The following is a 54,894-nucleotide window of genomic DNA, read 5'->3' on the forward strand; positions in this document are numbered from 1 at the left end:
GGGGCACATGAAGAAGTGAAATGTTCCCGGTTAGGGGAGGAAGAGCAGAAACGGTTCACATGAAGAAGTGAAATGAGCCCGAAAGTGTTAACTCTACCAACATCAAAATTAAAATAATACTTTTCAGAAAAATTAAAAATGGTAAAATATAACTAGTGTCAAAGAAAGCTGGTGATTTGATGCATCCGATTACGGTTATTGAGATATTTTCAGCTTTGGCATTAGTGTTGATGCTTTTGGGGGTTGCTTACTTTTTGCCCAAGAAGAAGCGGAATACCGCTTTAAAGATGATAGTGCTTGTAATAGTCATGGAGCTGGCGTTTTTTGCGATTCGGCCTCTTTGGATTAACTATCATCTTGGTGTTAAAACCGAGCAGCTGACTGAATACCTGGAAAAGAGGTATCCGGGAGAAGAATTCAGTATCAGCTATCGTACGAGCCGGAATTATAATCCATATCATATGGAAGTGAGATTCGAGAGTGAGCAGGACTGGATTTACGGTTATTCTGTCACCAATCAAGGAATCAAGCAGGTAAGCGTTGGCGTACCGGATGCGCAATTGCCTGATGAAGGCCTCCACTATGAAGGTTTGGGAGATTGAGAGAAAAGTAGTTTGTTGTTTGATCATTGCGGCTTATTAGTTCATTAAAATACAGTCCATCAGGAGGCTTCATGGTTTATTTTAAAAAGGCAATCGAGCATTTTGTATTATGGGTCGTATGCGTATTTCTGTTTATTGGGATCTTATTTTTGCCGGCAAAGACGAATTATGAGACAGGACAAGGCGGACAGTTCAAATCCGCGAGCTACGACTATGAATTGGACACGCATATTGAAAATATCACTGGTTTTTTTTCTTTTGTAAAAGAAAATCCGGGGCTTGGAGAGTTTGTCCCTGGACAGTCGTACGCGGATCGGATTGCAGACAAGTCGTGGAAAAGCTTGCTTTTGGTAGTTCCGACTTTGATTCTGGCCTATGTTCTTGGCGTTTTAAAGGGAATCTTTGATTTCCGGATGCAAAAGAAAAAGTTGAACTTCCTTGGGAATGGGACTACGTGGTTATTCATCTCGATGCCGGATCTCTTTTTCATCATCGTTGCCCAGATTGGCCTGATGTTCTTATATGAAAAAGGGCTGTTCTTCCATGTGACCTTATATGGCAGTGAAAAACTCGAAACCTATGTGGTTGGAATTCTATTTTTGCTGATTTATCCTGTTTTCTACCTTGCGAATATCACAAATGTCAGTTTACAGGAGCAGCAGGGAAATGATTACATTCGGACCGCACAGTCTAAAGGAACTTCCGGAATGAGAATCCTGTTCATACATATCTTGAAAAATTCGTTCCCTAGAATTCTGGCGCATTCGAACACCATCACACTCTATGTGTTATCAAACCTGTTTATCGTTGAAAAATTAATGGATTTCCAGGGGGCGGCAGATGGTCTGTATGACGCGGTACTGAGGGGCACAGGCTTCAAGATTGGTCTGGAGATCATGGTAGATGGAGTCTCGGCTGTTGGTTATACGGTCTTTTTTGCCTCAATCATCTTGGTTTCAAATCTGGTCACACAGATTTTTAAAAGTCTTGTCACCCCGGCTTCACAGGAGATGAATCATGAATAAATCACTGATATTTGGCTTGATCATATTGTCTTTTCTAGTGATCATTACATTTATAGCACCTTACCTTCCGTTCGTGGATACTTCTTTAAAAGATACGGTCATGAGGCAAAAGGAGGATGGGGGCTTTGAGCTTCCTCCGTTTGCCCCATCGGCGGATTTTCCGATTGGATCTGACCACAATGGTGTCGATTTATTAAGCAGGTTGCTGCTAGGAACGAAAGAGACGCTGTTAACCATCCTTGCAATCGTCCTGATCCGTTATATCGTTGCAATTCCATTGGCGATGGCGAGTTTTTATTCACGATTCTTTCATCGAATCCTCATCGTCTGGAATCGATTGTTTTCCTTTATTCCGCCGATTTTCTTTGTCATTTTGATCATTGGAACTCCATTTATCCTTTTTTCGGACAACAGATATCTTTGGATACTGATTGTGCTGGCCATGATTGAAGTGGGCAGGGTTGCGGATATTTTTTATCAGGGAATGGTGGATATTTCAAAAAGACCTTATGTGGAAGCAGGGATTGTCTCGGGCTCATCGCCGCTGACAATGCTAAAAAACTACTACTGGCCGCCGCTCCGGCCTTCTTTCATAGTCCAGTTTTTCTCGGATTTAGGGAGAACGCTGTTTCTGATCGGCCAGCTCGGAATCATCGAAATCTTTCTAAGTGTTGAATTCGTTTCTCAGCTCAGTGGAGGATATAAGACGCTGAACACTTCTAATGTGTGGCCAACCTACTTCGTGGATATCACACATCACATCTGGTCGCACCCGTGGCTGCCGATTACTGGCACCATCGCCATAGGGATTACCATATTAGCCTTCTCGATGACAAGCAGCGGGTTGCAGCAATATTTTGATAAAAAGTATAAAAGAGCTTAAATGAAAGGAGAGGTGTACAGGCACTTCTCCCTTTTGTTTAAGAATAGGTTATTTAGTTTATCAATAAATGTAACCTTTTGAAGCATTCTCCTGACAAATATAATGAAGAGTTCAATCAACAGGAGGGTCGGGCTATGAAAAAGTTATTGATGATATTGCTGCTTGGGTTGCTGATGACTGGTTGCGGAACGGGGAACCAGGTTTCGAATAATAGTGAGAATAAGGGAGGTGCCGGAATCGTGGCGGGAGAGATAGCTGCAAGTTTGACAGAGGAAAGCCCGTTAATTTTTCAATATGAAGTGAAGAATCAGACGGAAGAAGAAGTGACTTTGGAATTTACGAGCTCACAAAGATATGATTACTCGGTAAAAACGAAAGATGGCAAAGAGGTATTTCTGTTCTCAAGCGTTGCATCCTTTTTACAGGCATTGGGGGAAGAGAAGTTGAAGCAGGGTGAGTCGTTGACTTATGACATCGACCTTCATGAGCTCAATCTTGAAAAAGGTGATTATATTTTGACTGTGTGGATGACTCCAAAAGGCGGAAAGAAGTACGAAATGTCGAAGGAATTCACTGTACAGTAAAAAGGAAAGCGGATGGATTTTCTCCTCCGCTTTTTCATTTTAAGAATTCAAAAAGAGCAATAATGATGGAAATTGAGCTGATTCCCGTTCCGACAATCCACTTGATCAATTGTACCTGGCTTTTGCTTAAGCTTTGTTCCATATCCGGGGCGGTGACAAAGTCTTTTTCGTCTAACATTTGCTCCATTAGAGTTCGTACATCGTTATTGTCCAGCTGGCTCTGGACTGTTTCCTGAAAGTTTTCCTGCTGGCTTTCTAATTCCTCGATTTTCATCTCTAGTTCTTTTATTTTAAGTTCAAGATTGTCCATATTCATCTCCCTCTTTTTTTACTATCCTATTCGTAATCTGTGATGAAGAGATGGTAGTTTACCTACATAACCAGTGAAAGGCTGCCCAATTTCATAAAGAGTAGGCAGATCACCCAAACCATTTGCCTAAGCTCACATAGGGTGTTATAGGGACATTACAAACACCCATAGAGAGGGGACAATTTAAATGTATATGCATTCAAATAACATGCGTTATATTCATGATCCCAGAACGTTCGGAGCTGACGGTGCCGGGACTCTTGCCGCTGGTTTATTAGGTGCTGGTATAGGCTATCTGGGAGGACAATTGCTTAATGGTCCTGGGTATGGATATCCAGGAGGATCCGGTTTTGGAGGGTACGGTTATCAGGGTGGCCCGGGATATGGAGCCTATGGCTTCCAGGGTGGCCCAGGATACGGCTACCAGGGAGGTCTGGGATATGTTTATCAGGGTGCTCCCGGTTATGGAGCTTATGGTTACCAGGGATCTCCGGGCGTTGGCGGATATGGATACCAATCAGCACCGTGGTCCGGAGGGTATGGTCCGCAGGGCTGGTAATATGTTTGAAAAGGGTGCAAAATGGCTTGTCGTTTTGCACCTCAGTTTTTAAACCATGGTAATGCCTTTCGCAATCCCTGTTTTAATATGATAAAATCTGACTTAGCTAATTCACAGCAAAGGACTTGAAATGATGAATAAAACAATCCCGGTTAAAAAGAACGATTTTATAGATGTAGTATTTGAGGATTTGACGCACGACGGAGCGGGTGTAGCCAAGATTGACGGCTACCCGATATTTGTCCAGGGCGGACTTCCGGGCGAAAAGGCAAAAATTAAAGTAACCAAGGTGAACAAGGGTTACGGCTTTGGAAGACTGATGGAGATTCTTGAAAGAAGCACCTTCCGTGTTGATTGTCCGGCTGAGGATGCCCATAAATACGGCGGCTGCCAGCTGCAGCATATCAGTTATGAGGGCCAGCTGAAGTATAAGGAAAACCAGGTAAAGCAAGTGCTGACCCGAATCGGTAAGCTTGAGGATGTTATGGTACACCCGATTTTGGGAATGGACAACCCGTGGCATTATCGGAACAAAGCACAGGTGCCTGTTGGAGAGAAGGATGGCAAGCTGATTGCAGGTTTCTTCAAGCCGCGCAGCCATGAAATTGTCGACACGAATGAGAGTTTGCTTCATCTCGATGAAATCAACGAAGCCGTACAGGCGGTGAAAGAGATCTCTAGTGAGCTTGGCATTCAGCCATATAATGAGGAAAAACACAAAGGCGTGCTGCGTCACATCATGGCCCGTTATGGCAGACAAACGGGTGAGTTGATGGTTGTCATTGTGACCAGGACGAATGAGATTCCTCAGCGAAACAAACTGGTCGAGGAAATCATTGCAAGGCTCCCTAAGGTAAAATCGATTGTCCATAACGTGAACTCAAAGAAAACGAATGTCATCATGGGCGATCAAACAGAGGTCCTCTGGGGCAGCGAAGTCATCTATGACTACATCGGAGACATCAAGTTCGCAATCTCTGCGCGCTCGTTCTATCAGGTCAACCCTGAACAAACAAAGGTACTCTACGACAAAGCGCTTGAGTACGCCGAGCTGACAGGCGAAGAATCCGTCATAGACGCCTATTGTGGCATCGGAACCATCTCTTTATTTTTAGCGCAAAAAGCAAAGAAGGTATTCGGAGTCGAAATCGTCCCCGAAGCCATCGAAGACGCAAAACGAAACGCCGAGTTAAATGAGATTACAAATGCGGAATTTGCAGTTGGTGAAGCAGAAACAGTCATACCTGCCTGGTATAAAGAAGGGAACAGTGCCGATGTTTTGGTTGTCGACCCACCGCGCAAAGGCTGCGACGAAGCACTGCTGCAGACCATCATCGATATGAAACCGAAGAAGGTTGTGTATGTCTCATGTAATCCAGCCACCCTCGCAAGAGATCTGCGAATTCTCGAAGATGGCGGGTACAAGACGGTAGAAGTACAGCCAGTTGATATGTTTCCGCAGACGACACACGTCGAGTGTGTGTCGCAACTCATTTTAAGAGAAGGCAACTAACCCTCGTGGTTGTTGCCTTATCATTGTTCTGAAGGATTAATGGAGAAGTATTGATTTCGTAGATTACCTTATTTAAATACACCTTTTCTTTTGGAAAGCCAATCTTCTAAGGCATCTTCGTGTTGTTTTGTAAATAATTTCGGTATTTGGTTTAATGGGAAGTATTTTAATTCTAAAGTCTCAATACCATCTGCATTAAGTTCCCCATCAATTGGCTTGCATTGAAAAAAATGAGTGATAGTCTGAGCTTTATCTCCGTTCGGAAACTCACCAGAATATTTAGAGTAGACACCAATAAGATGTTCAACCTTAACATTTAATCCAGTCTCCTCAAGTATTTCTCGTTTAGCGGTTTCTTCAAGAGATTCTCCAAGTTCCATAGCACCACCTGGCAAACCCCACTCATTTCTATCTCCCCGTTTTTGTAAAAGAATTTCATTTCGTTCGTTGTAAACTATACCTCCAGCAAAGTTGAGAAATATTAACTCGTGCCCCACTTTTCCCCGAATATAACGAATGTAGTCCTTATTTGTAGTCATTAATTCCCTCCAGTTTATACAAAATATGTAGAAAATCGAGTAATCAAATTAACCTGCTCTAATGACCTAAGTATACCAGGTAAGATAATTGTTAGATACTTCGTTGCAACACCTTAGATCGTTGTATTCATCCTTTTAGTCTACTATGATAGCTGTTGACGATCTGTATGTGATATTTCCCTCAGGTACGGTTTTTGTCAGTACAACAAAATATATTTCATCCTAGGGTTTGCCTTTACGTTAGGGGAGAACTTCGTAATTATTACTGTGGCATCCTTGAATTTGGTCTAATGATTAAACGAGTGCGTGCGTTGTTTAAGCAAGGTGTTTATTGAGAAAAAGGTTTATAGATGTTGATAAACCCACCAACATCTCGTGTGTTGCCACATACACTCCAGCCATGTTGAGTGTGTGGCGCAACTTGTTTTATAAAAATAAGGAACACTATTAGTCCCTGTTGAAAAACGGGGCTATTTTTGTGCCAAACTTTATAGTTACTTTTTAATGGGTTATTCCAAAATCGGGCATCCGATTTTGGAATAATTTTTTTAAAAAGGATATTGAAGAGGATTATTAGTATTTAGTCATGAAATGAGTAATTATTGAAATTTTTTATGAAGACGAGGCGTTTATTTAATCTTCAAACTCATACCCAGGATTAAAAAATTCAAGTATTATTTGAATCGTTTTTTGTGTCTGTTTTATCTAATATTTGAACACGAAAAAGGAGGTGCCACATTGGAAACTAAGTTGGAATTAATATCCAAAGCGAAAAAAGGGGATATAAATGCATTTCAGACATTAATACATTTTGAGAAGGAAAAATTGTACAAGATGGCATACGTGTATATGCGGAATGAAGATGATGCATTAGAAGTGTTTCAAGAAACGATTTATAAAGCTTTTGAATCGCTGTCAAAATTAAAAAATGACGAATATTTCTCCACGTGGATGACGCGTATTTTGATTAATTCAGCGATTGATTTATTAAGAAAGAAAAAGAGAGTAGTTCCAATCAATCAAGCAGTATTAGAAAACACTAGTGATACCTCATTTTTCAAATCTGATGAACAAATAGATCTTCTTAAAGCTATGGAAGAAATTGAAGAAAAATATAAAACGGTCTTGCTTTTAAGGTTTTATCAAGATTATACGGTTAAACAGATCGCCGCGATGCTTAAATGTCCAGAGGGAACAGTGAAAACAAATATCCGGCGTGGGTTAGATAAACTTAAGGAGAAAATGAAGGGGGTTTACAGTGATGACAGAAAAAATTCCATCGTTTAAGGAAGACATTGACATGATTCAAGTTCCGACTGATAAGCTTAATACGATTATATCGAACTTTTCATTGGATTCTAATGCAAGAAAACAGCAGGTCAATCGTAAAAGGAATCGTATTTTAATCGCCGCGGCCTGCTTATTTATAGGCATACCTACGACTGCTTTCGGTGCAGTCAAAGTCTATGATATGATTGTCCAAAAACAAAATTATGAAGTGAATATTTCAGTGGCAAATAAGATTTTCGGTAAGAAAGACAGTTGGTATAAGATGAACATCGGCTATTTACCAGAAAATATGGAAGCAAACGATAGTTTCGCTATGAAATATTCCTTTAAAGATAACTATGCAAATGGTGGGTTTTCATTCATTCTCTGGAGATTAGGGAAAAATTCTGATTTTCAAACATTGTATGCAAACGGCTACGAGGAAAAGGAAATCAATGGTAGGAAAGCAGTGATTGTTAATAAAGACAATGGAAACGACAATTTATCCTTTAACAGACAGGTCTTTCTATTATTTGAGAAAGAGGGAATTATGTTAGAAAGTTATATTGGAGCAGATGTGAGTGATGAACAAATGATGAAAGTCATAGAGAACATTTCACTTGAGCCAACATCAGAGAAAAGTGCATCCTATACACTTGATTATGATGGAGGCCATTTAAACAAAGGGGATAAACCAACGGAATCAAGAGTTATTCCTTTGGAAAAAGACAGTAAACAACTATTTAAGGTGGGTCAAACTGTTCCAGTAACCATGGAACAAGGGGTTACTGGAACTGAAGGTAGACTTGAATTTGTTATAGAAAAAGTTGATGTCTTTGATGCGATTGAGGACTTAAAACAAGAGAACTTCAATGAAATAGGACTAAATATACTGAGTGAGAATAAGGCGATAAACGAAACCAAGAAATTATTGCCCTACAAGCGGGATGTATATAAAGTTGGAAATGGCAGAGATTCGATTGACGAATTAATAGAGTCGGAATTGGTCAATCCTAAATTTGTCTACCTGACAACAACAGTGAAAAATACTAGCAAACAGGCAACGGAAGAAATCTATATGCACCCGTCTTTACAAGTACTTCGATTTAAAAATAATGCATGGAACTATGCTGGTAAAACAGGAACTCACGAAGAAAGTATTATGACTGGTGAAGTTGATTATTTAGAACCTCACGGAAGCGGAAAAGGCTTTTACAATATTGGCATTATCCAACCAGGTGAAACAAAGAAGATTAATTTAGGTTATTTTGTTGATGAGGATAAATTGGATTCAATCTTTCTTGATGCTTTCCATTACAGTGGGTTTGGTAAGACTGAAAATATGAATGCGAAAGATCGTTGGTGGATTGATCTTCGTCAGGAGTAGCCGATACTATACAATTGCCTAAAGCAAGAGCGGCAATATCTTAAGGTAAACTTCACCAGCACCCTAGTGTGTTGCCACATACACTCAACGCATTGTGAAGCGGTTGCGAAAATTGTATTAGAATAAATTGGTGAGCCTTATCCTTTGTTGGATAAGGCTCTTGTCGTTTCAGGGAAATATACTAATTGATAAAGCCGTTTAAATCTAAACCGGAACCGTCCCCATATCTCATGCTGCTGAAAATCAGCCATTTATAATAACTCACCAGTAGGAAATACTGTAAAAATAAATTGTGAAAAATGGGGGACAAAATTATGCCTGAATTGCCGGAGATGGAAACATATAAAACCTTACTGGGGTCATTGATAGGTGGGCAAAAAATTTCGGATGTTGAGATTGGGCGGGAAAAGTCTATTAACGTACCGGTTGACGGGTTTACTATGCAAGTTTCAAATCAAGCTATAAAAACGATTAGTAGAAGAGCTAAATATCTAATTTTTGAATTACAGGATGGAAAATGTTTATTATTGCACCTGATGCTTGGCGGATGGATGTTTTTTGGCAAAGAGGAAGATCGACCGAACAGGACTATTCAAGTAAAGCTGTCATTCGGGGAACAACATTTATTTTTCATTGGACTTCGATTGGGCTACCTGCATCTTTTATCACCTGAAGAGGTCGAGGAAGAGTTCAAGAAACTCGGACCTGAAGTGCTTGATCCTGATTTTACATTAGATGCCTTTCATCAAATAATGGATAAAAGAAGAGGAACAATTAAAACAACATTAATCAATCAAGAAGTGTTAGCTGGGATAGGGAATGGGTATTCTGATGAGATTCTTTGGCATGCAGAGATTCGCCCTGATAAAAAAATCAATGAGCTTGATGATCAACAACTATCACGGCTATATCATTCGATTCAGTTTATCCTTAATAGAGGAATTCAACAAGGTGGTTATATGGAAAACCCGCTATATAAAGGGGATGGCAAAACAGGGAGCTACCAATTTTATGTTTATGACAGAGAAGGTAAAGAATGTTCTCGCTGCAATGCGTCCATTGTAAAAAGCGAAATCTCTTCACGGAAAACTTACTTTTGTCCCAATTGCCAGCAATAAGTAACAGTTTGTAAAGGTATTAATGGATCAATTATAATCCGTACATTGTGAAGTTGGTGCGAGATTGTACATGCATAAAATTAGAGAGTCTTATTCCTTTGCGGATAAGTCTCTTTTAGTAGTTGGTTTTATTTCCATCTTTTGGTGTGTTATATTGGTATGAGCCTTTGGAAGCGCTTGAAGGAAAGGCTAGCATAAATGGGAGTGAACTGAATTGGATAGTGTAATTTTTGATCTGGATGGAACCATTTGGGATCCAATAGACACTGTACTTAGTGCTTGGAATAACGTTATAAGAAAAAGTAGTCTCATAAATAGTGAATTAACCCGGAAAGACTTTGAAGGTACGATGGGTTTACAGATGAATGAAATAAGCCGGAAACTCTTTCCCACCTTAGCTAATACAGAGCGGCAAAAAATAATAAAAGATTGTTGCGAGGTAGAACAATCTATCTTAGAAAAAAACGGAGGGGATCTTTATCCCAATGTAGAGAATGTCCTAAAGGAGCTTTCTCAAAAATACAAACTATACATCGTCAGTAACTGCCAAGATGGCTACATAGAAGCTTTTTATAAGTCTCATAGACTTGACAAGTATTTTTTAGACTTTGAAAACCCAGGTAGAACCGGTCTGTCAAAAGGTGAAAATATTAAATTAGTGATTGATAGAAATAACTTATCAAATCCAGTCTATGTAGGTGACACACAAGGTGATTTAGAAGCAGCCAGGTTTGCTAATATTCCCTTTATTTATGCTGAATATGGATTTGGCCAAGTAAGTCAATATGATATGAAAGTTAAAAGTTTTGAAGAACTTTTAAGAGTATTCTAGAGGGGGATTAACAAATTTTCGAACGTGTAAATTATTTAAATCTGTACAGAAAGGAAGGTTAAAATATGAAGGGAATCCCTTTTATTGTTTTAATGATGGCTTTGCTGGTCATGGTTGGAGGCTGCTCACAGACTGAAGTGAAGAATGATCTGTCACCAGCAAACGAGGAAGAAAATCAAACTGCTTCTCCTGGCTTAGGTGATGACAATGGAGAGGAAGCGCAACCGTCTGAAACAGATAGTGCTTCAGATGAAAACCTCTCAGAAAATATGAATATTGACGAATACCTGAATGCGCACTATAAAATTGATGGGACGCATTATGAAACGGACGTATGGGAAAGCGACTCAGGAATGACGAATTATACAGTTAAATTGCTGCCAGATACGGAAGAGTACAGTCAGGAGATCAACGAAAAATTTCAGCATGGACATATGAAGAGTTATGAAGAAACTGAAATGATGTTCGATATGGCGAAACAAATCATGGATGAATTGCCTGAAGTTAAAAATAAGAGTCGCGTGGATTCAGTCAGTTGGGTCTCCTATGATGGTGAATTCAAAGTCGTACTGATTCAGGATTTTGAAAAAAGTAAACATCAGGCAGACGGGGAAGGGTTATCTAAATATACAAGTAATCAAATTGAGTACGCTCGAGTTTGGCTGCAACTAGGACCCAATCAGGAAATCGATGAATTGAATGTCCGGCACATTCCAGCGGGGGAGAAACTGAATCTTGATGATGAAACAAGTGCCAGTTATCCGGAGGATGTCATCCAGTTAGCAGGTTCTCGCTTGGTGGATGGTTCTGTGACTTATAGTGGTAATGGAGATGGAACGATCAATGTGTACAATATTCCTCTGCGCTGGGATGGTAAATACCCTGCTGGGAAAGATTTTTACAATAAAATCATACAAAGTACAAAGCTCGTCCGTATTGATACTGGGGACGATCAAGATGTCATACGACTGATAAAATTGCTGAATGTTCATTAAGCTAAATTGTGACCCTGTAATGACGGAAGTGAGGGTTTTATTTGAGAGTAATCGGAATTGACCTATCAGGTCCAAAAAATCATAAGGATACAGTTCTCACTATTTTTAAACAAGAGGAAAACCACCTGCAATTGGTTAAGTGGGAAAATAACTTAAGCGACCAGGACATATTGAAAGAGGTTTTTGAGCAAAGTCAATTGGATGAGGTAGTGATCGGAATTGATGCACCATTATCCTATGAAGACGGTGGTGGAGATAGAAAAAGTGACCGGGAACTAAGAAAGTTCATTGTGAATTTAGGAATGAGATCTGGGTCAATCATGCCGCCAACCTTAAATAGAATGGTGTATTTAACATTAAGAGGAATAAAGCTTAGTAGAGAAATAGAGAATTTAAACGCCGTTTATCCCATTTCTTTAGTGGAAGTCCATCCAGGGGCCATAATTGGATCGAGACTATCCAAACAAAATATTGAATATGTGTTGGCTTACAAACAAGAACAATCAGCTAGAAGTTATATTCGAAATTGGCTTTCGGAGCAGGGACTTACACAATTACCTATTGAAATTGAAGCAGAAAGCCATTCCATCGATGCATGTGCAGCTGCGTTAGGTGCATGGCACTGGAAGGCACCTTCGTATAGTGCAAAGTGGATATTCCCGGCCTGCCCCCCGCTGCATCCTTATGACTATTGCTGTTAAATTCAGCAGTAGCTGGCCGTAGGTATTGAAAATACGTTAGGTTCGGTTAGTTGTTATTTCTTTAGTATCCATTGCAGTTACCAACTGATTTCCATCTTAGATTACAACCAAGGTAATAAAGAGATTAAAGGCAAAACAAGTTGAAACCGAGGAGGAAAGTAGATGGATGTTTCACATATAGTTAAAAGAATTAATGAACTTTTTAATATAACAAATAAGAAAATCTATTCAAGGGAATCTGGACTTACATACCATGCAGATAAAAAAGTTAAAAAGTTAGGATATTGTGTTAACCTAACGCTTGAAACGATAGAGGAAGCAAGAATTCATGGTGTTGATATGATGGTGACACACCATGATGCATGGGATGAAATATATGGATTAAAAGAGGCATGCATAGAAAAACTAGCGGAATACGGTATAAGTCACTACTATAATCACTTGCCGCTTGATGACTGTAACTTTGGAACAAATGATAGTTTATTAAAAAAATGAATTTAGAAATTGTAAAAAGGACCCACGAATGGGAAGGGTTATATTTTGGCAGAATCGCAGAATATGAAGACGAAATTGAATTTAATGAATTAGTAAAACGTTTGGAAAATCTACTTGAAGAATCAGTTAAATACTGGCAGTTTAATGACAATAAGGTAAAGCGAGTGGGCTTAGTCTGTGGCAATGGAGCGCCAACAGCTTGCCTTAAGGAAGCAGTTGAAAATAAGTGTGATGTATACATTACAGGTGAATGTAATTTGTATACGATTCAATATGCTCAGTTTAAACGGGTCAATCTTATCATTGGAAGTCATACTTTCACAGAATTCTTTGGAATTGAAAGTTTAGCATTGAAATTGAATGAGAACATAAAAGAACTTGATATAGTGAGACTTAATGAAGAGCATTATGAAGCGAATATAAGAGAAAATAACAGGGAACTACGTATAAATTAAAGTAAAAGTCACCACTACCTCCAAGGGGGCCTAAAGCGATCTATCCCTTGTATTTATAAGCCACCAGTATCATCTCCCTATCAAAACCCATTACGAGACTGTTGAAGGGGCATACTTGCATATATATGAGAGCCTTATCTTATTACAGATAAGGCTTTTTAACAGCGAGGATTTCACTGATTGGAATGATATCTCGCTTCCGAATGAGACGTAAGAACCGTCCCCATATCACTCTAAGCAAGTCGAGTGCGTGGCACAACTGGTATTAAAATAAACAAAAGAACAAACATAAAAAAGTGCCTGACACTCACCCGAAAAATCCGGGGAGTGCCAGGCACTTTCTTTAAGTTTAATTCAATTTACTTCCGTCAATATACACTTTAATTCTTTCAACCCTGCCATCACGACTGAAAATGGTTTGACTTGTTTCGGAATCTAAGGTATCTGTATCTTCAAAAATACGTTCTGTTCCATCTTTATAACAAACGATGATTTTCTTTTTGCCTGCCAGATAATAGATGACCGGAACTGCACAGAATGTAAATCCTAAGGAATTCTCGTCTAACTGGATTGTGTCTGAATCCTCAGCATGGCTATTCCTAGGCAGGGACCAGGTCTTCGCTTCTGTTAAAAACTCAGCCTTTGCTAATAACTCTGGTTTAAAATGAATGAGTCCGGCTTCTGCCTTCACTCCTAACTCACCTAGTCTGGAGATAAAGTCTTCTTTAACCTGTCCGGTCATACCTGGTTGTTGGACTCCTGCAAAGCCGGGAGTATGGGAATAGGCGTCTGTTGGAAATGCGCCGTATTGTTCCGGTGGTTTTTCTAATCCTATTCCTGCCTTAAGATCTTCATAGTAATTCATAAGTGCCCTGGCTTTCTCAGTCAGCCCCTGTTGGCCAGAGAGATCTTCAAAGTTTTCCTGTGTTGCCAAAACTAGCTTTGATACCATGTGCCAATAGATGCTTCCTAAACCTTCATACTTATAAAAGGTGCCGGAGCGTCCTGTAAAAGCATGATGGTCAAAAAGGTTCGTGAAGATTTCTGCAACGATCTTAATATCCTCATCTTTATATTCTTTTGTGGCTTTGAGTGCTTCTCTAATCTCTTCGCCGTTTCTGAATTGTCCGTTAAAATGGTACTTCCCATTAACATCTTTTTCAATAAACCGTGTGGTATTCTGGTTCAGTTCAGCTTTTAAAACAGTTGATGACATCACTTGATCTTCAGGAATCACATTTTTCTCTAAGAACTTTGGCAGCTCACGATTTGGATAGAGCATATAGCTGTTTTGGTCTTCGCGATAGATTGGACTTTTTCGAAGAGCTTCTAAGACATCAAGGGTTTCTTTTCCATCCAAAGCTTTTGAACTTAGAACAGAAACCTGACCTTCCAACATTTCATAAAGATAGGATACGCTGCAAGATTCTTTTTCAAATCGGATGAGATTGTAAGAATGGTAGAGACCATCTTCACGTTTATTCTTTTTAATTGAATCTTTTAAGTGGATCATTGAAACCTCAATAAATTCTGTAAGGGTTTCTATAGAAAGTGCCGCCTTTTCTCCTGCAAAACCATTATCATAGATGGAATTTCTAAAGGCTTCTCCAATCTTACCTAACGCTTTTACAATAGAAAAACGAGTTTCATCGGACATTTTATTGTCAAGATATTGTGTGCTATCATTCAAAACCGCCAGTGTATCATGGAACATCTGATGCACTTCAACTGAAACTTCAATGGAGTCCTTTTTCATTTCCTTAACGATTTGACCCATAAAGTTTTGGAAACGATGCACATAATACAGGGTAACCATGGACAATCCATTTCCAACAAGAGCGTTGTTCGCATCGTTCCACTCTGGACGTTGAGTATTCAGCCAAATGCCGCCTTCAGGCACATAGTTAGAGAACTTAGCAAGAAGGGTGACCAAAAGTTTTTCCAATAAGTTAACTTTGTATATACCGTCCTTGTTGAAAACTAACTTACCATCTGATCCGAGACTTGCCGTTTTGTCCTCAATGAGTTGTTCCAGCTCTTCATCATAAACAATGGTGTTTCTTGGGTCGGCGACTAATGCATCAAATCCCTTAATCCTGTAGGGAACATTCGCATAGACAAAAATATCTTTATGAAGAAGCTCGTGTAATTTTTCAGGATGATAAGCCTTTGATAATTCCATTAGCTTTAAAAGATAAATAATTTGATGATCTCCCCAGTATCCAATATTTGACCATGGATCTTCAGGGTCAAGCTTCTCCCAGTCAATTCCGTCTTTCGTAATGCGATATGGGTTATAACCGTCAGCGGTTGATGCATTTACGAATTTAGCAATGATACTCTCCGTATATTCAGGGTAGGAAATGGATAAGGCTTCCCAATTCTGAAAGATATCACGCCAATTTCCTTCAAACTTAAGATCCTTGCTCCCATCTTCCTTGGCAATCTCTATACTGAATTTATTCCACGGACGGCTTGGGTCTCCATGCCGCCTGCTGTAGGTAAGTGGCAAGTATTCAAATACTAATCGCTCAAAGTCCTTGCAATGAAGCTCAGCTGCCGAAGCAATCAGTTCACTATAGTTAATCGTTTCCGGCAATTGGTTCATAAAATCCAGTTGTTTCGTATATACCTCTTTATTCCAAGTACCTACGAATGCTTTGAAATCTTCTCTATCAATCTCATATCCATCTGCATATATACCGCCGCGCATAATATTGTAAAGGGTATTGGAAAAGTGTCTGTAACCCGCCTTCTCATTTGCAGTGCATTGGAATCCGTCTGCATCATAAACAAGTTTTTTAAGGTTGTTATCACCTTTTGTAACATCAGCTTCCATCACTTCAAGTATAGATGGATTTTCCATAACTTCTTTCATCAGTTTCTCAACTTTAGAAGCACTTTGATTCAGTTCAGCAACGATAAACCAGTTTTTTGATTCATTCCCCTTAAGGTGGATAGAATCGACAACATAGTAAGAACCTCTTCTGCCCTTAATATCCACTTCGGTTTGAATTTCTTCGTTATGAGAGAAAGCTTTAATCTGTAGTTCGGAGAGAAGATAGCTCGGATTCTCAAGTCCCTTTGACCAAACCGTCGTTGCTTTCAATGATTCACTTGGCTCAGCTTTATCAGTTAAAATCGAACTAAGCGTGTAAATACCAAGTCCTGCTTTTTCCACTAATTCATTTCGTTTATATCCATCAACAAGCGTGCTTTTTGTGGTTTGCAAAAGCGTATTGACCCCGTAAGGCAGGATGTTGCGAATCCCGTCCAGCACTCTAATCTCTACTTCCTTCTCCGCCAGGTTAAACAGTCTGGATTCTTTAATAAATCCAAATAAATCACTACTCTTCCATGTATAGGTATAACTAACCTCCAGGTCATGGTTAATCTCTTCAAACATGATCTTATTGCCGATGGTGTTTTTATACAGGTTTCTTGTAATCTTGTAGACATCGCTGTTATGAAGAGAGAATGGTTTCCACAGGAAATTCTTTTCATCTTTATTGACGATCAGGATTGTATGGGATCCGGTTGTCTCTATGCTGTCATGGATTTTATCATCTGTATCATATGGAAATAATGCTGTCTCTGCATTTTTGCGACCGCAAGTCAGTCCGCCGGTACTTGATATGAACATCCAAAGGTCAACATCACTTACCACTGTCATAAAGAAGGGGTTCATTTGACTGTAGTTTTCAATCTTGAAATAAGTATCCCCGTTCATCATTAACGTTTCCAGGGAAATCGGTTTCGTCGCAGTGTGCAAAGCTGCATTTCCAAAGTGCAAGTTTGGTATATTATTCATTGTACAATCCTTTCTAAACAAATTTTGAAAATTATCTAATCACTAATTTCATATCCTCCTTTAGTTTAACCTCTAGTTTTATTTTTCTTCAGGTTCGGTTTTTTGTAAACGGTTCCAAACTTTTAGGAGGTGTATTGTAGCGCTTATAATGTAATCAAAGTCAATAGTGTTATAGACTAATTTAACTCACCAGCATCCCATGGGTTGCCACATACACTCAACACACGTCGAGTGTGTGGCGAAGATTGAATTAGTTTAAGCGAAAAGCCTTATCATTGTGGATAAGGCTCTTTATATCCAATTCCCCCACCAAAAATTGGACAATAAACCTGTCCTTACACCCCTAAACATTATGCTATAATAACCTAATTATAAAACTGTATAGACTTATAGATTATCAACCATTTCAAAACTTTCCATTGTTAAAAAAGCAGGTGGATATATGAATAATACTCAAAGTAAGGCATATCGTTGTCCGATCGCTTTGACCAATAAGGCAAAGAGTAAAATGCGAGAAGCTGGGTTGGATGAGCGATCGTTTTTTTTATTGGAGAAATCGTTTCATGTTTATATAGAAAAGTATCCGCAATCGGCCGATGGTCTTGTTTCGGCTGCCTTATTTTTTGACATTGAAAGAAACGAAAGACTGGCAGGGAAATATGGTAGGTTTGTTGTTGTATTCCATTGTTTAGTAAAAGAAGATGGGTTTGTTGCAACGAATGTAACGACGAGACCGACACATATCCCATTGCCGTCTAATTGGCGCATTTCGGCAGATCTTACTTTTGACTTAAATGTTCAAGGCAGCGGGCAGTTACCGATTGGATTACTGAACTTAATTCACAACATGCCGGTTGCCCAGGAAAGTTCGATGTATGTGAAAAAGCGTATTGCGAGTTGGGAAGGCTATCTGAAAATTCAGGAGCAGTCCGCAGATATTCCTGATATAACCTCCCGCTATTCTACGCTTTTGTTCAATGATGATTTCAGTATGGTAAAAATAACAGGCTGTGAGCTGAATGAAAAGGAATGGAAGTCGCTCAAGGATATGAGCGTCAAGCTAAAGGGAAACGATCAGGAGATAGGCAAAGTCCTGAAAGCGAATCGTGCGGCTTCTACGGTTGAGGTGGAAATACACAGTTATATGGAAGCTCAGGCCCGCAGACAGCGGCTTGATTTACCTCCTAAGGAAGTTATCTTTAGCAATTTTGCAACCTTAAGCCAGCTGAAAAGACTAAGGCAAGGGTTTAAGCAATTGGAAAACGGTTTGGCTGCGAATCCTGAACTGGAACGCCTTTTATTTGAAAATAAGCCGCCGGTCAAAGAGGTCAAAGCTCAGGCAAAGCTACAGTTTCATAATCGATTGAACGAGTTCCAGCAGGCGGCTGTCACAGGCGCTATGTCTGCTGAAGATTTATACGTCATCCAAGGGCCGCCTGGAACAGGAAAAACAACCGTTATTTCTGAAATCTGTCTGCAAAATGCGAAGGCGGGGCTGCGCACTCTAGTTGCTTCTCAGTCGAATTTAGCGGTCGACAATGCTCTCGGCCGTTTGCTGGCAACTAAGGATATTCGAATCCTCAGAGTGGGGCGCACGGAAAGCATAGAAGAAGAGGGTAAAAAGTTCATCGAGGAGAATGTCGGACAGTATTGGAAAGATCATACGCTGCAGGAAGTTTCCAGCAAATTATCAGCTCGAAGCCAACGGGAAACCGAAATAGAAATAGAATGGGCCGCGAATGAAGAGGAACAAGAGAGGTTCCAGCAACAGCTTGCACGAATAGAAGGGGAGCTTGAAGCAAAGAAGAAAGCACAGGAGCAGTATAATGAAGTTCAGTCCATTATTGAAGAGCATAACAAGAACATTCATGGAGTTGAACAGGGGGGACAAGTAGTTCAGCAGCTTATACAGAAAACGGAACAGTCCCTGCGTTTGTTAAATGACACCATTAATAAAGACGAAACTTTTCTGGTCGAAGAGCCAGATCATGACTTGATCCAAAAAGAGTTGGAAGATAACCAGCAAGAGATTGTAAGGCTGCAAGACAGTGTGGCCCTTCAGGTGCTCCAAGACGAAATGAATGAACTGACACAAACGATAGACAAGGTTTCTGCTGAACGTGAGACATGGAAAGAGGAAAAGAAACAGAAGGAGGCTATAACAGATAGAATAACTGCGGCCAAAAAATTCGACAGTTTAAAGTGGATCATTCTGGAACAAAATCTGACCCGCTCTCTACAAGTGCAGTCAATAATCACAAAGCTCGATCAGCTTCGCGAAAGAATCAACCAGTTGGATAAGTTAAAGGAATATAATGAGAAAATCAATCCAGCGATTTCCTATCTTGAGCAGCTTTTGGGGGAGAAGGAGAAGTACTCCAATCTTCAGATGCAATTGAAGAACATTTCTCCTGTTACTACGACAGCGATCGAAATTGACCAATTTTTAGAGAAATTGAGAAGTGAGTTAAAAGGAAAATCAACCATTCATCATGACAGACTTGAAATCTTTCTTAAGGGGCTATATGGCCGGAGACATTTCATCTGGCAAAAAGCGGACGTGCTAAAACTGAATGATTCAGATAAAAAAATGGCACAAGAAGCACTTCAGCATTTGAAACAGGAACTGATCGGACAGCTTCAGCCTAGTCTCGATGAAAACAAGATGATGCAACAAAAGTATCAGAGAGAGATGGCCGAACAGACTGCCAAGCTTACTTTCGTGCAAAACAAGCACGCGCAAAAGATGGTCTCAGCCGTCATTATTCCCAATGCGAAGGAATTGCTTCATGAAAAAGAAGCCAAAGCCTTTGAACTGAAAGCCAAGCAAGAACAATATGGACAAGCCAAGCTACGGGTTGAAATGAATCAGCTAAAACGGGAACAAGAATCTCTTCAACTGCAGCAAGCAAAGCAGAAACAAACCGAAATTGGAGTCAGTCTTGCAAATCTTGCCTCCATAATTAAGGAAAAAGAAGCTGAACAAGCGCCACTACATGATATCCTTTCTTTAGAACCCGAAAAGGAGCACGAAGAGGTATTAAAGAAGCTGGCGAGCGTTTCTTTTACCCGGGAGTCGTTGAAACAGGAAAAGCAGAGACTACCGCTGTTCCAGGAAGTCCAGGGAATGTGGCAGTCCTTGCTGAAAGAAGCAAATGACCATGACCTGAATGAAATCCGAAAGCTTTATGTTAAGCATGCAAATGTAATTGGAACAACATGTGTGGCTTCCGCCCGCAAAGATTTCATTGAAAACTACCCAATTTTTGATGTTGTCATTATTGATGAAGTATCAAAAGCAACCCCGCCGGAGCTCCTTTTGCCGATGCTGAAAGGGAAAAAAATCATTCTGGTCGGCGATCATCATCAGCTGCCGCCTCTACTGGGGAACGATACGCTGGAAGAAACGCTGCAGGAAATGGCGGAAGAAAGTGAAGACTTTGAAGGAAAAGCGGAACTTAAAAAGTTATTAAATGAGTCGTTGTTCGAGCGATTGTTTAAAAACTTGCCGAAACACAATAAAACGATGCTTGCGATTCAATATCGGATGCACAAAAACATTATGGAAACGATAACGCCATTTTATATGCAAGAAAACGAACAGCTCCAATGTGGCTTAATCGATTCCGATCTGGATCGGGACCACAAGCTTGCATCACTGCACATCCAGCGGAACAATCATCTCCTTTGGCTTGATATGCCGAACGAGCCTTTATTTTTCGAGGAAAGAATGAAAGGCGGAAAGAGCCTTTACAATCCAGCTGAATTGAAAAGGATTGGCGAATTGCTGAAGGAATTGAATGAAGCAAGTGCTGAGGCAAAGCAAGCTGGAAGAATGGAAATCAATGAGAAAAAGAGCATCGGAGTCATTAGTTTTTACGGAGAACAAGTGAAAAGGATCGACCGCATGCTTCAACAGGAGTTGCATTTGCCTCACTTAACGATCCGCACCGGGACAGTGGACAGATTCCAGGGCATGGAGATGGATGTGATTCTGTTAAGTATGGTGCGTAATCACGATAATAATCAGGATGATATCGGTTTTGCCAAAGATTATCGCAGGCTGAATGTGGCTTTGTCGAGAGCAAGAGAGCTGCTTGTGATGGTCGGCAGCACGAAGATGTTCACACAGCGGACGAAAAATAGGGATGCAAGAAAAATGTATACTCACGTTTTTGAAACGGCCAAAAAGCAAGATGGACTGCGAACCCTTGAAGAGGTGGGTATGAATGGATAAATTAAAAAAGCAGCTACATGCGAATTTGCTTAAAAATCCAGCTGTCCAAATCAAGAAATCGGTGATCTGGCAATTCCCGGTGACCATTTATACTGTGGCGTTTTATCGCGTAAAACGCTCTAAAATGGACATTCTCATGAAAATGATGCTGCTCACTTTTGAAAAGACCCAAATCCGGCGCGCAGCCAATTTATCTCAATTGCTGCTGGTCGAGGAGCTGTTCATTGAAGATTTACTGAAGAAAATGCAGCGCACGGGTTTGATCACACTGGAAAAAGGAAGCTACAAGCTGACATCGAGAGGGCACGAGCAGCTAAAGACTGGGATTATGGAAGAAGAATTTGCAGAAGAGTCGACAGTGCTTTCCTACAGCATGATTCACGATGAGTTTTGGCCAGAGATGACCGAGCCATTGCCTGAAACTGACGGAGGACTGCCGCTTTATCGGTATGGAAATCATCAGAATATCTTAAAGAAGGACCGTATTCTGCAAGTTCTCGCAGAGAGAGGCAATGGCGAGGAGGAAGACGGCTTCCAAACAGTAGTGGCTGCTGTAAATAGCTATGACCAGCAGAATGTTGAACACATCCCATGCCTCGAATTTCAACTCTACAATAAAGAGCAGGATAAATTCTATGCACGTGTCTGGAATACCCTGCTCCAACGCTGGGATGAAACGTTCGAAAAGCAGATAGAAGAGAAAGAACGTTTGGGGTGGCGGGAATAAGATGCAGAAACAAAGGGACGTACCTGGGGTATGTCCCTTTGTTTTAGTTTCTCTTTTTCGTTAAATATAATTAGTTCTGTTTCTGAAAAGATCATTTTTTTATATGAATAAAAGTAGAACACTTGTTCTAAAAGCGTTATAATGAAGGTATAAAAACTAGACAGGATGTGATAAAATAATGGTAGTTAATTGGATATTGGAAAAGCCTCGGGATTATGTTGCAGTTGATTATGATGGCCTTTGGAAGAAGTTGATTTACGAGCTGTTTGAAGAGTTTGTCCTGTATTTTTTGCCTGATTTGTTTGAGGACATTGATTTTACGAAGGAGCCTGAATTTCTGCAGCAGGAGCTTTTTAAGGAGATTATTGAAGAGAAGAAAGGGAAACGAATTGCGGACCAAATTGTTAAGGTGTATCTGAAAAATGGCAGTGAGCAATGGATCTTGATTCATATCGAAGTTCAAGGCGATACGAGCGATGATTTTTCAGAAAGAATGTTCCGCTATTATTATAAAATTTACGACAAGTACAATCGTGATGTTGTGGCGATTGCGCTGTTGACGGGTGCTTCCGACCGCCCATGGACCGGGAAGTACCAACGAGGAAACTTTGGGACAGAAGTGACTTATAAGTATAATTGGTATAAGTTTAACGATCAAAATGAGACTGAATTAGAAAATTCAAGCAACCCATTTGCGATTGCCGTATTGGCAGCGAAATATGCCAATGCTGCCAAAAATGATGACGAGAAACGCTATCGATTTAAATACAAGCTAATGAGATTAGTATTACAAAAAATGAATCAGCCTCTAGACGAAAGACGCATCTACCTCTCCGCGCTTACTTACTTCATTGATTATTTACTCCAACTACCGATAGAATTAACAGAAAAACTAAGAAATGAAATCATGATCTCGAAGGAGGCAATTGACTTGATGTACTTAGACCGTAAGAACCTACCCCCAACATTTGGAGAATTGAGGAAAATGGAAAGGGAAGAAGGTAAAATAGAGGGTAAGATTGAAGGGAAAATAGAAGGAAAAATAGAAGGAAAGAAAGAAGGGAAACTTGAAGGATTGTTGATCGAACGAAAAAGAATTGTCTCTAAGTTAACCCGCGAAAATTTTACAGTTGAACAAATAGCTGATTTAACAGAATTATCTATTGAAGAGGTAAAGAAGTTACAAGAGCAGCTAAGCTAAAAAGTATTGAGGTTTGTCCAAGGGGCACGCCTCTTTTCTCTGATGCTCTCCGCGCTTACTGTGAAGCAATGTATTAAGATTTATAGGAGTAATTGTAAGAAGTACAAGATACTTTTACGGAATCACGCAATACTGGTTCCGTTAGTTTTTTTGTAAAATCACCAACGCCATTGTGTTCTCAATTACAGCCCACATCTGTCGAGTGTGTGGTACGACTCGATTTAAATGTGTAACACAAAAAATTAAACTTTTGCTAGTCCGACCCCGAATTTTTCTTCGGGGTCTTTTTGTGAAAAAATCAATGTAATTCAGCGTTCTTCCATTTTACTTTTTATAATTTTTTGCAAAATATTTTTTTAACTCAGCCAGTGGATTGCTATTTGATATAAAGTGATTGGAATTTAAAATTACCATTTTCATTAGTTTGATAAAAAGTGCTTAAACATGGTATAAGTGTAAATGGAGCAGCGATATTCTGCTTTTTAATTTTGGGAATCAGGGGTTGGCCTGGTGTCCCATGATGAGAGGATTTGAATCAAGGTATGAAAGAGAATTTCTGGCGTGATTTACCACGACCATTTTTTATATTGGCACCAATGGAAGAAGTGACGGATGTTGTTTTTCGCCATGTGGTGAGTGAAGCAGCGAGACCGGATGTGTTTTTTACAGAGTTTACGAACTCGGAGAGCTATTGTCACCCGGATGGGATTAAGAGTGTGCGCGGGCGTTTAACTTTTACAGAGGATGAACAGCCAATTGTCGCCCATATATGGGGAGACAAGCCTGAAAACTTTAGGCAAATGAGTATTGGTATGGCAGAAATGGGTTTTAAAGGTCTGGATATCAATATGGGCTGTCCGGTGCCCAATGTGGTGCAGAACGGGAAGGGAAGCGGACTGATCCGTCGTCCGGATGTGGCAGCTGAATTAATCCAAGCAGCAAAAGCGGGAGGATTGCCCGTTAGTGTTAAGACAAGGATTGGTTTCTCAGAAGTAGACGAATGGAAGAGGTGGCTGAAACACATTCTGGAACAAGACGTTGCGAATCTTTCCATTCACCTGCGTACAAGAGACGAAATGAGCAAAGTGCCTGCACATTGGGAGCTGATACCGGAGATTAAGAAACTTCGTGACGAGGTGGCACCGGATACCCTTTTGACGATCAATGGTGATATCCCTGACCGTCAGACTGGCTTGAAGCTCGTGGATCAATATGGTGTTGATGGGGTTATGATTGGGCGCGGCATATTCCATAATCCATTTGCCTTTGAAAAGGAGCGCAAAGAACATAGCAGTGATGAATTGCTCGATCTCTTAAGCTTGCATATGGATCTCCATGATAAATATTCACATTTAGAGCTGCGGCCGTTCACGGCTCTTCATCGCTTTTTCAAAATCTATGTCAAAGGATTCCCCGGGGCGAGTGGATTACGAAATCAATTAATGAACACGAAGTCAACAGACGAAGTGCGTGAATTGCTTGAGCAATTTGCGTCAAAGAATCCTGATGAAGAACAATTAATTTAGGTAAAAGCGAAGTAGGCGTTAAACAGAATTTAAACAAAATAGTTATTTGGCTGGTGTGAAGGCGGTTTTAGAACCGTACTCATTCCAGCCATTTTATTTGAGAAGGAAGCGTTCACATAATTGTTAATAAATATTAAATAACCTTTAATTAAACTGATACGGATTATGGTATTATTTTTGCAATAAGTGAATTATCCTTCTAGAACTTTCTCGGAAATGTTTCCTCTCCTGTATCGTAAAACCCTTCATAAATGATGCATCTTTTCTGATTGAATCCGTGATCCTTCTCGTAATCATCTTATACTCTCTCGATTTGTCTATAATAAATCCTTGAATACAAACGTGAAAGGAGTGGTAAGCCATGTAAACTACTTATCAGCTTTTCTAATATTTCTTATTTATATTTGAAGGAGGAACATTAAATGGGTCATGATATTTATGGATTGAATAAAGCAAGGGAAGAAATTGCTTATGCGCGCTTTAGCATGGGGAATCATAATGCCCTCCTGCTGTACCGTTTACTTGACGCCTATCAGTTCTATGCTGGAGTCAGCGGAACAGGTAAAAGCTCGATCTTTTCGTTACAACAAGTTGAAAAGGCAATGCGTGGCTATATAAAATTTTTCAAAACTGGTGATTCACCTTCGGAAAGTGATTGTACATCATGGGATCAAAAACAGATCTTCAATTTTATCCAAAGTTGTTTGGCAACAGCATACAAGGAAAAAAGTGTAGAAGTGTATTTTGGCTAGTTTTTTGAACCGATTGAATCCTGTCTTTCACCTAAACCTAATCTGCTCTTAATTCCTCAAATTCATCCTCAGCTGCTTCTACTCATAAAATATTCCAATTATAGATAATAAATCCCTTGTCTCTTTCATAGTTATTAATGATGAAATCATTTTTAGTTTAAATGAAAGGGGAAAGAAAATGGACAAGGATACTGCGAATGTTGGGAAATGCCCGTTTACGCACGGGGGTGCTACTAGTCATAAAACCAGCGGGACAACGAATCGGGACTGGTGGCCAAACCAGTTGCAATTGAATATTCTCCATCAGCATGACCGAAAATCCAACCCTATGGGAGAAGATTTTAATTATAATGAAGAATTTAAAAAGCTGGACTATGACGCTTTGAAGGAGGACCTCCACAATCTTATGACGACCAGTCAGGACTGGTGGCCGGCTGACTATGGACATTATGGGCCATTGTTCATTCGGATGGCCTGGCACTCAGCAGGCACGTATCGTATAGGAGATGGTCGCGGCGGCGGTGGAACTGGCTCACAGCGTTTCGCACCGCTTAACAGCTGGCCGGACAATGGCAATCTTGATAAAGCGCGGAGACTGCTGTGGCCGCTTAAGCAAAAGTATGGCAACAAGGTTTCCTGGGCTGACTTGATGTTGCTGGCAGGTAATGTGGCAATTGAGTCGATGGGCGGCAAGACGATTGGCTTTGGTGCAGGACGTCCAGATATTTGGCATCCGGAGGAAGACACTTACTGGGGTGTTGAATCTGAATGGCTTGGCGACAAACGGTATACTGGCGACCGCGAGTTGGAGAATCCGCTTGCTGCCGTGCAAATGGGTCTTATTTATGTTAATCCTGAAGGTCCGAATGGCAAGCCGGATCCAATCGCAGCCGCCCGTGACATACGTGAAACTTTTGCGCGGATGGGTATGAACGATGAAGAAACGGTGGCGCTGATTGCTGGAGGCCATACTTTTGGAAAAGCCCACGGTGCTGGGGACGCAGCAAAAGTTGGTCCAGAACCTGAAGCTGCTCCGATTGAAGAAATGGGCTTAGGCTGGAAAAACGTATACGGCAGCGGCAAGGGACGTGATACCATCACCAGCGGGCTTGAAGGAGCCTGGACGGCCAATCCGACACAGTGGGATAATGGTTACTTTGATTTATTGTTTGGATACGAATGGTGGCTGACGAAGAGTCCGGCTGGTGCCTATCAGTGGCTGGCTGTGGATCCTGCCGAGAAGGACCTTGCCCCGGATGCAGAAGATCCATCTGTAAAAGTTCCAACCATGATGCTTACCACAGATATTGCTTTGCGTCATGATCCGGCCTACGAGAAAATCTCCCGCCGATTCCATCAGAATCCAGAAGAGTTTGCGGATGCATTTGCGCGTGCATGGTTCAAATTATTGCATCGCGATATGGGACCTAAATCAAGGTATAAAGGTCCGGAAGTTCCTGAAGAAGACTTTGTCTGGCAGGACCCTGTTCCAGCTGCCGCTTATGAATTAACCGATGAAGAAGTAGAAAAGGTAAAGGCCTTGATCCTGGACTCCGGGCTTACCATCAGCGAGTTAGTGACAACTGCCTGGGCATCGGCAAGTACTTTCCGTGGCTCGGACTTCCGTGGGGGTGCGAATGGTGCCCGCATTCGTCTGGCACCGCAAAAGGATTGGGAAGTGAATGAGACGGAACAGCTTTCAAAAGTGCTAAATGCACTCGAAGATATTCAAAGTCATCTGGATAAGAAAGTCAGTCTTGCCGACTTGATTATACTGGGTGGCAGCGCTGCGATTGAGAAAGCTGCACAAGATGCGGGATTTGATGTGAAAGTTCCGTTTGCTTCAGGACGCGGAGATGCAACGGTAGAACAAACAGATGCAGAAGGCTTTGCGGTGCTGGAGCCTTATGCTGACGGATTCCGCAACTACCAGAAGAAACAGTATGGCGTCAGTCCGGAAGAGCTGTTACTGGACAAGGCGCAGCTGTTGAATCTCAGCGCACCTGAAATGACCGCTCTGATTGGCGGAATGCGCGTCCTCGGTACGAACCATGGCGGTACAAAACACGGGGTATTTACTGATCGTGTGGGCACATTAACGAATGATTTCTTTGTGAATTTACTCGACATGGGAGTAGCATGGAAGCCTATTGATGGCGGAGTATATGAAGGGCGCGACCGTAAGACAGGTGACGTTGTGCGTACAGCCACCAGAGTCGATCTTGTTTTCGGTTCCAACTCCCAGCTGCGAGCAATTGCAGAGGTGTATGCACAAGATGATAACAAAGAGAAGTTTGTGCGCGACTTTATTTCCGCATGGGTCAAGGTCATGAATGCAGACCGTTTTGATCTGAGCGAACAGGCTCGCGAGACTTCGGAATTGGCACGCACACGTTAAAAAAATTAGATAAATAGTTTATGAGATAGCAGACCGAGAGAAATTGGTCTGCTATTTTTTTCTGGCCCGGGATTTTTTGAATAGAATAGCCCATTCCCTTCATTTGGGTAAAAGGAGAGCCCCTGCATTGCCCGAAAGTTAGTAAAATTCTTCATTTGGGTAAGAGGAAAGCCCCTGCATTGCCCGAAAAAGCGCCAACTCCATCATTTGGGTAAGAGGAAAGCCCCTGCATTGCCCGAAAAAGCGCCAACTCCATCATTTGGGTAAGAGGAAAGCCCCTGCATTGCCCGAAAAAGCGCCAACTCCATCATTTGGGTAAGAGGAAAGCCCCTGCATTGCCCGAAAACACGTCAACTCCATCATTTGGGTAAGAGGAGAGCCTTTGCATTGCCCGAAAGTGCGTCAAATTTTTCATTTGGGTAAAAGGAGAGCCCCTGCATTGTTCATTCGGTACAAAGGTGCGGCATTGATAGGATTAGTCTCTACCTCAATAGATTAAATCTATTCTTTTTAAAAAGGGACCTATTCTTGGGAAGAATTATCTATTAACAATTGGAGTCAATTCAGGTTATGATGATTGAGTATTTAGAAAGTTGAAATTTTATGTGAGTTCAATTCTTTATATTGTAATATAATATTTCAGCCTCTATAATACATAGTACGCGTACAGTTGTATTTTTAACGAGGACATTGATAGACTTTGTTGACCTCCTGAAAAAAACAACGCTAAATTCAAGAGAACTTACATTTGGGGGAGATGACGATGAAAGATTTATTGAGGAAGTGGAATCAAGTAAGTTTGGTGAAACAGATCATTGCTGGTTTGTTGGTTGGTATTATCCTTGCTTTATCCATCCCGGAACTAGCAAAGCCGGTTGCTATTTTTGGATCTTTATTTGTAAGTGCCTTGAAGGCGGTTGCTCCTGTATTGGTATTATTCCTGGTTATGTCGGCGATTGCGCAGCATAAACGCGGACAAAAAACAAACATGAAAACGATTATTTCTTTATATCTTCTAGGAACATTTGCTGCCGGACTTATTGCGGTCATTGCTAGTTTTATGTTCCCGGTAAGTTTGAAGCTGACAACAGGTGCTGAGGGCCTGACGCCTCCTGGAAGTATAGTTGAGGTTCTTAGAACGGTATTGCTTAACATTGTCGATAATCCTGTTAATGCTATTATGAATGCTAATTATATCGGTATTTTAGCCTGGGCAGTCTTAGTCGGCCTTGCTCTTAAGAATGCGTCTGATTCAACAAAAACAGTGATTGGGAATTTATCCGATGCCATGTCCAAAATTGTCACTTGGGTGATAAAATTCGCTCCACTTGGCATCATGGGCCTTGTATTTGAATCGATTACAACAAACGGACTTAGCTCTTTGCTTGGCTATGGAAAACTACTTGCCGTCCTGATTGGCTGCATGCTTGTTGTGGCCCTTGTAGTCAATCCACTCATCGTATTCACTCAAATAAGGCAAAATCCATATCCGCTTGTCTTCAAATGTTTAAAGGAAAGTGGTATTACAGCATTCTTTACACGCAGTTCAGCTTCAAATATCCCTGTTAATATTAAAATATGTGAAGATTTAGGATTGGACAAGGATTCATATTCTGTTTCCATTCCATTAGGCGCAACCATCAATATGGCTGGAGCTGCCGTGACGATTACTGTTATGACAATGGCTGCTGTCCATACACTTGGCATTCAGGTTGACATTCCTACTGCCATTCTTCTAAGTGTTATGGCTGCCATCAGCGCTGCAGGTGCTTCAGGTGTTGCAGGCGGATCACTGCTGCTGATTCCTCTCGCATCCAGCTTGTTCGGCATCCCAAATGATGTCGCCATGCAGGTAGTTGCTGTAGGTTTTATCATCGGTGTTTTACAGGATTCTTTTGAGACAGCCCTTAACTCATCGACAGACGTATTATATACGGCTGCAGTAGAATTTAAGAAATGGCGCCAGGAAGGAAAAGTCATCGCAATCAAAAAAGCATCATAATTTGGTCAGAATAAAGGTGACTGCTAATCTGATCAGTATTTCATATGCATAAGGAAGCAGGAACTCAATAGGTTCCTGCTTTTCCGCTTGTAAAGACTATCCCGTCTGTAATACTTTTTGCAGTCTTTTTAAAGGACGTACCTTTTGTCTTCATTTTTCAATTTACTCAGTATTGATATTTTGAAAGTAATGTGGTAACATTTCGTTAATTTAATAAATTAATCGAGAGATTTTCAATCACTTTATTTATACTAATAAGCTTTAGCATACCGGTTAAATATTTATTTGGCCGGATGAAAAAGCATTTTATTAAAAATAATAAAGATGATAATAAGTAAATCGATGTATTCCTTAAACTAGAATTTTAGCTTGAGGAATAGATCGATTTTTTGTTTAGGGGGGATTATATGAACAAGTCGAAAGGTTCTATGGAGTCTGATATAAGCAAGGCGATAACTCAATGGGAAAAGGACTATCTTGGACGTGGCTCTGTTTCCGTTAAGGCAGATATATTGCGGGATATGGTCATCGTAAGTTTGCAAGGGGTCCTGACACCCGCAGAATATTCCGTTTGTGAAACAAAAGAGGGAATGTTAACAGTAAAGAAAACCCGTTCAGAACTAGTGGAATCAGGTTTGGGAACCCTAAAAGAAATTATATTTGCGAACAGCGGGGAACAAGTGAAAAGTTTTCATACTGACATAAGCTCTCGAACAGGAGAACGCGTAATGGTATTCAAATTATATAACGACCTTGAGAAGAAATTTTTATGATAATAGAGGGAGATCTTTAATAGCATGTTGCCAGTTAAAGATAAACCGACAATTCAGTTCAGCGGCCTAACCGCTTGAACTCTGGAATTGTCGGTTTTTTTTATTGAAAAAATTAAAAGGAGGCAGCTGAATGAACGAAATAATACTTCAGAATTTATTATCACCCGTTGTGTTGTTCTTTGTACTAGGCATTATTGCGGCAATCGTAAAATCAGATTTGAAGTTTCCCAATGGTTTAAGTGAAGGCCTAAGCATTTACTTATTAATTGCCATTGGAATAAAAGGAGGCATTGAACTTTCGCATTACTCAATTGAATCTGTACTGGCACCAATCCTGGGAGCATTATTTTTGGGAATAATCATTCCCTTTATTACGCTGGCTCTCATGAGAGTAATAAAAATGGACCTTAAAAACTCTATAGGGTTAGCAGCCACTTATGGGTCCATCAGTATAGTTACCTATGGAGCTGCCATTACATTTCTTGATGAGAACGGTATTTCTTATGAAGGGTTTATGAATGCTCTGGTTGTTTTAATGGAGAGTCCGGCAATTCTGGTTTCTTTACTGTTATTAAAAATTGCTGAGAGCAAAAGAGATCTTACGCTTTATTCTACCCGGAATTTAGGCTTTATCCCTTCATCCATAAATTTAATAGATAAAGAAGTGCTAAGGGAAAGCATTTTTGGAAAAAGTATTTTGCTTCTTGTTGGCAGCCTGTTAATAGGCTGGGCGCTTGGGGACAATGCAGTCCCAATGGTTAAGCCTTTATTTATAGACTTATACAGCAGTGTATTAATTCTTTTCCTGTTAAATATGGGATTGATTGCGGGAAAACGCCTGCCAGAGGTTAAAAAGCACGGGTTGAAATTACTGGCATTTGGTTTGTTTACTCCCCTTTTATTTGGCAGTTTAGGCGTTCTCGTAGGTGATCTTGTTGGCTTGTCTTTAGGGGGAGTTACATTAATGGGAGTATTGGCTGGAAGTGCTTCATACATTGCTGCACCCGCAGCCCTAAAAACTTCAGTGCCAGAAGCAAATCCATCCATATACTTGGGTTTATCATTAGGAGTCACTTTTCCATTTAACTTAATAATTGGAATACCCGCCTATTATGAAATAGCAAAATGGATACAGTAAAGGAGAGGTTTTCATGTCAACAGTAAAAAGTTCAGCAACGAAAAAAACAATAATCATAACAGGTGTTAATGAGGCGATTTATCCTTTATTTCCAGAAATAACATATAAAAAGAATAAAGATATGATGATTCTTAACAGTTTTGGGGCAGTTATTACTCAACCCTATGGCTGCTTGATTCGAAATATCATTCTAGCGATCTATAATGAAATGGTGGAAGAAATCTTTATAATAGGTGAAATGGAAAGTAAAGAAGTCAAACTAAATATGTCAGATAAAATAAAGGAACATGGAGTTTCAGAAGATATAATCAAGACAATTAACTACATTGATGTTGTGGAGCATGACGTAATCAACTGGTTAACAGGACCACAAAATATTGAAGATGTCATTAAGAAGAATAAAGACTTAATACAAGGCCATCCATTAATTCCAAAATCAATACCTGTCCATGCTTATATTGCCAATCCAGAGACCGGGGAGTATTTTCCGGTTTAAGAGAAGGGAAGCTAATCATTTTTAAAACAGGAAATAGTGCCTTTAATGAAGTACGATTGTTAATTTTACCTCTTTATTGGCGAAAAATAAAATTTATCGACCACATTTTAAGATATATCAACGGATTTTTGATTTTATCGACCACATTTTAAAATATATCGACCAAATTAACTGAAGGGAGAGCTCAGCAACGATTCTCCTTTTAAAATGAAAAAAAGTTGAAAAAGGCGTGAAGATGATTTACTATCAATTCATAACACGATATATTGTGTTAGATGAATAGTTTCATAACTAAATATTGAAATTACCGGTAAGTATGGTGTCTGAACAAGACTTAATAGGGAATCTGGTGAGAATCCAGAACTGTTCCCGCAACTGTAAGTGCTGACGAAATAAGGATGAACCACTGTCTAAAAAATAGATGGGAAGGCCTTAAAGTAGGGTGAAGCACAAGTCAGGAGACCTGCCATATTTATTCGTGTTATCTTCTTCGGGAATTGGGAAGGTATTACGGGGATCAATTGGTAGACTCATGCTTTTTTGCTGCTTCATATGAGCCGATAATAGATCAACGTTACTTAAACCCATCTTTCGAGATGGGTTTTTCTCATTTTTCAGGGAGGTTTTCAGAGAGGAGTCAGGAATGGAAGGATTATCAGCAAATGTATCGAGGACATTTCAGAACAGGCTCGTCCTGCCGCCGGATACAAACCATCTAGGCACGATTTTTGGCGGAACCGTGCTGAGCTATATTGATGAAATTGCCGCAATAGCAGCGATGAAACACAGCAGGAGAGCTGTTGTCACCGCATCGATTGACTCGGTTAACTTTTTGTCTTCCGCAGTAGTGGGCGATATTTTAACACTAGAAGCGGTCGTCATTTCAACAGGCAGGACGTCGATGGAAGTGTTTGTGAAAGTGGAAAGTGAAAACTTGAAAACTAGCAGAAAAACGCTGACGACCACTTCGATTCTTACCATGGTCGCGAAGGATGACAACGGTGCACCTGTACCGGTTGCGAAGGTCATTCCCGAAAATGATGAAGAACGACAGATGTTCAAAACTGCCGATATGAGGAGACAGCGGAGGCTGGAAATGAGAAAAAGTAATCAAGTTGGAGGGATAATTGATGAGTATCCAAGTAAAGGATGAAAATGTAGCCAAACTGATTGCAGAAATAGAGTCTTCGTTCCCTGAATTGGACTTTCAATCGTTCAAAGAGAAGGTGGACCAAGCACTTGAAGTGAAGGATATGACGGATGACCAGGTTGAAAACATGCTAATTCTGACTGCAGTTGAAAGAATTAGCAGGAACGAACCTGAATGGACATATGTGGCTGAGGGTTTTTATCTGAAAAAATTATACAAACTAAGCGCAAACTTTCGTAATACAAAAATAGAATCTGGTTACGGTTCTTTCTACGAACTGTTCAATAGCTTAATAGAAATTGGAATTTATGACAGTAAAGTTTTAACATCCTACTCCCGCACAGAAATAGATCACTTGGAGAAAGTCATTGATCCCGAAAGAGACAAGCTGTTTACTTACATAGGCCTTGTGACCATGGCGGAAAGATATCTGGCACGCACACAAAATGGCGATTTTGCCGAACTGCCACAGGAGCGGTTCATGATGATTGCCATGACGTTGCTGGCTGAAGAACCAAAGGAAATACGGCTTCAGTTAGTGGAAGAGGCATATTGGGCGCTTTCCAATCTATATATGACAGTCGCCACACCGACATTATCGAATGCTGGCAAGAGCTATGGCCAATTATCGAGCTGCTTTATTGATACAGTTGCTGATGATTTGAGAAGTATTTACGATTGTAATACAGATATATCCACCTTGAGCAAGAATGGCGGCGGTATTGGCGTATATCTTGGCAAAATCAGAAGCCGCGGCAGTGATATCAAGGGTTTTAAAGGGGTCAGTTCCGGAGTCATTCCCTGGATGAAGCAGCTGAATAACACCGCTGTTTCTGTTGATCAATTAGGGCAGCGCCAGGGTGCAATTGCTGTTTACCTCGATGTGTGGCATAAAGATATCTTCCCGTTCCTTGATGCAAAATTGAACAATGGAGACGAGCGCCAGCGGACGCATGATTTATTCACTGGCATATGCATCCCCGATTTATTTATGGAACAAGTTGAAAAAAGAGGCGACTGGTATCTGTTCGACCCACATGAAGTAAGGAGGATCATGGGATTTTCGCTTGAAGATTATTTCGATGAGGAGAAGGGGGCTGGCTCTTTTCGTGAAAAATATTGGGCCTGCGTCAACCATCCTGGTTTGTCACATGAGGTGGTCCCTGCCATTGAAATCTTTAAATCGATCATGATTTCTCAGCTTGAAACCGGAACACCTTACATGTTTTACAGGGATCAGGTCAACAGGCTCAATGCCAACCACCATAAAGGGATGATTTACTGCAGCAATCTTTGCACGGAAATCACACAGAATATGAGCCCTACCCTCCTTGAAGAAGAAACAGTGCAGGACGGAAAGATTTTAATCTATAAAAAACCGGGTGACTTTGTCGTCTGCAACTTGTCCTCCATTTCTTTAGCAAAAAGTGTGATGGATGATGTCCTTGATAGAGTGATAAAGATCCAGGTTAGGATGCTGGATAATGTCATTGATATCAATGACATTCCTGTCCTCCAGGCCCAAATTACCAACAAGAACTACAGGGGAATCGGACTGGGAACATTCGGCTGGCACCACCTGCTTGCTCTTAAAGGAATCAAATGGGAGAGCGAAGAAGCGGTTGAGTATTGTGATAGTCTCTATGAAAATATCGCCTTTTTAACCATCAATGCAAGCCTCGAGCTGGCAAAAGAAAAAGGGGCATATCCTTATTTCGAAGGTTCGGACTGGTCGACAGGACAATTTTTCGAAAAGAGACAATACACAGGTGGAAGCTGGGAGGACCTTGCTGTGGGAGTGAAGCAGCATGGGATTCGGAACGGGTACCTGATGGCAGTAGCGCCAAACTCTTCGACTTCAATTCTAGCAGGTTCAACAGCAAGCATTGACCCAATTTTCAGGCTTGAATATTCCGAGGAGAAGAAGGATTATAAGATTCCTGTGACCGCACCGGATTTATCAGCCGAAACCATGTGGTTCTATAAGACAGCATACAACACGGACCAGCACTGGAGCATCAGGCAGAATGCACGTCGCCAGCGACATATCGACCAAGCCATTTCGTTTAATTTTTATGTGACAAACAATATTAAGGCAAAAGCGCTGCTGGAGCTGCATATGGATGCCTGGAAATCCGGATTGAAAACGACGTATTATGTCCGCTCAACATCCAGCAGTGAGATTGACGAATGTGAGAGCTGCCATAGTTAAGAGGAAAGGACGGATAAGAATGACACAATTGAAGAAAAGAACTCTTGTAGACGCCGATGCTCCTAATGCTTCGACTGCTATTATAAATGGCCGGAGCTCAAATATATTAAACTGGGATGATGTTCGCTTCCCTTGGGCGTATCCAAAATATAAGAGAATGCTGGGGAATTTCTGGACTCCTTTTGAGATCAATATGTCAAAGGACATTAAACAATTCCCCATGCTTTCCGAAAAGGAACAGGATGCCTTTTTAAAAATCATCGGGCTGCTGGCACTCCTTGACAGCATTCAAACTGACTATGCAGGTAAAGTTGCCGATTATCTCACCGACTCCAGCTTAAATGCACTGATGATCATTTTGGCTCAGCAGGAAGTAATCCATAATCATTCCTACAGCTATGTGCTGTCAAGCATCGTAACCAAATCAAAGCAGCAGGAAGTGTTCGACTATTGGAGGACAGAACCAATCCTGCGCAAGCGGAATGAATTTATAACGGATGGCTATAAAGGTTTCGCGGAAAATCCAAGCACTGAAAATCTATTGCATTCGATTGTCTATGATGTCATTCTTGAAGGCCTGTTTTTCTACTCGGGCTTTGCCTTCTTTTATAACCTGGCCCGAAATCAGAAAATGGTCGGCACCAGCACGATGATTAACTACATCAACCGTGACGAACAGCTGCATGTGGGGTTATTCGAAAAGATTTTCAAAGAGATTCTGCATGAAAATCCCGAATACAACACAAAATCATTGAGGGAATTTGGTACCGCAGCCTTCCGGGAAGCGGCACGGCTGGAGATTGAGTGGGCAGATTATATAATCGGCAACGAGATCAATGGGCTGCTCATGTCAGACGTAGAAGCCTATATCAAGTTCATGGCAAACAAACGAGCAGAACAACTAGGCTTTCCTGCCCCATTCGAAGGACATCGGACCAATCCGTTAAGGTGGATTATCGCCTATCAGGAAGTTGACCTGGGCAAAACCGACTTCTTTGAGCAAAAATCAAGACAGTACACGAAAACATCCGCTGATAATGGGTTTGATGAACTATAAATCTATTTTCGTTCATTTTATAAGTTTCACAACTATTGATAAAATGGAAGCATAGGGACGTTCCCTTTGCTTCCATTTTTTATCGTCCACTATATTTCATTTGAAAGTAGGGCATCAGTATGAATACGGAAAAAGAGAAGATGTTGGCTGGGGAAATGTACAATCCTGCTGACCCATTATTAGTTAAGGAACGTGAGGAAGCTAGACGAAAAGTTAGAATATATAATCAAACATTGGAAACCGAAGGGGAAAAACGGATACAGTTATTAAAGGGATTACTCGGTTCAACTGGGGAAATCGTCGTTATGGAGCCGAATATCCGCTTTGATTACGGCTATAACACCCATGTGGGAGAGAACTTTTTTGCGAATTTCGATTGTACCATATTGGATGTTTGTGAAGTTCGCTTTGGCGACAATTGCATGCTGGCACCTGGCGTACAGATCTATACAGCCACACATCCACTTAATCCAACTGAACGGAATTCAGGCAGAGAATATGCCAAACCGATTACGTTTGGAAATAACGTCTGGATTGGCGGAAGTGCCATCATAAACCCGGGGGTAACGGTGGGCGACAATGTCGTAATTGCATCAGGAGCAGTTGTTACGAAGGATGTGCCAGATAACGTTGTCGTTGGCGGCAATCCAGCGATAGTTATTAAACAGATTGAACTTTAAGCTAGCTTGTTTTTGGACAGGAAGAAAAGTCTATATCAGGCCTGGCCCTGGGAGCGAAGTGTGAATGAATGGAGGAAACAAGAATGATAGAACAGGTTGTGATTGTCGGGGCTGGCCTATCAGGTATGCGTGCTGCCTCTTTGCTGCAATCAAAAGGCATAAGCTGCAAAGTCCTGGAAGCGCGCAGCCGGATTGGTGGCAGGGTTTTGAGCTTGGGGGTCAAAGACAGGCCAGAGATCGGCCGTTTTGATTTGGGACCAACCTGGTTCTGGCCGAATCACGAGCCTGCCATAACCAAATTGGTGAAAGACCTTGGATTGTCCACCATTGAACAGCATACCGTAGGAGCAATGCTTTTTGAGCAATCGCAAACTGGGCAGGTACAGCGTCATGTACTGCCAGAAGGCGCAGTTGAGAGGTCGATGCGGCTGGCCGACGGTATCCAGTCCCTTATTGATGCCCTCGCATCCTCGCTACCACCTGGGACAGTCGAACTGAATACCCGGGTTAATGCAATTCAACTGGATCAGTCTGGCGGAGTCACAATAGAAGCAGAGCAGGCTGATGGAAAAAAGAAAAGCATTCGGGCAGCAGCTGTAATCCTCGCATTGCCGCCACGGATACTGGCAGAAAGGATCGCCTTTTCACCGCGACTCCCCGATGGAATGATAGCCAGCCTGAAAGACAAGCCGACATGGATGGCGGGACAGGCTAAGGCAGTAGCCGTTTATGAACGCCCATTCTGGAGGGATGCTGGTCTTTCCGGCCAGGTCACTAGCTGGGCGGGACCCTTGCAGGAAATCCATGATGCTTCACCTGAAACAGATTATGGAGCACTTTTTGGTTTCTTCGGACTTCCGGCAAAGATGCGTCGAGAACTTGGTGAGGAACATATTCTGAAACTGGTCACTGACCAATTGACAAGGCTGTTTGGCCCTCAAGCTGAAAAACCTATTGCTCTCCTTTATAAAGACTGGGCGAGCGATCCAGAAACAGCAGTGGAGGAAGATGTACAGCCGATGACCAGCTTCCCGGAATATGGTCTTCCGGCAGGAAAGAGTTCATGGGAAAAGAGGGTTATTTTTGCTGGTACAGAAACTGCGTCTGGACATGGCGGACATCTGGAAGGAGCGCTTCAGGCAGCTGAGCGAGCGGCTTCCGAAGCAATGAACATTTTATGATAGGCTCTTTTCTCAAACTTTGTTGCTATTTGACTACAAAATAGGATTTAATGACCTATTTTCTTCGTAAAGTTGACTCTTTTGTGAGAAAAGAGCATGCAAACTTAATACCGAACTGCAAAATGGCCTAATATTACGTTAAAATCGGGTTTAGGATTTTAACAACAATCTTTACGAAAACAGCCTAATGTTATGAAGAAAGGCCTGATCCAATGATGGGATCGGGCCTTTTCCTGTTGTTAAGGAATTTAAAAAATTATTGAGTTGTGGAAAACTTCATGAAATTTTCCTAATCCAGCTCCAGCGCCTAGCCCCTCGAGTCGCTTCGGTCCGCCCAATGAAGTCAAAGTACGACTTCACTGGTCGGCCCTCCAGCGCTTGTCAGGGCTGAACGAGGCGCTTACGCTTTTTGTTCTTGGTTATCTGGAAACATTATGCTGCAGCTTGCTGAAGTCGGTCTCCTGATAGTAGCTGTTTTTTACCAGTATATTCGGACCTAAGCAGGAGACGGCCGGGCAGTGGCAGTTTAGTTCTTTGGCGATCTCGGAACCCCGCCATGTTTGATAGGCATCTTCAAGCCTTATATCCTGAATGTTGCCAAGCGGCGGAGTATCGCCGAAATCGGTAACGATGATGTCTCCATTGAAAATATTCACATTGAGACGTGAACGGCCGTCCGGGTCGTTTCGTACTGTCACATTTTTACTATTATATAAACGTTTTAGCAGGTCCAGATCATCCTGGTTATCGCTGCAGGCATAGAACGGCAGTGTTCCAAACAGCATCCACACATTTTCATCACGGATGTCGAGCAGATGATGGATTGCTCCCCGTATTTCTTCAAGTGTCAGGGACTCCAGGCTGCTGGCAAAATCGCTTGGGTACATCGGGTGCACCTCATGTCTCTGACAGTGCATTTCCTCGACGATTTGCTTGTGGATTTTTTCAAGATACGGCAAAGTGCGTTTGTTCAGCATCGTTTCGGCCGATACCATGACACCGGCTTTGACGAGTTCTCTGCTGTTTTCTATCATTCTTGTAAAATATTTTTCGCGCTGCTGGTAGTCAGGCTTCTTTTCCATCATCGCAAATCCACCTTCGACGAAATCATCGACAGTGCCCCAGTTATGGGAGATATGCAGCACATCCAGATAAGGGATGATCATCTCATAACGGGACAGATCCATCGTCAAATTGGAATTGATCTGCGTGCGGACGCCACGTTCAGAAGCATACTTTAGGATTGGTACGACATAATTTTTAACAGAAGAGAGCGAAAGCATCGGTTCGCCTCCAGTTATACTCAATGAACGCAGCTTTGGTATTTCGTCCAGCCGCTTCAGAATCAGTTCCAATGGAAGTGCAGCAGGATCCTTTGTTTGCAAAGTATAGCCGACTGCGCAATGCTCACACCGCATATTGCAAAGGGTCGTTGTTGTGAATTCGATATTGGTGAGTTGAGGCTTGCCGTATTGTTCGACATCAAGGTAAGCTTCCCAGGGGTCGTGTTGTGGGGTGATTGGTTTTATGTATGGCATGATTGACTCCTTACAGATTGAATTTAGGAAAACCACTATATTATAACTGAGTGCTATACACTCCGACCATTCCTCTCCCCCTATTTTGAAAGTCAGGGAAGGGATATCCATGGTGCTCACTAAGTCTTGGTTCATTTTACCTATTAATAGGAGAGTGATATAGTATTAACTAACTAACTTGAGAGGAAGCTGTCAGCGATGGGGTGTAATGCTTGTTTGGTCGGGAATTTGCAGTTTGAGATCAAAGTGGAAGGAAAGCGGAATTTGGCGATTTATCCTGAAGTGGTCCACCATATGGACCGTAACGGTGATTTGCTTCAGGCTCATGGGGATGCTTTAGTTGTAAGAGAAGCGGGAATGAGGGATTTCCTTGATTTTTGCCGAGATCATATGGAGTCGGACAAGGTCTTTTTCCGGCTGGATGATGAAGAGTGGCGGCCGCTGGCAGAGGCAGAAGATATTCTCGAAAGCCAGTGGATTGACGAGGTCATCCTTAATGAGCTTGTGACCTGTCATGCACAGCCGATCCTTGATGCTGAAGGCGGAATTTATGCGTATGAGATGCTGGCACGGTTTTACCGTGAGGATGGGTCAATGATCTATCCTGGTGAAATCTTCGGCGCGGCGAGGGAAAGAGATCGATTGTATGCGCTTGACCGGATTTGCAGGATGGCTGCGGTAAGGGCATCTACTTTTACTGATAAAAAGGTTTTTATCAATTTCATCCCGACATCGATTTATTCACCGGAGTTCTGTCTGAAATCGACCACTATGCTGGCAGATCGGTTGGGAGTCAACCCGGACCGGCTTGTATTTGAAGTGGTAGAAACGGAAAACGTGGAAGACACAGATCATCTGAAAAGAATCCTGGCTTTTTACAAAGAAAAAGGGTTCCGTTATGCGTTGGATGATGTGGGCGAAGGATATAGTACACTTGAGCTGCTGTCAGATCTGCAGCCACATTATATGAAATTGGATATGAAGTATGTCCAAGGAGTTGCTGTGGATACGCAAAAACAACAGACAGCTTCCGCGTTTTTAGCCGAAGCGAAGAGGCTTGGATCTGTTCCGCTTGCAGAGGGAATCGAGACGGAGGAAGATTTTAAGTGGCTTAAGGAAAAAGGATATCAGCTATTTCAGGGATATTTGTTCGGAAAACCTGCTCCGATTGGCGGAGTAGTAGTGGAATGAATAGCTTGAAGCACAAAAAGAAACCGTGCGATACGGTTTCTTTTTATGTGTGATCTATATTTTTCATTGGATTCAGGGAACTCCTAGCGTCCCAAGTCTCTTTCATTTCTTTTATCGCTTCTGTCAGGAGGGCGATATCCTTCAGAATTTGCGCTTTGATCATTGTATCAGCACTTGATAGATATTCCTCTTTCAGTTGACTTAGTTCCCTCTGGAATAGAAAAAGTGTGAGCAACTTAATCTCCCCTTTTGGTATAACAATCATTCTCTTTATATATAGTTCTAAATACCCATAATTCTAATATGATAAACATAAAATTTGGTAAAAAGCCTCACCCAAATTGGGCGAGGCTTTTGAAATTAGGCTGTTGACTTTTGCGCTTCAAGTACTGCTACAGACTCTTTCCTCTGGTAGTAATACCAGTTTAAGATGATTGACAGTACATAGAAGCCAATGAAGATGAAGAATGCCGGTGCATAGCCTCCAGAAATATTGATGGACCAGCCGAACAGTTTTGGAATCAAGAATGATCCATATGCTGCGAATGCTGCGGTAAAACCGAGCACTGGTGCTGCTTCTTTTGGAACGAAGATTCCCGGGATCATTTGGAATGTTGAACCAGAACCGATTCCAGCAGCAATGAACAGGATCAGGAATGAAACTAGGAAGCCACTGAATTGCTTGTTGCCAAGGAAGAAGATGACGCTTCCTGCACCAGCCATCATTACGACCAACACAATCGATGTCAGTTTCGCTCCACCCATCTTATCAGCAAGCCATCCGCCTACAGGACGTGATGCTGCTGCAAGGAAAGCTCCTAAGAATGCCAAAGAGATATATTCAGGGAACTGAGATTTCAATAATAGCGGGAATGCCGCTGAGTATCCAATGAATGAACCGAATGTTGCTACGTAAAGCCATGTCATGATCCAAGTGTGCTTTCTTTTTACAATGACGAATTGGTCAGAGAACGATTGCTTTGTTCCAGGCAGGTTATCCATTCCGAACCAGGCTGCGATCGTTACAATCGCGATTGGTAAAAGCCAGATGAATGCTGCGTTTTGCAGAAATACTTCCTGGCCGTTAGACAATTTCTGTCCATTGCCAGCGATAAAAGCGAAAGTTCCAGTGGTAATGATCAATGGTGTTACGAATTGAACGACTGATACACCCATGTTACCTAAACCGCCGTTAATGCCAAGCGCGGTTCCACGTGCTTTTTTCGGGAAAAAGAAGCTGATGTTGGATGAAGAACTGGAAAAGTTACCGCCACCCAAGCCGGAAAGTGCTGCGAGTAAAAGCATGACAGAATATGGTGTGTCAGGATTCTGGACTGCAAAACCGATTCCGATTGCTGGAATCGCGAGCACCGCTGTTGACAGAACCGTCCAGTTGCGGCCACCCATCATTCCAACGCCAAAGGTGTATACAAACCGCAATGTTGCACCTACTAGACCTGGCATTGCTGCCAAAGTGAAAAGTTGCTGATCAGTAAAGCTAAAGCCAATATCATTCAAGCGAATTGCGACTACAGACCAAATCTGCCAGACAATGAACGCGAGCATCAAGGAAGGGACAGAAATCCATAAATTCCGCTTGGCATGTTTTTTGCCTTCGGATTGCCAAAAACCATCGTCTTCAGGATTCCATTTATTTATGCGAGCCATTTTAATTCCTCCAAATAATTTTGAGTGGGTGTTTATAAGATTAATAAACCATTTATATCACAGAGCAGGTGTGACGTACCTCACATTTATTTTAGTGCACACAATTCTGTCAAAAAGTCTTGAACAATTTATGACAGAGGGTGATAAAAGTCAGTACCCATAGGGGTTTTGCCTAGTGGAAAACGTCTTGCCGCATCAAAGAGAGGCAAGAAAGGTGAAGGGATTAGCCAGTAAGGCACTTCAAAATATTGTCATAGACACCTCACAAAGTTGAAACGTTCAATCTTCGATTTTGTGATTTAATAGTATATAGATTGTGAAATTATGAGCATGATAGAAATGGAGGTAAAGTTAATGAAGTATGCGCATGTATTTACCTTTGGAAAAATAGGCAGTTTAATGCTTAAGAACAGAGTAGTGATGCCGGCGATGGGAACACGGTTGGCCACTGCTGATGGAGAAATGACGGATCAGCAGATTCGCTACTATGAAGAAAGGGCCAAGGGTGGAACTGGCTTAATCATCACTGAATTTACGACAGTTGACTTTGAATTGGGAAGAGCGGCAATCAACCAGCTAAGGATCGATGATGACTGTCTTATTCCAGGGTTCCGCAGGCTTGCAGACGCAATCCATACATATGGTGCGAGGGTGTTTGTCCAGCTTCACCATGCAGGTAGAGAAACAACCTCCTATTTAACAGGAGGGAAGCAAATCGTTGCGCCTAGCCCGGTTACATGTGAAGCAATTGGTGAAGAGCCGAGGGAGCTGACTACCGCAGAGGTAAAGGAAATCATCCAGCAATTCGTAGACGGGGCAGCCCGCTGCCAGGCTGCCGGCATTGATGGAGTGGAGCTGCACGGAGCACATGGTTACTTGATCAATCAATTCCTTAGCCCGAATACGAATTTGCGTACAGATGAGTATGGAGGAAGTTTTGAAAAAAGAATGAGATTTATAGAGGAAATCATCACCGGTATTAAAGAGCGATGTGGAGCTGATTTTCCTGTCACTGTTCGACTTAGCGCCAGTGAGTTTGAAGAAGGCGGCCTGGATCTGCCGTTGAGCCGGGAAATAGCCAGATATCTAGAAAAAGCAGGTGCTGACGGAATCCATGCGAGCTCGGGGAATTATAATACGATGGAAACGGTCATTGAATCCCCACTTTATGAAGAAGGTTGGAGAGTCTACCTTGCCGAAGAAATCAAAAAAGAAGTCAACATCCCTGTCTTTGCAGTTGGAAATATTCGTGATCCACAATTCGTCGAATCTATTTTGGAAGAGGGCAGGACGGATTTCGTCGCGATTGGCCGTGGACATATAGCGGATCCTGAGTGGGTGCGAAAAGTGGCAGAAGGACGCGAGAAGGAAATCAGGATGTGCATATCCTGTCTGCATTGCGTTTACACACAAGGTCCAATAGAGTGTTCGGTCAATGTCAGAGCAGGACGCGAGCTCGAATTTTTGAAAATGGCGAAGATTGATGAGAAGCGTAGTGTGGTGATTGTCGGCGGCGGTCCGGGCGGAATGGAAGCAGCAAGAGTTTTAGCACTCAAAGGATACAAGGTGACGCTTTTTGAAAAAAACAGCAAGCTTGGCGGCCAGCTCAACCTTGTAACAGATCCGGTCTATAAAAAGAAAATGAAAAAATATGTGAAGTACTTAAATAATGAAATGGCGAGGCTGAATATTCATATCCGACGGAATACAGAGGCTTCTGTTGAGTTGATTAAATTGTTGGATCCTTACGCTGTTCTGCTGGCAACGGGAGGGATACCTTATATGCCCGATATAGAGGGCTGTGATCTGCACAATGTATGCAACTATAGAGCCATCAAAGTAGAAGACAGTGTCCTGCAAGGCAAAAAGGTCGCGGTTGTAGGGAGCGGAATGGTTTGCCATAGCACATCCCGGAGACTATCAGAGCAAGGAAACGAAGTGATCCTCATTGAGGTTCTTACGGATTCAGCCAAGAAAATAAGTCCTATGACAAGGAAGAAACTGCAGGAAAAGCTGCAGAATGAAGGGATTCAAGTCGTTACCGACCACGAGATAGTCAAAATAGTTCCTAAGGGACTTATTTTAAAAGAGAAAGAAACGGGCAAAAAGGTGGAAATCGATGCAGACCAGGTCGTCATAGCAATGGGCGTCCAGGCTTATAATCCATTAGAACACCCATTAAGAATGGAAATGGAGAATGTCTTTGTGATTGGTGATGCAGCAGGCAATACATCACTGGCAGATGCCACAAGAGAGGGATTTGAAACGGCATATGCTCTTGAATCATTGGTTAAGGAGCCGGCTTTGAAGTAGAAGGACATCACTTTATTGGCGAAAATGTAATTATAACGACCACACTTCAAGATATATTAGCGGATTTTTGAGTTTATCGACCACATTTTAGGATATATCGACCACTTTTCGAAATATATCGACCACATTCAATCGAAACTGCTAATATACAGACTTTTTACACATCAAAATGCCTTGATCCGGGAGTGGATCAAGGCTTTTCGTAAATGATATTTAATTTCTTTTAATGGTGACTGGGTATAAATAAGGAACTTCCGGTTCTTCGGTTATCTCCCATTTAGAGACTTTAACAAGCGGGATAGGGGTGTCCATGTAGGAACCCGTCTCAATGACACCTTCTATTTTAATCCACATGTCTTTTTCGATAGTCGCTGCGTCTGGGAACTCGGATAAAAACCCGATGATGCCGGCATCTGCGACACAGTGGGTGACCAGAAATCGCGATACGACCAGCTGGTCTTCTGCAAAGCCTTCCTCTTTATAAACGAATCCATAGAGACTTACCTTTCGGCCTTGGAACTTATCGATGTTGGAGCTGATTTCCTCATAGTAAGATGAATAGATACTGTCATTGAAAATAATGGTCCCTTTCTCCAACTCTTCTATCTTTTTATTGTACTCTTCATCTGTCATTTGATTTTCATAACCTGTGGCAGTCTCAGTGCCTTCGGGTATGTCAGTGTCTTGTCCAGCCTGATAATCGCTCTCTTCTGGCGGCTGAGTGGCATCGCCAGTTCCCGGGTTATCTGCTTGTTCTTTCGTTTCACTCGTTACCTGGCGGCTCTGCCCGCTTTTGCTAGAACCAGCAATCGACAGCATCGCGCCTTTTTTATCGGCGATGGCGGAGTCGAGAACCTTTGCAGGCAGCATAAAACCTGATAGCAGAGGCAGGACGATAATCAAGTAGGACACCAGTTTTTTTGCTGAAAAAGGTGTTGTCCCATGGTCATGAAAATGGTCATGGTGGTCATCGTGAGAGCAGCATTCACCCACATGACTGCAGGAGTCGTGGTCATGTGTCCCTTTTATTGTCCAGACTCGTGTAATCTGGATGAAAAACAGGAGCAAAAATAGGAATGCGGCTGCCTGACTTAAAAGCAAATACTTTGGATTAATGAATAAATAAATCTTACCTGTAAAATGCAGCATATAAATAAAGACGGAAAATCCGAGCAGGATCAGGGACCTTGCCGCCTGCTGTACATGGAATTGCATGGACAAGACCTCCTATAGCATGCCGCCAAACAGCATGAGAATAGTGAATACAGTCCCAGCGACGAGCGCAAGAACGGTCATGACAAATTTAAATCGGAACACACTCATCATGATCAGCGTATTTTTCAAGTCAATCATCGGTCCGAAAATCAGGAAGCCAAGGATCGAGGTTGAAGGAAAGATGCTGCTGAAGGAAGCACCAATGAAGGCATCTGCTTCAGAGCAAAGGGACAGGAAGAAAGCTAGTCCCATCATGACGGCCAGTGAGGAAGCCGCACCACTGCCGATTTCCAATAAGGTTTTCGCCGGCATATAGGTTTGGACCATAGCGGCCAGGAATGCTCCGATGATCAAATACTTGGCCATGTCGAAAAACTCATCAATTGAATGCTGGAGCATGGCCCAGAATTTTTCTAGGAAGGACTGTTTTCCAGAATGACTATGGACGTGCAATGAGGTGCTTTTTTTGAACTGCGTTCCTTTGAAAATCATTCCAACCATGAAGGCGACAATGATCGCGATGGCAAATCCCAATCCCATTCGAAGTGCAGCGATTTTAAAGTCGTTGCCAAAAGCCATATATGTAGACGCAATGACAATCGGATTGATGAGGGGACCTGTCAACATAAAACCAATGGCGGCGGCGATCGGGACTCCTTTGCCAACTAGCCTGCGGATGATTGGCACGATTCCGCATTCGCAGGCTGGAAAAAGAGCGCCAACACTGCAGCTCATGACAATCGCCAAATATTTGTTCTTAGGAATCCACCTGCTTATATGCTCCTCGGTGACAAAAATCTGAATCATCCCCGCAATCAGCACCCCAATCAGAACAAACGGGAAGGCTTCTATTAAAATACTGAGAAATATCGTATTCAGATTCAGAATGGAAGAGGGGACTTCCAACTTACTCTGAAACCCCATCCCCAGGCTTAGCAGCATGAGAAACGCCAGAATGACAGCAAAACCTGTAATGTCCAATAAATTAGACCGGATTAATCGAATCATTTTCTCCTCCTAGTTACTTTTACTAGATTGTACTATTTAATTTAAGAAAATATGTACAATCTAGTAAAAAAGGCTATCAATTTAACACTTTTTCCAACGTCTGAAGATTTTTCCGCATCAGGCTGAAATAATCCTCTTGATTCTTCATATCTTCAACTGAGATGGACTCAAGATTATACAAGGTAACTGTCTCAGCACCGATTTCTCTTTGAATCATTTCTGCCACGCGTGACGAAACATTCTGTTCAAACGCAATGTATTTCAAATCATGTTCTTTTGCTTCTTCAATTAACTTTGTCAATTCTCGTTGTGAAGGCTCCTGTGTAGGGGAAAGTCCATTGACAGCAATCTGGATGATTCCATATCTATTTGACCAGTATCCATACGCTTCATGGGCAACAAGCAGATGTTTGTTTTCGGCCTGTTCAATCACACTCTTGAATTCATTGTCCAATTCCTTTAGGTCTTTCTCAAGTTGCGCGAAATTCTGTTCAAATTCCTGTTCACGATCAGGCATAAGCTCAATCAAGGAATCTTTAATATTTGATGCCAGTTTGATAGACAGGATTGGATCAAGCCAAACATGAGGATCTATGTTTTTATTTTGATGGTCCTCGTCCGAGTGAGTGGTGTCTTCGTTATGTTGTTCTTCATCAGAATGAGCGGCTTCTTCGTCATGGTGATTTTCATCAGAGTGAGCAGCTTCTTCATCATGGTGCTCTTCTTCGGAGTGAGCAGTTTCTTCATCATGGTGCTCTTCTTCGGAGTGAGCGACATCTTCGTCATGGTGCTCTTCTTCGGGGTGAGCGGCTTCTTCGTCATAGTGCTCTTCTTCGGAGTGAGCGGCTTCCTTGTCATGATGTTCTTCTTCGGAATGAGCATCTTCTCCTTCATGAGAATGATCATGGGAAGACTCAATCATTTCCACATTTTTTGCGGCTTTTACAATCATGACCTTTTCATTTTTCAAGGCTTGCTCCGCTTTTTCCGCAAACCCTTCAATTCCGGCACCGGAATAAATGAATAAATCTGCTTCAGCAAGCTTCATCATATCCTGCGTGCTTGGTTCGAAGCTATGGGCGTCAACATTCGGTGGGTAGATGCTCTCCACATCCACGAATTCCCCGCCGATTTTTTTCGCAAAATCCTGAAGTGGATAGATGGTTGTATAGACCGTCAGCTTAGTAGCTTCTGAATTATTTTTGTTTACTGATTCCTTGCTGGAGGAACATCCGGCTAGTGTCAAACCCACTAATAGCAGTAAGCCAAGTGATAGTTTAGTGATTTTCATAGTGATCTCCTTAGTCGATATTTTCATTAATCGAAATGATTACGATTTAAAGTGTAAAACAGAAATTTAAATTTGTAAATGATTTTAGGAATCATTACGATTTAAAGAATGTTGATAGGCAGATTGGAATGCCATTTCTGAAATGAAGACACAGCCTTTATGAAACTTATTAAAGCCCCAACCGTACTAATGGGTAGGAAAGGGTGATGGAGATGAAAAAGTATTTGTTGTTTGCCGGAAGTTTTATCTTGGCTTATATCGTGTTACAGATTGTGTCTGGTCTGCTGTTAACCACCTTTTATACGCCTGAAATCCCTTTGGAAGCGGCAGGTTTGCCATCCCAGGTCGAGTTTGGGAATACAAACTCAATCCCATTGGTGATCTCTGTATTGTCATTGGGTATAGCATTTGCTGTAACCAGGTTATTTAGCAAAAGCCAGAAATCTTAATGAGTTGTTGCAGCTCCCCATTCAAAAACTGCCTCCAGTCGCTTTAGAAGGTGAAAACTATAGGCATTTTTAACATTTAATGTTAGACTGCAATAGTTAATCGGGAATACTAACGGTACAGCTTTATATAGGAGGATTTTTAAATGCTTAACAATGATATAACGATCCGTTTGCGCTACGCCTTGGATATCAAGGATATCGATATGGTAGAAATCTTCAAGCTCGGTGGCGTGAACGTGACGAAGGACGATGTCCGTATGATGCTGCAGAGGGTAGATGAAGATGAATTTGGTGAGGAGATTGTCCCAGAGGGCTACATAAGAGTCAACAATGCAATGATGGAGCAGTTCTTGAATGGCATGGTTACTTTTAAAAGAGGGAAGCGCCCAGGGGAGAATGCTGCTCCGCCACTAACCGGGGAGACTGTGAATAACCAGCTTTTGAAAAAAGTGAAGATCGCCCTGTCGCTCACGAGCGAGGATATGCTCGAGATTTTTGAACTTGCGGGAGTCCGCGTGTCTAAGGGTGAGCTTGGTGCGATTTTGAGAAAAGAAGGGCATAAGAACTATCGGGAATGCGGCGATAAATTCGCGCGGAATTTCCTGAAGGGACTGGCCCTGAAATTCCGTGAATAGAGATTTTTAGAGACGGTTCTCATGAAGCATGAGAACCGTCTTCTTGTTTGATAAGCTGAATTTCTTTGATCCTCTGACGCTGTTCTTCTGGCCACCATGCTCCGCAGTCATCGGAGACCACACAGGCGGCACATTTTTCAAGGTCGTAGACTCTCATCCCACTGATGGGAGGGGAATATAGGTGGAGAGTGACGAGTCCTTTTGCACCGTCTGCTTGCATTTTATGGACACCTTTCTGCGGAGCATAGAAAAACTTCCCTTGATGGTGATACTCCTTGAACAGCTCTTTTGGCAGGCTGCTGCCTTTGACCTCATAAACTGAATTAACTGATGTCCCATTAAGAACCTGGATCCAGCCGTGGGAATCCCCGTGATCATGCGGAGCGCATTCTAAATCTGACCAGTTCATCACCAGAAGCTCTACATCCTCGCTTTTATAGAGAAGTTTTCGATAATAAGGCTTGCCGGAAGATGATTGGAGATGGGGCTTCAATTCATCTAAAGACATATTGATCTTCGCCAGTGCCTCCTTCATCTCGTGTTTGGAAGGATCTATTAGTGAATCCAACACATTTTTTGCCTGAGGATTTAAAGTCATGGGCACTCCCACCTTCTTCATTTTTTAAAAATAGAACTCGTCACTAAACGTGCAAGACCACCATTGACAATAACCACTCCAATAATAATTATGATACCGCCAATCGCACTTATGAGAATAAATTTTTCATGTAAAAGAAAGATGGCGGCAATCAGGGTAGCCAGGGGCTCAAGGTACAAGAACATTGACACTTTCGAAGCATCCAAAACCTCCAGTGCCTTTCCCCAATACCAATAGCCAATTCCAGACACAAATATCGCAAGGAACAAAAGATGCGCCCACTCTGTCTGTGTCAGCATGGGCAGGGATTCCCAGCCTCTGTTGCGGATGATAAAAGGCAGAGTGAGCATAAAGCCAATCAGGCTCATGTAAAATGTTACCAAGAGTGCGGGGTACGGGATATGGAGCCTTTTTAACAGAATGGAATAAATCGCCCAGTTCAGTGTGCTGAGAATCATCAGGATGAAGCCGATGTTCAATGAGAACTCGAAGGAATGGCCGCTCCGGGTGGTAGTGACAAGAAAGACCCCTGCAATGGCGACCACCATTCCAAGCGCTTTTTTCACATTCATCTTTTCATGCAAAAACAGAACTGAAAGGATTACGGTGAAAATAGGTGAAAATGAAATCAACCAGCCTGCAGACGAGGCATTGATCGTTAACAGAGCGGTTGCCTGCAGCACTTGATGAACAAAGACGCCCAGTATTCCGAGGACCACCAAATGGGGGATGTATCCGATCGAAATCCGGAGACGAGAACGGTTGAGCAGTAAAATCACTAATAAAAATAAAGCTCCTAGGCCAAAGCGGAGCACCAATAATGAGTACGGATCGAGCTTTACGAGTACAGCTTTTGCAGAAACAAAGGAAACTCCCCAAAAACTGATCGATAATAGAGCATAAAAAGAAGCTGTAAGCTTGGCGCGTAACGGAATCATTGCGTGGAATCCTTTCTGGTGGACAAGTTTTCTACTAATTTATGCTTGTCTCGGGGGAAGAAGAATCATGAAAAATTATCCAGTAATATTTACAAAATAATGTAAACCTGAGATAATGAAGCAAATGATTGAGGAGGGAAAGTAAGTTTATGGAACCAACATCTAATTGCTAATTATTAATTTTATTAATAAGGATTTTGTATTGAGTGTAAAAGTGCCTATGTTGCATAGGTTTAATTCGTTATGCTCTTTATGGAATTACGGCAATTAGAAGATAACTTACTTTACTGAATCGTGATACGGATTTTTTGGCATAGGCTTATTTGTGCTTGCTGAAATTGTGATTCAAGACTGTAGGGAGAGTATTCTTCTTATGGTCTTTTTTATTTGGACTCAGAACGAGGCAGTGTTTTCGGCTTGGAAAAGCGCCAATTATTACAGAATTGAATAGTAAATAAGTTCTTCTTTGTGCTGTCCATAAAAAGTGTAGCTTCATTATGGATGAAAGAAGGAATTTGTATGTTAGAACTGAAAGTACATGGAATTAAAAAATATATGGAAGCGACACTGGTCGTGAACAGTTTTACACTGGAAGCATTTGAAGGAGATAAGGTTGGGATTGTCGGGGCGAACGGCAGCGGGAAAAGCACGGTTCTTAAGGTGATTGCCGGAATTGAGCCTATGCATTATTATCCTGGGTATCCGCAAACCTCGAGTCCAGGATATGATGAAGGGCTGATTCACAGGCCTCGCGGAGCGTCGTTCGCTTACCTTGAGCAGATGCCTTCGTATCCGGCCGGCCTGAAAGTGATTGATGTGCTGAATCTTGCATTTGAAGAGGTTCATGAGGTTGAGAAGCAGATGCGTGAAATTGAGGAGCAGATGCAGATTTTAGAGGATGGTGCTTTGGAAAAAGCGCTCAATAAATATAGTGATATGGTGAATCTATATGAATCAAAGGGCGGTTATGAGCAGGAGGAGAAGCTAAGCAAGGTGTGCACCGGGCTTAAGTTTACCGAGGATTTTTTACAGAGGGATTTTGATTTACTAAGCGGCGGGGAGAAGACGACGATAGGATTGGGGAAGATCCTGATTCACCAGCCGGACATCTTGCTGCTGGATGAGCCGACTAATCATCTTGATATGGATTCAATTGAATGGCTGGAAGGCTTTTTGAAAAATTATAAAGGCATTGTGCTGATTGTCTCGCATGACCGTTATTTCCTTGATAATGTCGTCAACAAAATCGTCGAGATCGAGGACATGGAAACGATAAGCTACAGAGGGAACTATTCCAGTTTTATCAGCCAGAAAGAAGAGAATATGCGGGTGCAGTATGAGCAGTTCCGTGAACAGCAGAAGAAGGTCAATAACATGGAAAAGCAGGTGACGAGCCTGCGAGACTGGGCGTTGCGGGCCGATAATAACAAATTTTTTAGGCGTGCGGCGAGCATCCAGAAGAAGCTTGATAAGCTGGACCGGATTGATAAGCCGATTTTTGAGCGACGGAATATGCGTTTGAGTTTTAATGATGCGGTGCGCTCCGGCAATGAAACGATCAAGGCAGTTGGTGTTTCTAAGCGCTATGAGGATAAGGTGATTTTTGATGGCGCTGATCTGATGGTTCATTACGGTGAGCGGGTCGGCCTTGTCGGTCCGAATGGGAGCGGCAAGACAACATTATTGAAAATGCTTCTTGGGGAAGAGCAGCCAGATGCCGGTGTGATTGAGTTTGGTGCGAATGTGATGGCTGCATATTTGCCTCAGAAAATTGAGTTTAAAAATGAGGAGCTCACGCTGCTCGAATGCTTCCGGGAGGATATCTCGATTGTGGAGGGAAAAGCGCGCGAGTATCTGGCGAAGTTCATGTTTTACAAAAAAAGTGTCTTTAAAAAGGTGAAGTTCTTGTCAGGCGGGGAGAGGATCAGACTCAAGCTGGCAATGCTGATGTTTCAGGATATCAATTTGCTGATCTTGGATGAACCGACAAATCACCTGGATATTGATTCGATTGAGACTTTGGAGGCAGCGCTTGACGATTTTAAAGGCACGATTTTCTTCATCTCACATGACCGCTATTTTATCAATAAACTTGGCGAGCGCGTGATTGCTGTAGAGGACTTCGGCTTGAAGAGCTATCCTGGCAATTATGATGATTATAAAAGGGAGAAGTCTGCGGAAAAAGAGAAAGCTGTTGTTATCGAACCGTTTTCGACTTTTAAGGCGAAAGGGCAGAAAGTGGTGCATCAGTTGCAACCAGAACCTTCCGCGAAGCTTTTCAGGAAGATTAAAGTCCTTGAAAAAGAAATCACGGAGCTTGATTTAGTGATGGGGATCAACCAGGATTATGAGGAACTTGATAAGCTGTATAGCAGGAAACAGCAACTGAATGACGAACTCGAGCTGGCGATGGAGATGTGGTTGAAAGCCGGTGAGTAAGTGAGAGGAAGCGTGGATTCGTTCATGCTTCCCTTTTTTGATGTTATAGGAGGAAAACACTATAAATAAGAGGAAGTGTGATTCGTTCATGCTTCCTTTTTTACTTTATAGGAGTAAAACACTATAAGTAAGTTGGAAATATAGGATTTTTTACCCTGGAAGGGAATATTTACGTTACAAATATATAGGTAAAAAGTTCTAGGGGGATGAGTATGACATTATATGGATTGTTAGTTCTAGTTCATGTCATCGCGGCCGTTGTTGGTTTAGGAGCGAGCTTTGGAATGCCGGTGGTTGCCAAGTTTGGTGCTAAGTCAGTAACGAACGCAAAAGTTTGTTTTGAGATTAATAAAAAAATAGAGATGTTTGCAAAGGTTGGATCACTTACTTTGTTAGCCAGTGGGATTTTGATGGCCATCGTCAATCCTGTGCTTTGGTCACAGTGATGGTTTATCGGATCTTTAGTAATTTACGTACTGATTCAGCCAATCGTCGCAGCAATGTTACCAAAAACAATCGAAAAGCAAGTCGAACTTGTCATGAACAGCAGTGACGGCGAATTGTCGCCTGAATATCACCAGCTGGATAAAAAAGCTGCAAAACTAAACGGCATTGCACATGTTGCAGCTGTTGTGCTCATCGTGCTTATGTCAACAAAACCATTCTAGGGGGATACGAAATTGCAAGCGAAGCCAATGTTCTATGACGGAAGCGGAGAAAACAAACAGACGACAGGTGCTGCTGCACGACCACAGGCCTCCAGTGTCGTTATCACTGAAGAAATAAGGAAGTCCATCGGCGGAAATCCTTATGTGATTGTTAAGTAGGATGCTAGGAAGAGAGAGTACCAGCCTTTTGGGATGGTGCTTTTTTTGTTTTTTAGGCAGCTTCGGGGTTGGAAGAGGAAAAGCTGACAGAAGTAAGGATGCGTTAGGACAGGTTTGGTTGTACGGGGAGAAAAGCTGTCATAAGTAAGGCAAGGTTCGGACAGGTATGGTTGCGC

The 54,894-nt window shown here is 41.9% G+C and carries 46 protein-coding genes, 1 pseudogene and 1 riboswitch; of the genes and pseudogenes, 36 read left to right on the top strand and 11 right to left on the bottom strand.

Annotation, left to right across the window (positions count from 1 at the left end; genetic code table 11):
• Positions 1-179 precede the first annotated feature (179 nt).
• From TY49_RS18260 to TY49_RS18275, 4 genes are all read left to right on the top strand, one after another.
• Positions 180-602 carry a hypothetical protein gene (locus tag TY49_RS18260; RefSeq protein ID WP_041967350.1) on the top strand — a complete coding sequence of 141 codons (423 nt, stop codon included), beginning with the start codon at positions 180-182 and terminating at the stop codon, positions 600-602.
• Positions 603-673: 71 nt separating this feature from the next.
• On the top strand, positions 674-1,627 hold the full coding sequence (locus TY49_RS18265) for an ABC transporter permease subunit (RefSeq protein WP_041967351.1): 954 nt from the start codon (positions 674-676) through the stop codon (positions 1,625-1,627).
• A complete protein-coding gene (locus tag TY49_RS18270) occupies positions 1,620-2,510 on the top strand; it encodes an ABC transporter permease subunit (protein ID WP_041967352.1) in 891 nt (296 codons plus the stop codon). The genes TY49_RS18265 and TY49_RS18270 overlap by 8 nt, the downstream gene beginning before the upstream one ends.
• 134 nt (positions 2,511-2,644) lie before the next feature.
• Positions 2,645-3,094: a BsuPI-related putative proteinase inhibitor gene (locus TY49_RS18275; RefSeq protein ID WP_041967353.1), complete on the top strand. Its 450-nt coding sequence runs from the start codon at positions 2,645-2,647 to the stop codon at positions 3,092-3,094.
• A gap of 34 nt (positions 3,095-3,128) precedes the next feature.
• Here the strand turns inward: TY49_RS18275 and TY49_RS18280 are convergent, their stop codons facing one another.
• Positions 3,129-3,404 (bottom strand): hypothetical protein, encoded by a 276-nt coding sequence (locus TY49_RS18280; RefSeq protein ID WP_041967354.1) that lies wholly within the window; start codon positions 3,402-3,404, stop codon positions 3,129-3,131.
• Between the two features lie 187 nt (positions 3,405-3,591).
• Between TY49_RS18280 and TY49_RS18285 the strand changes: the two genes are divergently transcribed.
• Positions 3,592-3,963 (top strand): hypothetical protein, encoded by a 372-nt coding sequence (locus TY49_RS18285; RefSeq protein ID WP_198135651.1) that lies wholly within the window; start codon positions 3,592-3,594, stop codon positions 3,961-3,963.
• A gap of 133 nt (positions 3,964-4,096) precedes the next feature.
• Positions 4,097-5,476, top strand: coding sequence for a 23S rRNA (uracil(1939)-C(5))-methyltransferase RlmD (rlmD, locus tag TY49_RS18290; protein WP_041967355.1), 1,380 nt, complete (start codon positions 4,097-4,099; stop codon positions 5,474-5,476).
• A 68-nt stretch (positions 5,477-5,544) separates the two neighbouring features.
• Here the strand turns inward: rlmD and TY49_RS18295 are convergent, their stop codons facing one another.
• Positions 5,545-6,015 (bottom strand): NUDIX hydrolase, encoded by a 471-nt coding sequence (locus TY49_RS18295; RefSeq protein WP_041967356.1) that lies wholly within the window; start codon positions 6,013-6,015, stop codon positions 5,545-5,547.
• A 738-nt stretch (positions 6,016-6,753) separates the two neighbouring features.
• On the opposite strand from TY49_RS18295, the gene TY49_RS18300 reads away from it, so the two are divergent.
• From TY49_RS18300 to TY49_RS25615, 8 genes are all read left to right on the top strand, one after another.
• On the top strand, positions 6,754-7,302 hold the full coding sequence (locus tag TY49_RS18300) for a sigma-70 family RNA polymerase sigma factor (RefSeq protein WP_041967357.1): 549 nt from the start codon (positions 6,754-6,756) through the stop codon (positions 7,300-7,302).
• Positions 7,277-8,671 carry a DUF4367 domain-containing protein gene (locus tag TY49_RS18305; RefSeq protein WP_232310486.1) on the top strand — a complete coding sequence of 465 codons (1,395 nt, stop codon included), beginning with the start codon at positions 7,277-7,279 and terminating at the stop codon, positions 8,669-8,671. Before TY49_RS18300 ends, TY49_RS18305 begins: the two co-directional genes overlap by 26 nt.
• A 314-nt stretch (positions 8,672-8,985) precedes the next feature.
• On the top strand, positions 8,986-9,789 hold the full coding sequence (gene mutM / locus TY49_RS18310) for a bifunctional DNA-formamidopyrimidine glycosylase/DNA-(apurinic or apyrimidinic site) lyase (RefSeq protein ID WP_041967358.1): 804 nt from the start codon (positions 8,986-8,988) through the stop codon (positions 9,787-9,789).
• Between the two features lie 214 nt (positions 9,790-10,003).
• A complete protein-coding gene (locus tag TY49_RS18315; protein WP_041967359.1) occupies positions 10,004-10,621 on the top strand; it encodes an HAD family hydrolase in 618 nt (205 codons plus the stop codon).
• A 65-nt stretch (positions 10,622-10,686) separates the two neighbouring features.
• Positions 10,687-11,616, top strand: coding sequence for a YdeJ family lipoprotein (locus TY49_RS25605; RefSeq protein ID WP_439646186.1), 930 nt, complete (start codon positions 10,687-10,689; stop codon positions 11,614-11,616).
• Between the two features lie 41 nt (positions 11,617-11,657).
• Complete coding sequence (locus TY49_RS18325) at positions 11,658-12,317, top strand: DUF429 domain-containing protein (RefSeq protein ID WP_041967360.1); 660 nt, start codon at positions 11,658-11,660, stop codon at positions 12,315-12,317.
• A gap of 162 nt (positions 12,318-12,479) precedes the next feature.
• Positions 12,480-12,812 (top strand): Nif3-like dinuclear metal center hexameric protein, encoded by a 333-nt coding sequence (locus tag TY49_RS25610; protein WP_198135652.1) that lies wholly within the window; start codon positions 12,480-12,482, stop codon positions 12,810-12,812.
• Positions 12,809-13,267 (top strand): Nif3-like dinuclear metal center hexameric protein, encoded by a 459-nt coding sequence (locus TY49_RS25615; protein ID WP_198135653.1) that lies wholly within the window; start codon positions 12,809-12,811, stop codon positions 13,265-13,267. Before TY49_RS25610 ends, TY49_RS25615 begins: the two co-directional genes overlap by 4 nt.
• A gap of 349 nt (positions 13,268-13,616) precedes the next feature.
• Here TY49_RS25615 and TY49_RS18335 read toward each other — a convergent pair whose 3' ends face one another.
• Positions 13,617-17,078: a 1,3-beta-D-glucan phosphorylase, GH149 family gene (locus TY49_RS18335; RefSeq protein WP_041967361.1), complete on the bottom strand. Its 3,462-nt coding sequence runs from the start codon at positions 17,076-17,078 to the stop codon at positions 13,617-13,619.
• 442 nt (positions 17,079-17,520) lie between these two features.
• On the opposite strand from TY49_RS18335, the gene TY49_RS18340 reads away from it, so the two are divergent.
• From TY49_RS18340 to TY49_RS18410, 15 genes are all read left to right on the top strand, one after another.
• Positions 17,521-21,315: a DEAD/DEAH box helicase gene (locus tag TY49_RS18340; protein WP_041967362.1), complete on the top strand. Its 3,795-nt coding sequence runs from the start codon at positions 17,521-17,523 to the stop codon at positions 21,313-21,315.
• Entirely contained in the window at positions 21,308-22,042 is a 735-nt protein-coding gene (locus TY49_RS18345; protein WP_041967363.1) for a helix-turn-helix domain-containing protein, read from the top strand. The genes TY49_RS18340 and TY49_RS18345 overlap by 8 nt, the downstream gene beginning before the upstream one ends.
• 178 nt (positions 22,043-22,220) lie before the next feature.
• Positions 22,221-23,243, top strand: coding sequence for an RpnC/YadD family protein (locus TY49_RS18350; protein ID WP_041967364.1), 1,023 nt, complete (start codon positions 22,221-22,223; stop codon positions 23,241-23,243).
• Positions 23,244-23,785: 542 nt separating this feature from the next.
• A complete protein-coding gene (locus tag TY49_RS18355) occupies positions 23,786-24,769 on the top strand; it encodes a tRNA dihydrouridine synthase (protein ID WP_041967365.1) in 984 nt (327 codons plus the stop codon).
• Between the two features lie 422 nt (positions 24,770-25,191).
• A complete protein-coding gene (locus tag TY49_RS18360; protein ID WP_041967366.1) occupies positions 25,192-25,521 on the top strand; it encodes a hypothetical protein in 330 nt (109 codons plus the stop codon).
• Between the two features lie 178 nt (positions 25,522-25,699).
• On the top strand, positions 25,700-27,919 hold the full coding sequence (gene katG / locus TY49_RS18365; RefSeq protein ID WP_041967367.1) for a catalase/peroxidase HPI: 2,220 nt from the start codon (positions 25,700-25,702) through the stop codon (positions 27,917-27,919).
• Between the two features lie 763 nt (positions 27,920-28,682).
• A complete protein-coding gene (gene sstT / locus TY49_RS18370) occupies positions 28,683-29,921 on the top strand; it encodes a serine/threonine transporter SstT (RefSeq protein ID WP_041967368.1) in 1,239 nt (412 codons plus the stop codon).
• Between the two features lie 407 nt (positions 29,922-30,328).
• Entirely contained in the window at positions 30,329-30,694 is a 366-nt protein-coding gene (locus TY49_RS18375) for a Na-translocating system protein MpsC family protein (protein WP_041967369.1), read from the top strand.
• A 130-nt stretch (positions 30,695-30,824) separates the two neighbouring features.
• Positions 30,825-31,832, top strand: a complete 1,008-nt coding sequence (locus tag TY49_RS18380; protein ID WP_041967370.1) for a sodium-dependent bicarbonate transport family permease — start codon at positions 30,825-30,827, stop codon at positions 31,830-31,832.
• 13 nt (positions 31,833-31,845) lie between these two features.
• The gene (locus tag TY49_RS18385) at positions 31,846-32,328 is read left to right on the top strand and encodes a carbonic anhydrase (RefSeq protein ID WP_041967371.1); all 483 of its coding nucleotides are present in this window, start codon (positions 31,846-31,848) and stop codon (positions 32,326-32,328) included.
• Positions 32,329-32,628: 300 nt separating this feature from the next.
• Positions 32,629-32,813, top strand: a riboswitch (cobalamin riboswitch).
• 158 nt (positions 32,814-32,971) lie between these two features.
• Positions 32,972-33,481, top strand: coding sequence for an acyl-CoA thioesterase (locus TY49_RS18390; RefSeq protein ID WP_041967372.1), 510 nt, complete (start codon positions 32,972-32,974; stop codon positions 33,479-33,481).
• Complete coding sequence (locus TY49_RS18395; protein WP_041967373.1) at positions 33,459-35,690, top strand: ribonucleoside-diphosphate reductase subunit alpha; 2,232 nt, start codon at positions 33,459-33,461, stop codon at positions 35,688-35,690. The genes TY49_RS18390 and TY49_RS18395 overlap by 23 nt, the downstream gene beginning before the upstream one ends.
• 19 nt (positions 35,691-35,709) lie before the next feature.
• Positions 35,710-36,747, top strand: a complete 1,038-nt coding sequence (locus TY49_RS18400) for a ribonucleotide-diphosphate reductase subunit beta (RefSeq protein ID WP_041967374.1) — start codon at positions 35,710-35,712, stop codon at positions 36,745-36,747.
• Between the two features lie 119 nt (positions 36,748-36,866).
• A complete protein-coding gene (locus TY49_RS18405; RefSeq protein ID WP_041967375.1) occupies positions 36,867-37,427 on the top strand; it encodes a sugar O-acetyltransferase in 561 nt (186 codons plus the stop codon).
• A gap of 83 nt (positions 37,428-37,510) precedes the next feature.
• A complete protein-coding gene (locus TY49_RS18410; protein ID WP_041967376.1) occupies positions 37,511-38,608 on the top strand; it encodes a flavin monoamine oxidase family protein in 1,098 nt (365 codons plus the stop codon).
• 419 nt (positions 38,609-39,027) lie between these two features.
• Here the strand turns inward: TY49_RS18410 and yfkAB are convergent, their stop codons facing one another.
• Entirely contained in the window at positions 39,028-40,146 is a 1,119-nt protein-coding gene (gene yfkAB / locus TY49_RS18415) for a radical SAM/CxCxxxxC motif protein YfkAB (protein ID WP_041967377.1), read from the bottom strand.
• Between the two features lie 216 nt (positions 40,147-40,362).
• On the opposite strand from yfkAB, the gene TY49_RS18420 reads away from it, so the two are divergent.
• A complete protein-coding gene (locus tag TY49_RS18420) occupies positions 40,363-41,337 on the top strand; it encodes an EAL domain-containing protein (RefSeq protein WP_369390392.1) in 975 nt (324 codons plus the stop codon).
• A 43-nt stretch (positions 41,338-41,380) separates the two neighbouring features.
• On the opposite strand, the gene TY49_RS18425 is transcribed toward TY49_RS18420, so the two are convergent.
• Positions 41,381-41,572, bottom strand: a complete 192-nt coding sequence (locus tag TY49_RS18425) for a hypothetical protein (RefSeq protein WP_041967379.1) — start codon at positions 41,570-41,572, stop codon at positions 41,381-41,383.
• 125 nt (positions 41,573-41,697) lie between these two features.
• Positions 41,698-43,005: an MFS transporter gene (locus TY49_RS18430; RefSeq protein WP_041967380.1), complete on the bottom strand. Its 1,308-nt coding sequence runs from the start codon at positions 43,003-43,005 to the stop codon at positions 41,698-41,700.
• A 354-nt stretch (positions 43,006-43,359) separates the two neighbouring features.
• On the opposite strand from TY49_RS18430, the gene TY49_RS18435 reads away from it, so the two are divergent.
• Positions 43,360-45,318, top strand: coding sequence for an oxidoreductase (locus TY49_RS18435; protein ID WP_052442233.1), 1,959 nt, complete (start codon positions 43,360-43,362; stop codon positions 45,316-45,318).
• Positions 45,319-45,531: 213 nt separating this feature from the next.
• Here TY49_RS18435 and TY49_RS18440 read toward each other — a convergent pair whose 3' ends face one another.
• The 3 genes from TY49_RS18440 to TY49_RS18450 all read right to left on the bottom strand — a co-directional run bounded on the left by TY49_RS18440 (position 45,532) and on the right by TY49_RS18450 (position 48,832).
• Positions 45,532-46,533, bottom strand: coding sequence for a TIGR03943 family putative permease subunit (locus TY49_RS18440; protein WP_041967382.1), 1,002 nt, complete (start codon positions 46,531-46,533; stop codon positions 45,532-45,534).
• Positions 46,534-46,545: 12 nt separating this feature from the next.
• On the bottom strand, positions 46,546-47,541 hold the full coding sequence (locus tag TY49_RS18445; protein WP_041967383.1) for a permease: 996 nt from the start codon (positions 47,539-47,541) through the stop codon (positions 46,546-46,548).
• Positions 47,542-47,617: 76 nt separating this feature from the next.
• Positions 47,618-48,832, bottom strand: coding sequence for a metal ABC transporter solute-binding protein, Zn/Mn family (locus TY49_RS18450; protein ID WP_041967384.1), 1,215 nt, complete (start codon positions 48,830-48,832; stop codon positions 47,618-47,620).
• 212 nt (positions 48,833-49,044) lie between these two features.
• On the opposite strand from TY49_RS18450, the gene TY49_RS18455 reads away from it, so the two are divergent.
• On the top strand, positions 49,045-49,281 hold the full coding sequence (locus TY49_RS18455) for a hypothetical protein (RefSeq protein WP_041967392.1): 237 nt from the start codon (positions 49,045-49,047) through the stop codon (positions 49,279-49,281).
• Between the two features lie 143 nt (positions 49,282-49,424).
• On the top strand, positions 49,425-49,916 hold the full coding sequence (locus TY49_RS18460; RefSeq protein WP_041967385.1) for a YehS family protein: 492 nt from the start codon (positions 49,425-49,427) through the stop codon (positions 49,914-49,916).
• Between the two features lie 19 nt (positions 49,917-49,935).
• On the opposite strand, the gene TY49_RS18465 is transcribed toward TY49_RS18460, so the two are convergent.
• Positions 49,936-50,514 carry a cysteine dioxygenase gene (locus TY49_RS18465; protein ID WP_041967386.1) on the bottom strand — a complete coding sequence of 193 codons (579 nt, stop codon included), beginning with the start codon at positions 50,512-50,514 and terminating at the stop codon, positions 49,936-49,938.
• A 17-nt stretch (positions 50,515-50,531) separates the two neighbouring features.
• Positions 50,532-51,452 (bottom strand): DMT family transporter, encoded by a 921-nt coding sequence (locus tag TY49_RS18470; RefSeq protein ID WP_041967387.1) that lies wholly within the window; start codon positions 51,450-51,452, stop codon positions 50,532-50,534.
• A gap of 519 nt (positions 51,453-51,971) precedes the next feature.
• On the opposite strand from TY49_RS18470, the gene abc-f reads away from it, so the two are divergent.
• The 3 genes and pseudogenes from abc-f (at position 51,972) to TY49_RS24785 (ending at position 54,718) form a co-directional block, all read left to right on the top strand.
• Positions 51,972-53,891 (top strand): ribosomal protection-like ABC-F family protein, encoded by a 1,920-nt coding sequence (abc-f, locus tag TY49_RS18475; protein WP_041967388.1) that lies wholly within the window; start codon positions 51,972-51,974, stop codon positions 53,889-53,891.
• Positions 53,892-54,103: 212 nt separating this feature from the next.
• Positions 54,104-54,559: pseudogene (locus tag TY49_RS25315) on the top strand (DUF2269 family protein).
• A gap of 12 nt (positions 54,560-54,571) precedes the next feature.
• Entirely contained in the window at positions 54,572-54,718 is a 147-nt protein-coding gene (locus tag TY49_RS24785; protein WP_156972727.1) for a hypothetical protein, read from the top strand.
• Positions 54,719-54,894 lie beyond the last annotated feature (176 nt).

Origin of the sequence: Mesobacillus selenatarsenatis SF-1, from assembly GCF_000813125.1 — a bacterium.
GTDB lineage: Bacteria > Bacillota > Bacilli > Bacillales > Cytobacillaceae > Mesobacillus > Mesobacillus selenatarsenatis.

Coding starts and splice junctions, on each gene's coding strand:
- TY49_RS18410 (WP_041967376.1), top strand. CDS start 37,511: ATGATAGAACAGGTTGTGATTGTCGGGGCTGGCCTATCAGGTATGCGT.
- yfkAB (WP_041967377.1), bottom strand. CDS start 40,146: ATGCCATACATAAAACCAATCACCCCACAACACGACCCCTGGGAAGCT.
- TY49_RS18465 (WP_041967386.1), bottom strand. CDS start 50,514: ATGACTTTAAATCCTCAGGCAAAAAATGTGTTGGATTCACTAATAGAT.
- TY49_RS18285 (WP_198135651.1), top strand. CDS start 3,592: ATGTATATGCATTCAAATAACATGCGTTATATTCATGATCCCAGAACG.
- TY49_RS18385 (WP_041967371.1), top strand. CDS start 31,846: ATGTCAACAGTAAAAAGTTCAGCAACGAAAAAAACAATAATCATAACA.
- sstT (WP_041967368.1), top strand. CDS start 28,683: ATGAAAGATTTATTGAGGAAGTGGAATCAAGTAAGTTTGGTGAAACAG.
- TY49_RS18360 (WP_041967366.1), top strand. CDS start 25,192: ATGGGTCATGATATTTATGGATTGAATAAAGCAAGGGAAGAAATTGCT.
- TY49_RS18260 (WP_041967350.1), top strand. CDS start 180: ATGCATCCGATTACGGTTATTGAGATATTTTCAGCTTTGGCATTAGTG.
- TY49_RS18345 (WP_041967363.1), top strand. CDS start 21,308: ATGGATAAATTAAAAAAGCAGCTACATGCGAATTTGCTTAAAAATCCA.
- TY49_RS18275 (WP_041967353.1), top strand. CDS start 2,645: ATGAAAAAGTTATTGATGATATTGCTGCTTGGGTTGCTGATGACTGGT.
- TY49_RS18270 (WP_041967352.1), top strand. CDS start 1,620: ATGAATAAATCACTGATATTTGGCTTGATCATATTGTCTTTTCTAGTG.
- TY49_RS25610 (WP_198135652.1), top strand. CDS start 12,480: ATGGATGTTTCACATATAGTTAAAAGAATTAATGAACTTTTTAATATA.
- TY49_RS18355 (WP_041967365.1), top strand. CDS start 23,786: ATGAAAGAGAATTTCTGGCGTGATTTACCACGACCATTTTTTATATTG.
- TY49_RS18305 (WP_232310486.1), top strand. CDS start 7,277: ATGACAGAAAAAATTCCATCGTTTAAGGAAGACATTGACATGATTCAA.
- TY49_RS18435 (WP_052442233.1), top strand. CDS start 43,360: ATGAAGTATGCGCATGTATTTACCTTTGGAAAAATAGGCAGTTTAATG.
- TY49_RS18405 (WP_041967375.1), top strand. CDS start 36,867: ATGAATACGGAAAAAGAGAAGATGTTGGCTGGGGAAATGTACAATCCT.
- TY49_RS18470 (WP_041967387.1), bottom strand. CDS start 51,452: ATGATTCCGTTACGCGCCAAGCTTACAGCTTCTTTTTATGCTCTATTA.
- TY49_RS18440 (WP_041967382.1), bottom strand. CDS start 46,533: ATGCAATTCCATGTACAGCAGGCGGCAAGGTCCCTGATCCTGCTCGGA.
- TY49_RS18335 (WP_041967361.1), bottom strand. CDS start 17,078: ATGAATAATATACCAAACTTGCACTTTGGAAATGCAGCTTTGCACACT.
- TY49_RS18350 (WP_041967364.1), top strand. CDS start 22,221: ATGGTAGTTAATTGGATATTGGAAAAGCCTCGGGATTATGTTGCAGTT.
- TY49_RS18400 (WP_041967374.1), top strand. CDS start 35,710: ATGACACAATTGAAGAAAAGAACTCTTGTAGACGCCGATGCTCCTAAT.
- TY49_RS18450 (WP_041967384.1), bottom strand. CDS start 48,832: ATGAAAATCACTAAACTATCACTTGGCTTACTGCTATTAGTGGGTTTG.
- TY49_RS18390 (WP_041967372.1), top strand. CDS start 32,972: ATGGAAGGATTATCAGCAAATGTATCGAGGACATTTCAGAACAGGCTC.
- TY49_RS25615 (WP_198135653.1), top strand. CDS start 12,809: ATGAATTTAGAAATTGTAAAAAGGACCCACGAATGGGAAGGGTTATAT.
- mutM (WP_041967358.1), top strand. CDS start 8,986: ATGCCTGAATTGCCGGAGATGGAAACATATAAAACCTTACTGGGGTCA.
- TY49_RS18380 (WP_041967370.1), top strand. CDS start 30,825: ATGAACGAAATAATACTTCAGAATTTATTATCACCCGTTGTGTTGTTC.
- TY49_RS18295 (WP_041967356.1), bottom strand. CDS start 6,015: ATGACTACAAATAAGGACTACATTCGTTATATTCGGGGAAAAGTGGGG.
- rlmD (WP_041967355.1), top strand. CDS start 4,097: ATGAATAAAACAATCCCGGTTAAAAAGAACGATTTTATAGATGTAGTA.
- TY49_RS18430 (WP_041967380.1), bottom strand. CDS start 43,005: ATGGCTCGCATAAATAAATGGAATCCTGAAGACGATGGTTTTTGGCAA.
- TY49_RS18460 (WP_041967385.1), top strand. CDS start 49,425: ATGCTTAACAATGATATAACGATCCGTTTGCGCTACGCCTTGGATATC.
- katG (WP_041967367.1), top strand. CDS start 25,700: ATGGACAAGGATACTGCGAATGTTGGGAAATGCCCGTTTACGCACGGG.
- TY49_RS25605 (WP_439646186.1), top strand. CDS start 10,687: ATGAAGGGAATCCCTTTTATTGTTTTAATGATGGCTTTGCTGGTCATG.
- TY49_RS18265 (WP_041967351.1), top strand. CDS start 674: ATGGTTTATTTTAAAAAGGCAATCGAGCATTTTGTATTATGGGTCGTA.
- TY49_RS18395 (WP_041967373.1), top strand. CDS start 33,459: ATGAGTATCCAAGTAAAGGATGAAAATGTAGCCAAACTGATTGCAGAA.
- abc-f (WP_041967388.1), top strand. CDS start 51,972: ATGTTAGAACTGAAAGTACATGGAATTAAAAAATATATGGAAGCGACA.
- TY49_RS18455 (WP_041967392.1), top strand. CDS start 49,045: ATGAAAAAGTATTTGTTGTTTGCCGGAAGTTTTATCTTGGCTTATATC.
- TY49_RS18280 (WP_041967354.1), bottom strand. CDS start 3,404: ATGGACAATCTTGAACTTAAAATAAAAGAACTAGAGATGAAAATCGAG.
- TY49_RS18375 (WP_041967369.1), top strand. CDS start 30,329: ATGAACAAGTCGAAAGGTTCTATGGAGTCTGATATAAGCAAGGCGATA.
- TY49_RS18445 (WP_041967383.1), bottom strand. CDS start 47,541: ATGATTCGATTAATCCGGTCTAATTTATTGGACATTACAGGTTTTGCT.
- TY49_RS18340 (WP_041967362.1), top strand. CDS start 17,521: ATGAATAATACTCAAAGTAAGGCATATCGTTGTCCGATCGCTTTGACC.